Genomic DNA, 56,314 nt, shown 5'->3' on the forward strand with positions numbered 1-56,314 from the left:
GCGGTGACGAGGTCGACGAGGACAGTGACCAAAAAGGTCAGCACGAGAACAACGGCATCCGAGCGGGTCGATGCGAGGAGTGCCCGAACCGCTCCCACCTGGACCATCTGGATGGTTGTCGCCAGGAGAACGCCGGCGAGGGCGGCGAGCGGAATCAGTCCGACGAGCGGGCTGATCGCCAGCACGACGATGAGCAGGATGGCCGAGTGGCTGATGGCAGACAGCCGCGACGCGGCCCCCGCGCGTGCGTTCACGGCGGTTCGGGCGATCGCCGCCGTCGCAGGCACGCCACCGAAGAATGGGACGACCATGTTCGCGAGGCCCTGACCGAGTAACTCCCGGTCCGGATCGTGTTCCTCGCCGACGCGCATGCCATCCGCAACCGTGGCGCAGAGGAGGCTCTCCAGCGCACCGAGCGCTGCGACGGCGATCGCGCTGGGCAGCAGGGATGCCGCATTGCCCCAATCGAGGAACGCAGCGGATGGACTGCCGATGGGTGCGGGGAGCTCGCCGATCGATGGCAGGGCGAAACCGGCACCGACCGCGGTCGCCGTCACAGCGATCACGGCGATCAGCGACACGGGAAGCGACGGTTTCAGCCGCGCGACGATCAGGATCATCGCCGCGACAACGACGGTGATGACGGGCGGGATCCAGTTGGGGTCTTCGAGAAACCGAGCGACGGCGTCCGCAGCGAGGGGGAGGACCTGTTCCTGGTCACCGGGTGCAACGCCAAGCATGTTGGGTACCTGCTGGAGAGCGATCACCACGGCGATTCCCACGGTGAAGCCCTCGATGAGCGAAGCAGGGAGGTAGCGAACGAACTTTCCGACCCCGCTCACCGCGAGGATGATCAGCAGGACACCCGCCATCAGGCCGACCTGCAGAACACCGCCGACGCCGAAGTTGTGCACGACGGGAACGAGGACAACAGTCATCGCACCGGTCGGACCGGAGATCTGCAGGTTGCTGCCTCCGAAGATCGCGGCGATGATTCCAGCGAGGATGGCCGTCGTGAGTCCGGCGCCCGCTCCAAGCCCGGATGCCACCCCGAAGGCGAGCGCGAGCGGGAGAGCGACGATCGCGACGGTCGCGCCGGCGAGCAGATCACGGAGCGGACTCCGCGCCATGGCGGTGTAGTCGGAGACCCGGGGCAGAAGGCGTCCGAATCGGCCCGCCCCGCGCCGGGCATCTGTCGGCCCGGTCGTCACGCTCGCCGGCTCGCTGAGTCGTCCAGGCCGGCGAGGAGGTCTGCCCGGTCACGGAGTCCATCGAGGATCATCTGCCTCGCGGTTGTCAGGATGGAGGACATCGCGGGGTGTCGAAGTGCGTAGAAGATGGTGTTCCCCTCGCGTCTGGTGCTCACGACACCGGCGCGACGCAGCACCGCGAGCTGCTGGGAGAGATTCGACACCTCGGAATTGAGCGCTTCGGCGATCGATCCGACCGAACGCTCGCCGGAGACAAGTTGCTCAAGAACCTGGATGCGCACCGGGTGGCCGAGCGCTTTGAAGAGCTCTGCCTTGAGTTCAGCGACGGGCAGCTGACTTTGTTCCATGTATCTAGCTATATCGCTAGATAGCTAGATATGCAACTAATGAACGTCGCGCGATCAGAGAAAAGCGGATGCCGCGACGCGGTAACCCCCGTCGGCACGCGTCACGAGCGGGGTCCCCTCAGCGCGGTAGTGCTGCAGGGCTTCGTCGTCATGGCAGGACGGCGGCAGCCCGCCGGCGCGAACGACGCGCCACCACGGCACCTCGCCGCCGTACCGGGACATGACCCGCCCGACGCCGCGGGCTGACCGCGAGCCGAGCGTTGCGGCGACCTGGCCGTAAGCCATGACGCGCCCAGGGGGGATACCAGCGACAACATCGAGGACGGCGTCGACGAATTCGTCCGGCCCGAGCCGGTCGGGGTCAGAGCTTGCGGACGGCGATGGTCTCGCCATACTGCGTCTCGCCGACGGGCTCGAATCCGACGTGGAGGAAGAACTGCTCCGGTCCGGATTCGCCGGGCTCGAAGATGACATTGACATGGTCGAAGCCGCGCTTGGCGGCTTCCTCGCTTAGCGCCTTGACGGCGTAGGTGCCGACGCCGCGACCCTGGTCGTCTGCATCGACGTTGATCCGCCACAGGATGCTCGCGAACTCGTCGTCACTGTCCTGGTCGAAGTTCGCCTGGACAAAGCCGACGACCTCGTCACCGTCGAGAACGACCCGCTGCCAGCTCGTTTCGGGGTTCACGACCGCTGCGGCCACCGAATACGACACCGGGGCGACGAACTGTTCCTGGCCGGGCTTCAGGGTCAGTGCATTGACCGCGACGATGGTTGAGGCGGACAGTTCTTCAAGTCTGAGCTCAGGCATGCAGCCAAGGGTATCGCCAAGTAGAGCCGGACGGGTAGCTCGGTTACCGGGCGTGACACAATTCACGCGCTGTTCACGCCCGCGATCGCAGGCAGGATGTGGCACGGCAAGATGTCTCGATATCAAGATAGTTGCGAGCCTCGGGTAAGCTGGACCGCGGCCGGTAAGGCCCCACAGACTAGGAGCTCTTCATTGTCAAAAATTAAGGTTGAAGGCACCGTCGTCGAACTCGACGGCGACGAGATGACCCGCATCATCTGGCAGTCCATCAAAGACACCCTGATCCACCCGTACCTCGACGTGAACCTCGAGTACTACGACCTCGGCATCCAGAAGCGTGACGAGACCGACGATCAGATCACGATCGACGCCGCTCACGCCATCCAGAAGCACGGCGTCGGCGTCAAGTGCGCGACCATCACCCCCGACGAAGCACGCGTTGAGGAATTCGGCCTCAAGAAGATGTGGCGGAGCCCGAACGGGACCATCCGCAACATCCTCGGCGGCGTCATCTTCCGCGAGCCGATCATCATCTCGAACATCCCGCGCCTCGTGCCGGGCTGGAACAAGCCGATCATCATCGGCCGCCACGCGTTCGGCGACCAGTACCGCGCGACCGACTTCCTGTTCAAGGGCAAGGGAACCCTCACCGTCGAGTTCACCCCCGAGGACGGCTCCGAGCCCCAGAAGTTCGAGGTCTACCAGTCCCCGGGCGACGGCATCGCACAGGTGCAGTACAACCTCGACGAGTCCATCCGTGACTTCGCGCGTGCGAGCCTCAACTACGGCCTGACCCGCAACTACCCGGTGTACCTCTCGACCAAGAACACCATCCTCAAGGCATACGACGGCCGGTTCAAGGACATCTTCCAGGAGATCTTCGACGCCGAGTTCAAGGAGCAGTTCGACGCTGCCGGTCTGACCTACGAGCACCGCCTCATCGACGACATGGTGGCATCCGCCATGAAGTGGGAGGGCGGCTACGTCTGGGCCTGCAAGAACTACGACGGAGACGTCCAGTCAGACACCGTCGCGCAGGGCTTCGGCTCGCTCGGCCTGATGACGAGCGTTCTGGCCACGCCGGACGGCAAGATCGTCGAGGCTGAGGCGGCGCACGGCACCGTGACCCGCCACTACCGCCAGCACCAGCAGGGCAAGCCGACGTCGACCAACCCGATCGCGTCGATCTTCGCCTGGACGCGGGGGCTCGCCCACCGCGGGAAGCTGGACAACAACGACGCGCTCATCGAGTTCGCCGCGACGCTCGAGGACGTCGTCATCAAGACGGTCGAGTCCGGCAAGATGACGAAGGACCTCGCGCTCCTCGTCGGACCTGACCAGGCATTCCAGACGACCGAGGAATTCCTCGCCGAGATCACGGCGAACCTCAAGACCCGCCTGGGCTAAGCCCGGAAAAACGGATGCCCCCGATCACGAGATCGGGGGCATTCGTCGTTGACGGGGCGGGGTCAGGGCTTGCAGACCGTCTGGACGTCGGCGAACGTGGTCTGGATGTCGCCGAGAGCGTCGGTCAGTGCCGTCGTCTCGATGTTCTCGGGGTCGTCTGCGGCCGCACGCATCTCGACCGCGAAGGCATCGAGCGCCTTCTCGGCTGCGTTCGTCGTCTTCTTCACCTCTTCGTTGCTGATCTTCTCGTTCGCGCCGGAGAAGGATGCGGCGAGGTCGTCGACGGCGTCTGCGCCGGCGGCGGGATCGCTGCCGAACGACGTCACGCTCTCCGAGAGGTCTTCCTGGGCCTTCTCCATGGTGGTCTGCACGATGGTGCAGGCGTCGGCCGTCGACTGGCCGCCGGCGCAACCCGTCAGCAGCAGTCCGGCGACAGCAAGGATGCCGAGAGCGGATACTCGGGCGGAACGGAGTGTGGGCACAGGAGATCCTCTGGTTTTCTCGGCGGGGGATTTGGCACACACACTATCAGCAGCTCTCTGGAAAACGCCGGGGGAGAGGTTCTGCCAAACTGGGAGTTCGGAGCAAAGAAAGCGGGCGCAATGGCAGAGATCGTAATCGTCGAGAACGCACAGGCGGCTGGTGAGCTCGTCGCGGATGCGATCGCCTCACTGATTGCGTCGAAGCCGGATGCCGTGCTCGGCCTCGCGACCGGATCCACACCGCTGCCGGTCTACCAGGCGCTCGCGGCGAGGGCAGCGCAGCTCGACCTCGGCCGGGTCTCCGGCTTCGCGCTCGACGAATATGTCGGGCTGCCGGTCTCGCACCCGGAGAGTTACCGCTCGGTCATCACCCGTGAGGTCGTCGAGCCGATCGGGCTGGATCCGAAGCTCATCCACGTGCCCGACGGAGCGGTCGACACCATCCAGTCGGCGGGCAGCGAGTACGAACGCGCGATCATGTCCGCCGGTGGCGTCGACCTCCAGATCCTCGGTGTCGGCACCGACGGTCACATCGGATTCAACGAACCCGGCTCGTCCTTCGCCTCGCTCACCCGAGTGAAGACTCTGACGGAGCAGACCCGCCGCGACAACGCGCGCTTCTTCGACTCCCCGGACCAGGTTCCCATGCACTGCATCACGCAGGGACTCGGAACGATTCTGCGCGCCCGCCATCTCGTACTGCTCGCGTTCGGGGAGAAGAAGGCGGCGGCCGTCGCGGCATCCGTCGAGGGACCGCTGACGGCAATGGTTCCCGGGTCAGCGATCCAGTTGCACCCGCACGCCACCGTGGTTCTCGACGAGGCAGCCGCATCTCAGCTGCAGCTCGCGGACTATTACCGGTACACCTGGGCGAACAAGCCCGAGTGGCAGGGCATCTGAGCTCGAGTTGCCCGGTTTCGCGGGTGCCAGGCGGGCGCAACCCGTGTAGGTGGGCAACTCGCGTTCTCTAGAACACCTTGCCGGGGTTGAGGATGCCCTGCGGGTCGAAGACTCGCTTGATCTGACGCTGAAGGTCGAGCTGGTCATCGCCGAGCTCCAGGCCGAGCCAGCGCTTCTTGAGGATTCCGATCCCGTGCTCACCGGTGAGGGTTCCGCCGAGCCGGAGCGCCGTCGCAAACAATTCGTCTGCCGCCTGCCAGATCATGTCGGGGACTTCGGTGCCCTCGAAGATGAAGTTCGGGTGAAGGTTGCCGTCTCCGGCGTGAGCGACGGTGGGGATGCGGATGCCGTACCGCTGCTCGATCCGGACGATCTCCGCGAACATCGCTGGCAGCGCTGTGCGCGGCACGGACACGTCCTCGATCAGCGTCGTCCCCAGGCGTTCCATCGCCGGGTGCATCGACCGGCGGACGGCGAGGAGGCGCTCGCCCTCGACGGGATCGGTCGACAGGGACGCCCGGCCGCCGAGGGAGTGCAGGATCGCGAGTGCTGCATCCGCTTCCTGCTGCGCGGCCGGCCCATCGGTCTGGACGACGAGGTGGGCTTCGCCCGTCGTGATCCCAGGCAGGGACAGCAGGGTCGAGACCGCCTCGAGCGAGGCGGAGTCCATCAGTTCCATGACGGAGGGCTGGATCCCCGCCGCTGTGATCGCGGCGGCCGCTGCCGCGGCATCCGTCACGCTGGGGAAATAAGAGGCGATCGTCGCGACGACGCCGGGGACGGCCCTGCGGATGCGCACCGTCGCTTCGACGATGACACCGAGAAGCCCCTCCGAACCGACCATGAGCGCGGTCAGGTCGAGCCCGGTGACGCCTTTGACGCTGCGGTGGCCGAGGTCGAGCAGACGGCCGTCTGCGAGCACGACCTTGAGGCCGAGCACAGCGTCGCGGGTGACGCCGTACTTGGCGCACAACAGTCCGCCCGCGTTGGTGGCGATGTTGCCTCCGACCGTCGAGATCGCCTTCGAAGCGGGGTCAGGCGCGAACCAGAAGCCGCGCTCGCCGAGGATCTCATTGAACCGGCCGTTGAGGATGCCGGGTTCGACGACGGCCAGCTGGTCGGCTTCGTTGATCTCGAGGACGCGGTTCATCGCCATGGTGGAAAGCACGATCTCACCGCCGGACGCGATCGCGCCGCCGGCGAGCCCGGTGCCCGCCCCGCGGGTGACAACAGGAGTGCCGGTTTCCGTCGCGATACGCAGGACGGTCTGCACATCGGCGATCGACCGCGCGGAGACAAGGGCGAGGGGAGCGGATGCCGACCGGTGGCCGGACTTGTCTGCCTGCGCGATCGAGAGCGCCACGGCATCCGTCACGACGGCATCGCCGAGTTCGGCGACGAGCCTCGCGAGGACGTCGGTCACGCCAGTTCCCGCCTGCCGTTCACCACTCCGCTGATGGTCGCGAGGAGACCGAACGCGACGGCGACGACCGGCACGCCGAGGTCCCACCAGGCGAGGGCTGCGGCACCCATGACGGCGATCTCGACGATCGCCTTTCCGTAGACGTCGACGGAGAACACGGCCTTGGGGGAGCGGAAGAGCCCCCAGAGCAGAATCGCGACGACGGGCAGCAGGAGGCCGATGACGATGTTCCAGGGCATCGGCCAGGACAGGAACCCCCAAATGCCGAGGCTGATCGCCGCGAAGATTTCGAGGAAGAAACGGAGGATGTCATTGGGGGTGACACTGACTTTGTCGCTGGATTCCGGCACCGGTCCAGTGTAGACGTTCGTCATTTGAAGATGATCGTGCGGGCGCCGTCGAGAAGCACGCGATCCTCCGCGAACCACTTGACGGCCTGGGTCAGGGTGCGGCTCTCTTCGTCCTGGCCGATGGCGACGAGTTCTGAAGCGCTTCGGGAATGGTCGACGCGGACGACGTTCTGCTCGATGATCGGCCCCTCATCGAGGTCGCTCGTGACGAAGTGCGCCGTCGCCCCGATGAGCTTCACGCCGCGAGCGTGTGCCTGACGGTACGGGTTTGCGCCCTTGAAACCGGGGAGGAAGGAATGGTGGATGTTGATGGCCCGGCCGGCGAGGCGTTCACACAGCTCGGGGGAGAGGATCTGCATGTACCGGGCGAGCACGACCAGTTCGATGTCGAACTCGTCGACGACTTCGAGAATGCGGCGCTCGAATGCGGCCTTCGACGCGGCATCCGTCACCGGCCGGGACTCGAACGGAACCCCGTAGAACGCGGCAATGTCACGGAGCGTTCCGTGGTTCGAGAGCACGAGCGGGATCTCGACGCTCAACTGCCCCGCACGCTGCCGGAACAGCAGGTCGTTGACGCAGTGCGCCGCCGTCGATGCGAGCACGAGCGTACGCAGCGGGCGGCCCACGTCGTCGAGCCGCCAGGTCATCTCGTACTCCTCCGCGATCGGAACGAGGACCGCCTCGAACTCGGCTCGATCGCCGGGGGATTCGACCTGCAGTCGCATGAAGAACCGGCCGGTGTCAGCGCTGGAGAACTGCTGGCTCTCGGTGATGTTGCCTCGAGCAGAGACGATCGCCCCGCTGATCGCGTGAACGATGCCCGGGCGGTCGGCGCAGACGAAGGTCAAAACCCAGTGGTTGAGGGGCTCACGGGGGGCGTCGGGGATAGTCACGCTCCTAGGCTATTGCAGTCGGATGCTGCCGGACGCCCTGTTGGCGCTCGCTCCGTTAGACTGGTCGACGGTCAGCGCATTCCGCTCGGCCCTGGGCGCGCACATCGGCGCGTAGACGAACTCGGCTCTCGCTTCGGCGGCCGAGTGAACGCCGTCGTTGGACTTCCCGATGACCACTTCCCCTCTTCCCGTCGTGCCGCTCGCCGTGCGGCCACCTGCTGGTCCGCTCCCGTTCCCGTGGATCGGGCTCATCGCCCTGTCGGCGACCGTCTTTCTCTCTGTGTCGAGCGAGATGATTCCGACGGGCCTCCTCCCGGAGATGAGTTCATCGCTCGGAGTCTCACCGTCACAGGTCGGGCTCCTCGTGACGGTGTTCGCGTTCACCGTCGTGATCTCGAGCGCACCGCTCACCGCGCTGACGGTCCGGATTCCGCGGCACGCCCTCATGCTCGGCATCCTCACCGTGCTCGGACTGAGTAATCTCCTCACCGCCCTCGCCCCCACCTACGAGTTGATCGTCGCGACGCGCGTGTTCGGCGGCCTCGCGCACGGCCTGTTCTGGGCGATGGTTCCCGCGTACGCCGCGCACCTCGTCGACCGGGAACACATCGCCAGGGCCGTCTCGATCACCCTCGCAGGCGGCACGCTCGCCCTCGTGCTCGGAGTGCCGCTCGGCACCGCGCTCGGCCAGGCTGTCGGGTGGCGCTGGGCGTTCGCCGCGATCGCGGGGGCGCTTTTCCTCGGCGTCCTCGCCGTCCTCGTCTGGCTGCCGCCCGTTGAGCGCGACCGGTCCGTGGCCGCTGACGCCGGGTCGCGCCGCGACCCGACCGTCCTCGCCGTCGGCGTGCTCTGTGTCACCGTCGCGATCGTCATGATCGGTAATTACACGTTCTACACGTTCATCGCGCCGTTCCTCATCGATGGGATGGGAGTCGAACCCGAGTACCTCAGCGCTGTGCTCTTCTCGTACGGAGCCGCAGGCGCCGTCGGCCTCGTCCTCGCCGGGACGATCTTCGGCCGGCGGACCGGGCTCGGGCTGGTTCTCGGCCTTGTCGCCACCGCGGTCGGCGTCGGAGTTGCAGCAGTCGCGACGTCGACTCTCTGGCTGTCGCTCGGAGGGATCGTGTTGTGGGGACTCGCCTTCGGGCTCGTGCCGCCGCTCCTGCAGACCCGACTGTTGCACACCGCGAGCGCGAGGATTCGTGACACCGCCAGTGCGTTCTACACGACGGCGTTCAACATGGGCATCGGCGGAGGTGCCTTGGTCGGCGCGCTCCTGCTCGACTGGCGAGGGCTCAGCGCCTTGCCTGTCGCGACGATCGTGCTGGTGCTCGTCGGTCTCGCCGTTGTGGTCGCGACCCTCCTTGCCGGGCGTCGCCGGACCCGGTGACGGCCATTAGCCGCCCGCGGCTGGGAAACCCCTGTGGTCATTTCGGCGGTGAGAGCCGGTTAAACTGGGTAGCAACTCTCTGACGCAATCCGAAAGACCTCCATGGTGCTCATCCTGCTGGCCTTCTTCGTCGTTTCGTGCGCCACGGGATACCTCACCAAATGGCTGTCGACGCGGGTCTTCTACCTGTTCTCGCTCCTGCCGTTCGGCGCATTCGCCTACACGCTCTGGCAGACCCCGGTCGTTCTCTCCGGAGGGGCTGCGACGGAGAGCATCCCATGGATCCCTCAACTCGGTATCGCTCTCTCATTCAGGGTCGACACGCTTGCCTGGCTCCTCGCGCTCGTCGTGACGGGTATCGGCGGTCTCGTCCTCGTCTACTGCGCCCGTTATTTCTCCCGCGATGAGCCCGGTCTCGGCCGATTCGCCGGATTGCTCCTCGCCTTCGCCGGCACCATGTACGGCCTGGTGACGGCCGATGACATCCTCGTCATGTTCATGTTCTGGGAGATCACGAGTGTGCTCTCCTACCTGCTCATCGGGCACTACGTCGACCGCAAGGAGAGCCGCGGAGCCGCGCTGCAGGCACTCCTGGTGACGACGTTCGGCGGCCTCGTCATGCTCGTCGGCGTGGTCATGATCTCGGTCCAGGCGGGGACCACGTCGATCGCATCGATCGTCGAGCAGGGGCTCGAAGGACCGATGGCCACTGTCGCCATCCTGCTCCTCCTCGTCGGCGCACTGTCGAAATCCGCCATCGTCCCGTTCCACTTCTGGCTGCCGGCCGCGATGGCCGCTCCGACCCCGGTCAGCGCGTACCTCCACGCCGCCGCCATGGTGAAGGCCGGCATCTACCTCGTCGCGCGCTTCGCCCCCGGCTACGCAGAAACACCCGGCTGGACTCCCGTGCTCGTCGGCCTCGGCGTGTGGGCGATGCTCGTCGGCGCGTGGCGTTCCCTGCGGCAGTACGACCTCAAACTCGTCCTCGCATACGGGACGGTCAGCCAGCTGGGCTTCCTCATGGTCATCGTCGGGTTCGGCGGCCACGACGCGGGCCTCGCGGGCGCAGCGCTGCTGCTCGCGCACGCGATGTATAAGGCGGCGCTGTTCCTCATCGTCGGCATCATCGACCACCGGGCCGGCACGCGGGACTGGCGCAAGCTCTCGGGTGTCGGACGGCAGTCGAAGATGCTCGCCGCCATCGCCCTTGTCGCGGTGGCATCGATGGCGGGAATCCCGCCGCTGCTCGGCTTCGTCGCCAAGGAGGCCGTGTTCACCGCCTTCCTCGAGGCAGGCCTCGCCGGTGACCCGTGGGGCTGGGTCGCCCTCGTCGGAACGGCGCTCGGCTCGGTCCTCACCGTTGCGTACAGCGCCAGGTTCTTCTGGGGCGCTTTCGCCACGCTCAAGGGGGTGCCACCCACCAAGCTCCACTCCGACGGCTGGGGAATCCTCATCGCCCCCGGAATCCTCGGGGTAGCAACGATCGTGCTCGGTTTCGGCGCAGGCTCGATCGTGGACCCCGCTCTCCGGCCATATGCGGAGACCATGCCTGGTCCGGGGGACTACCACCTGGCTCTCTGGCACGGGTTCGAGCCGGCGCTCGGACTGTCCGCACTCGTCGTCGCGCTCGGCCTGGTGATGTTCTGGCAGAAGATGCGGATTGCGCGCTTCCAGGACGCGCTTCCGTCCACCATGGACGCCTCCCGTGGCTACTGGCTCAGTGTCCGTCTCGTCGACCGCCTGGCCGCCCGAACGACCATCTTCGCCCAGCGCGGCGGCCTGCCGCAGTACCTGGGAACGATCCTCATCGTGTACGTGCTCGCCCTCGGCGTCGCGAGCGGGCTGAACCGCACGTGGCCGGACAGTATCCGCCCGTGGGATTACCCGGAGCAGGTGCTCATCGCCGTCGCCATCGTCGTCGCGGCGATCATGGCCGGCCAGGCGCGCCAGCGAATGAGCGCCGTGCTCCTCGTCGGGACCACCGGCTTCGGGATGGTCGCGTTGTTCGCCCTCCACGGCGCACCCGACCTCGCACTCACCCAGGCCCTCATCGAGATGGTCACGCTCGTGGTGTTCGTCCTCGTCCTCCGCCGCCTGCCGACGAAGATCGCCCAGCGCAACAAGCCCGTGAAACGTATCCTGCGGGCGTCTGTTGGCATCGCTGTCGGAGCGACAATGGCGGTCGTCGCCGTCATCGCCCTCGGCGCGCGCCAGGCGGAGAGCATCGGCACCGAGTGGCCGCGCCTCGCGTCCGAGGAAGCGCACGGTCTCAACATCGTCAACGCCGTCCTCGTGGACATTCGTGCCTGGGACACCATGGGCGAGATCTCGGTCCTTGTCGTCGTCGCCACCGGTATCGCGAGCCTGCTGTTCGTCACCGGCCGTGCAGGCCCCATCCCGAGGCTCAGCGGTTCCCGGCAGCAGCGGCGCGGCTCCAATCGCAGGCGTGTCCTCGTCGACCCGCTCGCGCCGGGTCCCGAGCCCAGCTCCAGCCGGATGAGCTGGCTGCTCGCCGGCCGGACGCTCGCGCCCGACCACCGCTCGATCCTGCTCGAAGTCCTCGTGCGGTTGCTCTTCCACCCCGCGATCCTCGTCTCGGTCTACTTCCTGTTCGTCGGCCACAACGCTCCCGGTGGCGGGTTCGCCGGCGGGCTGCTCGCCGGGCTCGCCCTCGTCGCGCGTTACCTCGCCGGCGGACGCTACGAACTCGCCGAAGCGATTCCCATCGACGCGGGCAAGATCCTGGGTGTCGGGATCGTGCTCGCCGCGGGAGCAGGCGTCGGGTCCCTCTTCGTCGGGGCCGAGGCGCTCACATCGGCCTACTTCGAGGCAGACGTTTTCCTGCTCGGTCACCTGTCGTTCGGTACGTCAACCATCTTCGACCTCGGCGTCTACCTCGTCGTCGTCGGGCTCGTCCTCGACATCCTGCGCAGCCTCGGTGCCGAAATCGATCGCCAGCAGGAACAGGCAGACCTGTCAGACGAGTCACAGGATGATTTCTCCGAAAGCGAGGCAGCGCGATGACCGCTTCGGCAACCCTCATCATCCTCATGGCCGTGCTCTACGCCGTCGGGATCACCGTGATGCTGGAGCGCAGCCTGACGCGCGTGCTCATCGGATTCATGCTCGTCGGCAACGCGACGAACCTCCTCATCCTCATCGTCTCCGGACCGAGCGGCACAGCCCCCATCGTCACCGGCACGTCGGCCGACGACACCATGGCCGACCCGGTGCCGCAAGTGCTCATGCTCACGGCGATCGTCATCAACTTCGGCATCACCGCCTTCGTCCTCGCGCTGATCTACCGCTCCTGGTGGCTCGCCCAACTCGGCGACCAGGGCGACTCCGTCCCTGACCAGCACACGGAAGACACGGAAGAATCGACGGATGCCACGTTCGATCCGGTCGACCTGGACGATGCAGCTCTCAAGAAGGTTCTCGCTGACAGCGACGAACACCCGGACGAACTCGAGCACGGCAGGGAGGAGACCCGATGAGCGCCATCGTTCCCCTCCTCGTTCTTCTGCCGCTACTCGGGGCAGCGGCGGCCCTCGTGCTCGGCGCCTACCGGCGCGCCCAGGTTCTCGTCAGCACGGTGACGCTGACCGCTGTCGTGATTCTGAGTTCGATCCTGCTGGTGCACGTCGACAGCGAGGGTCCGGTCGTCATCGATGTCGGCGGCTGGGACGCACCGTTCGGGATCGTCCTCGTCGCCGATCGCCTCGCCGTCATCATGGTGCTCATCGCAGCGCTCATGCTCCTCGGCGTGCTCGTCTTCGCCACCGGGCAGGGTATCGCGGACGGCGACCGGGAGACCCCGGTGTCGATCTTCCACCCCACGTACCTCGTGCTCGCCGCCGGCCTGTTCGACGCGTTCATCGCCGGCGATCTGTTCAACCTGTACGTCGGATTCGAGATGCTGCTCTCGGCGAGCTACGTGCTTCTCACCCTCGCGGGTACCGGAGCGCGGATTCGCGCCGGTGTCACCTACATCATCGTGAGCCTCACCTCATCGATCCTGTTCCTCGCGGCCATCGCGTTCATCTACGGCGCGACGGGAACCGTGACGATGGCACTCGTTGCGGAGCGTGTCCGCGACCTGCCAGCCGACGTGCAGCTCATCCTCTGCATCGCGCTCCTTGTCGCGTTCTGCATCAAGGCAGCGGTGTTCCCGATGTCGTTCTGGCTTCCGGACTCGTACCCTACGGCGCCTGCACCGGTCACGGCCGTTTTCGCCGGTTTGCTGACGAAGGTGGGTGTCTACGCGATCATCCGCACAGACACCGTGTTGTTCACCGAGGTCGACATCGACATCCCGCTGATGGTGATCGCGTTGCTCACCCTCGTGATCGGTATTCTCGGTGCCCTGGCGCAGGCAGACATCAAGCGGCTGCTGTCGTTCACCCTCGTCAGCCACATCGGGTACATGATCTTCGGGATCGCCATCGGCAGCCAGGCAGCGCTTGCCGCAACGATTTACTACATCATTCACCACATCATCGTGCAGACGACCCTGTTCCTTGCGACAGGACTGGTGGAGCGCGTCGGCGGGACGACGTCGATCAACCGCCTCGGCGGCATGCTGCGGGCGTCCCCGTTCGTCTCGGTCCTCTTCTTCATCGGAGCGATGAACCTCGGCGGCATCCCTCCGTTCTCGGGCTTCCTCGGCAAGGTGGGGCTCTTCGACGCGGGTGTCACGCTGGGTACACCGCTCTCCTACGTGCTCATCGCCGCGGGTGCAGCCACCTCGCTGCTCACCCTGTATGCCCTCGTGCGGGTCTGGAACATGGTGTTCTGGCGACCACGAAGCGACGTGGAAGGCTACTCATCACCCCTGCTCGATTCGCTGACCGAGGGGCCTGAAGACGAGGGCGGGACGGTCAAGACCAAGACGGTGCCGAAACTCATGCTCACTGCTACAGCCGGAATGGTGGCGCTCACGGTTGCCCTCACGGTCTTCGCCGGACCGCTCTTCGACTTCGCGAGCAGGACGGCAGCGGACTTCGAATCGCCGACGACCTACGTCGACGCTGTCTTCCCAGGAGGTGTCGAATGAGCCCCGAATCCGGCGCAAGCCGCATCACCGCGCGGAGCCAGATCGTCCTGCTGATCGGGCTGGTTTTGCTGTGGTGCCTCGTCTGGGGCCAGTTCTCCCTTCTCACCGTGGTGAGTGGGGTCGCTCTCGCCGTCATCATCTCCCTCGTCTTCTACCTGCCGGCTATCGACCTCAGCGGGCGCATCAACATCTGGCGAACGATCGTCTTCTTCCTACGCCTGATCGTCGACATCATCGGAGCGTCGCTCAACGTCGCCTGGCTCGTCATCGATCCCCGTTACAAGCCGTCGAGTGCGATCCTCGCGATCGCGCTCGACACCCGCTCCGATATCATCATGATGTTCACGGCCGAGGCGATCTCGCTCGTCCCCGGGTCCATCGTCGTCGACATCGACCGGGAAGAGTCGGTGCTCTACGTCCACGTGATCAACGTGAAAACCGATGAAGATCTCGAGAAGTTACGCTCGAGCGTGTTCGCCACCGAGAAGCGACTCGTCATGGGTATCGGCTCGAAGGATGACGTCTGGCGCGTGCAGCAGCCGAACGAATTGACCAGATCCTCCGTGAGGAGAAAGTAATGCAAATCGCCCTCATCGTGGCCGGTGTGCTCTTCTGCGCCGGCGCCGTCGCCGCCCTGTATCGCGTGATCCAGGGGCCGAGCCTGCTCGATCGGGTGATCGCATCCGACGTCTTCGTTGTGACGATCATGTGTGTGCTCGCGACCGAGATGGCGTTGAACCACCACACCGAAACCCTCCCGGTGCTGCTCGTCCTCGCCGCATTCGCGTTCCTCGGCTCGGTCAGTTTTGCCCGCTTCATGGCGAAGCAGGACCAGACATGACCTGGGAAGCTGTGCGCGAGATCATCACGATGGGCCTGGTTCTGTTGTCGTCGCTCATGTGTTTTGCCGCCGGGGTCGGGCTCATCCGGTTCCCGGACGTGCTGTCCCGGCTGCACGCAGCCACGAAACCGCAGATCCTCGGGCTGATGTCCATCGGCGCCGCCATCGCGGTCAACAACCCGCGGATCGGGATCTTCGCCCTGCTCACCGCCATCATCATCTTCCAGGGGCTGACCGCACCGATCACAGCCCACATGGTGGCGAGGGCCGCGTATCGATCCGATCACCTGCGCCGTGACCTGCTGATCCGGGATGAGCTCTCGGTCAGCGTCGAGCAGGTGGAACAGGGCGCAGCGGTCGAGGACCCGGATGGCGACAAGCGCTGAGCCCTACCGGATTCGGACGCCGGCTGCCCAGATCGCGGTCGGCGCGAATGAGTCGTCGAGGAGCACGGCATCCGCAGCGTAACCACGGGCGAGAAGCCCCAGGTCGGCTGACCGGCCGATCGCGCGTGAAGGCGTCTCGGTGAGGGCGGAGATCGCCTCGGTGAGCGGGATGCCCACCTCGGTGACAGCCCGGCGAAGCGCGGCGTCCTGCGTGAGCGTCGATCCCGCGATCGAGCCGCCACCGGCCAGCCGGGCGACGCCGTCCACCACGTCGACGTCGAGCGATCCGAGCCGATAGCCGCCGTCAGACGCACCGGCCGCCGCCATGGCATCCGTGATGAGGGCGATGCGTCCCGGGGCAGCATCGAAGGCGATCCGCACCACGTCGGGGTGAACGTGAACGCCATCGTTGATGATCTCGAGGATGACGGACGTCGACGACGTCGCCGCCGTGATCGGGCCGGGGTTGCGGTGATGGATGCCGTTCATCGCGTTGAAGGCGTGGGTCAGGATGCTGGCGCCCGCCTCGAACGCTCGTCGAGCGCCTTCGAAATCGACATCGGTATGACCGACAGCAACGGCGACACCTGCTGAGGTGAACTGCCGGATGGCGTCCATGCCGCCCGGCAGCTCGGGCGCGAGGGTGACCTGGCGGATCGAGCCTCGCCCCGCGGTGATCAGCCGATCGATCGAGACCGGGTCGGGGGCGCGGAGCAGTGCTGGGTCGTGCGCGCCCTTGTGCCCGACGTCGAGGAACGGTCCTTCGAGGTGGGAGCCGAGGATCGTCGGGTCGGCGTCAGCCAGGTCCGCGACGAGAGCCACCCGGTGGACGAGTTCGTCGATCGTCCCGGTGACGAGCGACAGGACGGAGCGGGTGGTGCCGTGTGCGCGGTGGACGGCGAGAGCGGTGCGGATGCCATCGGCGTCGCTGTCGAAGGAACATCCGCCGCCGCCGTGGCCGTGGATGTCGATGAACCCGGGAACGAGGACCGCGCCTGCAGCGTCGACGACCTCCGCCGCGTTGAAGGTTCGCCAGTCGTCTCCCGTGCCCGTGGCGGTGATGACACCGCCAGAGATAGCGACGAACCCGTCGGCGATCGCCGTGCCGCCGGAGACCACACGGGCCGAGTGGAGAACGAGGTCTGTGCTGTCCGTGCTGTTTGTGCTGCCTGGCGTCTGGGTCACGTCGCCACGATAACGTCGATGCCCGCTTCGGTGAAAGCTCGGGACTGTGTTGCGGTGATCCCTTCGTCGGTGATGAGCGTGCTGAACGTGTCGGCGCCGCCGACGTTCGCGAACGCGCGATGGCCGATTTTCGACGATTCTGCGACGACGATGGCGCGATCGGAGCGAGCCGCCATGAGCCGGTTGATGCGCGCTTCACCCTCGTCATGGACGGTCGCGCCGATGGCAGGATCGATCCCGTTCACCCCGAGGAAGGCGAGATCCAGCGATACCTCCCGGAGCATGAGGTCGCTGTACGGACCGACGAGTTCGTATGAGCGCGGGTGCACGACCCCTCCCGTCACGACGACCTTGAACTGGGGCCTCACCGCGAGTTGGACGGCGATGTTCACGGCGTTGGTGACGATGGTGAGACTCACTCCCGTGGATGGCTCGGTCAGGTCGGCGCGGGACGTCAGGAGGCTCGCGATCGCCGTCGATGTGGTTCCACCACACAGGCCGACGACGGCGCCCCGGGGAATCAGGGCGCTCGCCGCCCGGGCGATCCGTTCCTTGGGGGAGGCGGGCTGGTCCGGCCGGTAGCGGCGGGGGAGGTCGTAGGAGACCGAGTGACCGACGGCACCGCCGCGGGTTCGCGTGAGCAGTTGCTGCTCCGCGAGCAAATCGAGGTCGCGCCTCGCGGTTGCGGGTGAGATCGCCAGCCGGCCAACGAGATCATCGACGTCAACCCTGTCGTGTTCCGCGAGCAGGTCGAGGATCGCGGTGAGACGCTCGGCGCGATTCACCCCTCGCTCCCGGCGAAGAGTGTGAGCAGCCGCTCCGCCTCGAGAGCGAGGGCGTCCCTGCCTGCGGAGAGGTAACGCCGGGAATCGACGAGATCGGGATCGGCGTCGAGGGCGGCACGGACGGCTCGGGTGAAGTGACCGTTGAGGTGGGTGGAGACGTTGATCTTCGTCATCCCCGCGCGGATGGCCGACTGGATGTCGTCGTCGGACACCCCGCTCGAGCCGTGGAGGACGAGCGGAACGGGGACGGCGTCACGGAGACGGCCGACGAGCTCGAGGTCGAGCCGTGCCGTCCTTTCCGCCATGGCGTGTGACGAGCCGACAGCGACGGCGAGAGCGTCGACTCCGGTCGCCGCGACGAACGCGGCGGCGTCGGCCGGATCGGTTCGCACGCCAGGGGCGTGGGCGCCGTCCTTGCCGCCGATCTCACCGAGTTCAGCCTCGACGAAGACCCCGGCGGCGTGGGCGGCGACGACGACGCGGCGGGTGGCGGCGACATTCTCCGCGTAGTCGAGGGTTGCGCCGTCGAACATGACCGACGTGAGACCGAGGTCGATGGCAGCGAGGGCGAGGGATTCGTCTGTGGCGTGGTCGAGGTGCACGGCGACATCGACGGCGGACGAGTGGGCAAGGGCAAGCGTCGCTGCGGCGAGCGGTACGAGACTGCCGTGGTAGCGAACACAATTCTCGGATATCTGCAGAATCACGGGTAGCCCGGCTGTCTCCGCAGCGGAGACGATTCCTTCAGCCGTTTCCAGCGAGAGGACGTTGAACGCACCGATACCGGCGTTCGCGGACCTGGCGCTGTGGATGAGGTTCCCTGTTGGGGTGAGTGGCATGGGTTCCTCGATCAGTTGGTCGTGATGGTGATGCGGCGCTCGATCGCATCGCAATCGGGGTGCACACTGCCCGCCTGGGGTTCGAGGACGGCAGCGGCCCCCCAGGCGCACGCGCGGGAGAGGAGCGTCCGGATGTCGCGGTCGCCGGCCGCGAGGAGAGACGCGGCGCCTGCGACCGCCGCGTCACCGGCCCCGGTTGGATTCCCAGCCAGCACCGAGTCCAGTCGCGCGTACAGGACGTCGCCCTGCCGTGGCACGGCCATCATTCCGTCCTCTCCGAGTGAGACGAGGACGAGGTGCGCCCCTGCCCGCTGGAGCGCTCGCGCCCCGGCGAGCGGATCCGCCTCGCCTGTCGCTTCGGCGAGCTCCCGCCGGTTCGGTTTCAGGAGAGTTGCTCCTGCGGCGGCTGCACTGAGGAGGTATGGCCCCGAGGCGTCGGCGACGCTCGGGATTCCGGCGTCGGCCGCGAGGCGGAGAAGGTCCGCGACGAGCGAGTCGGGGGAGCCGGGCGGAATGCTCCCGGCGACGACGAGACAGCGCGTGTCGCCGATGCGCGAGCGGACGGCATCCGTCACGTGCGTCCAGGTCTCCTGCGGCACGGGCCTGCCGGATTCGTTGAGCACCGTCGTGCGCCCTGTCCCGCTCTCGACGATCGCGGTCGATCGACGAGCCGGGCCGGGGACAGGGACGAGAAGAGCGGGGATCGTTCCGAGGTCACGCTCGAATTCGCCCCGGTCGTCGCTTCCGACCGGGGCGACGGCGAGCGTGTCGTACCCCTGTTGCATGAGCACCCTGGCGACGTTGATGCCCTTGCCTCCTGCGCGGGTGACGGCTGGGGCCACCCGATGGCTTTCGCCGACGTCGAGTTCGCCGAGGGTGATGGTGCTGTCGAGCGCGGGATTCGGGGTCACCGTGAGGATCATGCCGGTGCTCCGGTCAGGCGGTCGCGGGCACCGAGGGCTGCGCCGACGAGGCCGGCGTTCTCTCCGACCGTCGCCGGGAGCAGCACCGGGCGGCGGTGGAAGGTGAGGAGAGAGTTCATGCGCCGCTCGACCGGCTCGAACAGGGCAGGACCGGCCTGAGCGAGGCCCCCGCCGAGCACGATCGCTTCCGGGGCGAGCAAAGCGGCGACCGTCGAGAGGGCGAGGCCGAGGGCATCCGTCGCGGTGTTCCAGACCGAGACGGCGATGTCGTCCCCCGCCTGGGCGAGGTCGAGGACCTCACGCGCGCCGGCGACGGGAACGGCCGCCAGGGCGTTGTACTGACGGGCGATGGCGCCAGCGGAAGCGATGGCCTCGAGACAGCCGTTGCCGCCGCACGCGCACGCGATCCCACCCGGGTCGATGACAGCATGTCCGATCTCGCCGGCGTAACCGGAAGCCGAATACGGCACCCCGTCGAGAAAGATCGCGCTCGCGATCCCGGTCCCGATGACCACGACGACCACGTTGCCGTAGCTCCCGGCGGCGCCGAGCCGGTATTCGGCTTTCCCTGCTGCTCGAACGTCGTGTGTGAATGCGACCGGAACGCCGAGCGCGGCGCTCGCCGCGTCACGGAACGGCACATCCCGCCAGCCGAGGTTCTCGGCGTAGACGCCTGTCCCGGTTTCCTCGTCGACGAGACCGGGAACGATGAGCCCGGCCGCGGCCGGCTCCAGATCGGGATGCCGTGCCGCAAAGCCCTGCGCGAGGGCGCCGAGCTGGGCGAGCACCGCGTTTCCGCTGCCGTCGACGCTGTATGGCGTCGGCACCCGCACGACCTCCCGGAGGGTGCCGTCGGCGTCGAAAAGGCCGGCCTTGGTATCCGTCCCCCCGACGTCGAAGGCGAGGACGGGGGACCCGGCGCCGAGGATTCCGGTCGGTGTCATGCGCCGAGAATGACGGAACGGGTCAGGTTGCGCGGGGTGTCGGGGTTGAGGCCTGCTCGCAGCGAACGCTCGAGGGCGACGCGGTGGGCCCGGACGAGGTCGGCGAGCGGGTCGAGGGCTGAGTCCTCGAAGAAGGCGCCGGTTGCTGCGACGTCCCCGGCAAGGCCGGTCGGGGCATCCCCGAACATCCAGACGGCGCGACCGGGCGCGGCGATCGCGAGCGGGCCGTGACGATACTCCATGGCTGGATATGACTCGGTCCACGCCTGGCACGATTCGCGCATCTTGAGCGCTGCCTCATGGGCGATACCCACACTCCAGCCGCGGCCGAGGAACGTCACCTGCTCCGCGGAGAGCAGGTCGTCGCTGAGGTCCTCGGACAGCGCCGTTTCGGCGTCGCGAATGGAGGCGGAGACGTCCGCTCCTGTTGACGCACGGAGGAAGGTCAGTGCCGTCGTGGCGAACCGCGTCTGCACGACACTTCGCTCATCAGCGAACGGCAGGCCGACGACGTCATCGGCGAGGTCGACGAGGGGGCTGCTGAGGTCGCCGACGATGCCGATCGTGCGCGTCCTGCCTGGGAGGCCGGTGAGCAGCTCGAGGACCTCCGAGGTGGTTCCCGAACGGGTGATCGCGATCACAGCGTCGTACTCGCGGTCGAGGAACGCTTCGGATGCCGCGAACGCGTCTGTGTGTCCCTGCCCGGATCCCTCGCGGAGAGCCGCGTACGACTGTGCCATGAACCAGCTGGTCCCGCAGCCGACGACGGCCACTCGCTGACCTGCCGCCGGCAGCAGCTCGCGCTCCGTCGCGAGGTCGGCTGCCCGTGCCCAGACCTCCGGCTGGCTCCGAAGTTCTTCGTCCATCCATGCGCCTGCTGTGGTCATCGACAACGCTCCTGCCGGTTCGTCGGCCGTCGCGGCCGGGTGAGTGATCATGATCGTTTGAGTGCTTTATCGAGCAGCTTCGATCATTCCAGAGTTTCGGGCGCAAGGCCAGCGGTGGGGTCGTCACGGTGAGCGGCGATGCCGAGCGCGGTGAAACGCGGGTCCCACAGGGCCAGTCGTGCCGAGAAATCGGCCCAGGTGCGGTTGTCCTTGTTCGACCAGCCGATCTCGGCGACGGCAGCGAGCCGGGGGAAGGCGAGATAGTCGATATCAGCGCTCGTGACGACCGTCTCGGTCCAGAGGGGTGCTTCGACGCCGAGCATCCGGTCCTCCGGCACCCCGAGAAGGACGTCGGTCGGTTCCCACTCATACGCCGACTGGACGGTCGTCGGGCCACCGGCCCAGGCCTGCCCGATCGGCGTCGATTCGTCATAGGTGATGTCGAGGTAGGAGACATCGGCGGGGGAGAAGATGATCGAGCCACCCTGCTCGATGAAGGAGGCGGCGAGTTCGGCGCCGTTTCTCTCCGGAGTGGCATAGTCCCAGTACTGCCCGATGGTGCCCGGTGCGAGACCCTCGGAACGGCCGGCTTCGTGCCACGCGATCGGGATCTTGCCGTGCGCTGCGACGAGCGCTGTGGCGCGGGCGATGAATTCGGGGAACTCCTCGGGCGGGGTGGTGTGGGATTCGTCGCCGCCGATGTGCAGGTAGGGCCCTGGAGTCTGGGACGCCACGGAACGGAAGACGTCGTCGAGGAACTGCCAGGTGGCATCCGCGTGCACATCGAGGCTGGAGAATCCGACCTCCATGCCGGTGTACACGGCCGTCGACGAACCGGGCAGGCCGATCTCGGGGTAGGCGGCGATCGCCGCCTGGGTGTGCCCGGGAACATCGATCTCGGGAACGATCGTCACGAACCGGTCGGCGGCGTAGCGCACGATGCTCGCGAAATCCTCCTCGGTGTAGAAGCCGCCTGAGCCACCCCCGACGGCCGTCGAAGCGCCGATCCCGGTGAGTTCCTGACGCCCCGGAATGGAGATCCGCCAGCCCTGGTCGTCTGTGAGGTGCAGGTGGAGGGTGTTGATCTTGAACAGCACGATCTCATCGATGTACCGCTTGACGGCGGGAACGGAAAAGAAATGCCTGGCGACGTCGAGCATCGCCCCGCGCCAGGCGAAGCGCGGCCGGTCCGTCAGCGTGGCCGACGTCGCCTGCCAGGCAACGCTCTGCACCGAGTGCTTCTCCACCTCGGGCGGGAGCAACTGGCGGAACGACTGGACACCGTAGAACAGGCCGGCGGGCGTCGCGGCGGTGATCGACGCGCCGGCCTCCGAGGTGGCCAGCGTGTACCCCTCTGCACCGAGGCTCGAGCTGTCGGCAAGGTCGAGGTGCAGCGCGATGTCAGCGGGTCCGGCAACGTCGCCGTCGACCGGGCTCACGATGGGCAGCGGATAGCCTGTCGATGGCCGCAGGATTCCCGCCAGATAACCGGCGACGGATGCTGCGGCATCCGTCGCGAGAATCCGTGACGACACGATCAGCGTGAATGGCGCTGCACTGCCTGCGATGCGCTGTTCGGTGGGCTGCGGGATGATGCGGGTAGGACTCATGCGAACTTCCTCGGTCGGGTTACGCCCATCCAAGCACGGAAGCATCGCCGGCGCAGAGAGCTTTCGCTGCCTGTCACGAGAGCCCCGACCGGCTCCGCTGCTATGATCGGTCTGTCGTAACTGGCGTGCAGGCGGAAGGCGATTCCGCCTCGGATGGTCACCATCGGGGAGCGACTGACACGGATTCGGCCGAACGCCTGGGTTGATACGGATTACCTGCAATTTGTCCGCCGCTGTCTTAAGGAGCCAGTTTTGTCATCAACATTCAACGCGCCTCTCTCCGAGGTCGACCCCGAGATCGCCGCTGTCCTCGAACAGGAACTCGGTCGCCAGCGCGACTACCTCGAGATGATCGCGAGTGAGAACTTCGTTCCCGTCTCCGTCCTGCAGTCCCAGGGCAGCGTTCTCACCAACAAATACGCCGAGGGATACCCGGGTCGCCGGTATTACGGCGGCTGCGAGTACGTCGATATCGCCGAGTCGCTCGCAATCGAGCGGGCGAAGAGCCTGTTCGGCGCCGCGTACGCCAACGTTCAGCCGCACTCAGGTGCCACAGCCAACGCCGCCGTTCTCTCCGCGATCGCGACACCGGGAGACACCATCCTCGGCCTCGAACTCGCGCACGGTGGGCACCTCACCCACGGAATGAAGCTCAACTTCTCCGGCAAGCTCTACAACGCCGTCTCCTACGGCGTCGACCCCGAGACCTTCCTCGTCGACATGAACGTCGTGCGCGAGAAGGCGCTCGAGCACAAGCCGCAGGTCATCATCGCCGGCTGGTCTGCGTACCCGCGCCAGCTCGACTTCGCCGCCTTCCGCGCCATCGCCGACGAGGTCGGCGCCAAGCTCTGGGTCGACATGGCGCACTTCGCCGGACTCGTCGCTGCCGGCCTCCACCCGTCTCCCATCCCGTTCGCGGATGTCGTGTCGTCGACGGTGCACAAGACCCTCGCCGGACCGCGTTCAGGCATCATCCTCAGCCGCGACATGGAGCTCGCCAAGAAGCTCAATTCGAACGTGTTCCCCGGCCAGCAGGGCGGACCGCTCATGCACGTCATCGCCGCCAAGGCAACGGCGTTCCTGCTCGCGTCACAACCGGAGTTCAAGGACCGCCAGGAGCGCACCCTCCGTGGCGCCCACATCCTCGCCGAGCGGCTCACCGCTGACGACTCGCGGGCAGCAGGCGTCGATGTGCTCACCGGCGGCACCGACGTGCACCTCGTGCTCGCCGACCTCCGCAACTCCGAGATCAACGGCCAGCAGGCCGAGGACGCCCTCCACGAGGTCGGCATCACCGTGAACCGCAACTCGGTTCCGTTCGACCCGCGCCCGCCGATGGTCACCTCAGGTCTCCGGATCGGTACGCCCGCGCTCGCGACCCGCGGATTCGACGACGTCGAGTTCACCGAGGTCGCGGACGTCATCGCCACCGCGCTCAAGCCGGGCGCGGACATTCCTGCGCTCCGCACGCGCGTGAAGGCCCTCACCGACCGGTTCCCGCTGTACCCCGGCCTCGCCCAGTGACCGCACAGATCCTCGACGGCAAGGCTGTCGCATCCGTCATCAAGTCCGAGCTCACCGAGCGCGTCACAGCGCTTCGTGAGCGAGGTGTCGTCCCGGGGCTCGGAACGGTGCTCGTCGGCTCGGATCCCGGTTCGCAGTGGTACGTCGCCGGCAAGCACAGGGATTGCGCCGAGGTCGGCATCGAGTCGATTCGCCGTGACCTGCCCGAGTCGATCAGCCAGGAAGAGCTCGAAGCGGTCCTCGACGAACTCAACGCTGACCCGGCATGCACCGGGTACATCGTGCAGTTGCCGTTGCCCGCACACATCGACACGGATGCGATCCTCGAGCGGGTCGACCCGGAGAAGGACGCGGACGGTCTGCACCCGACGAACCTCGGGCGACTCATCCTCAACGTCAACCGGCCGATTCACACGCCGTTGCCGTGCACCCCACGTGGCGCGATCGAACTGATGCAGCGCCACGGCATCGAGCTCAGCGGCAAGCATGTCGTCGTCGTCGGGCGGGGGGTCACGGTCGGCCGCGCGATCGGGCCGCTGCTCACCCGCCGCGAGTTCAACGCGACGGTGACGCTCACCCACACCGGAACCGTCGGACTCGACGACCTGCTCCGCAGCGCCGACGTGATCGTGGCAGCAGCGGGTGTTCCCGGAATCGTGAAAGCGTCCGCCGTAAAGCCGGGCGCTGTCGTGCTCGATGTCGGCGTCAGTCGGGAGACCGACCCGGAGACCGGCAAGAGCCGCGTCGTCGGTGACGTCGACCCCGCTGCTGCCGAGGTCGCCGGGTGGATCTCACCGAACCCCGGCGGAATCGGTCCGATGACGCGCGTGCAGCTGCTCACCAACGTGGTGGACACAGCCGAGCGACTGAACCCGTAAGCCGCGCCGAGAGTGCAGGAGTGGCGCCGACCCTCGCGTTTCTTCGGGCCGCTCCTCGCCTCTCGATGCCACACCCTGAGGCTCTCAGAATGAATCACCCCTCCGTCGACCGCGTCGTCTCCCAACTGCGTGCGGGCGGGATCGGCGGCGACGTGCGCTGGTTCGACGATGCGACTCCGACCGCCGCCCACGCCGCTGCAGCTCTCGGCGTCGACGTGGGCGCGATCGCCAACTCGCTGATCTTCACCCTCGACGGCGAGCCCGTCCTCGTGCTCACCTCCGGCTCGCACCGTGTCGACACCGCCTGGCTGGGCGAGCAACTCGGCGGCAGGCTGAAACGAGCGGATGCCGCAACGCTCCGGTCCGCGACGGGGCAGGTGATCGGCGGAGTCGCTCCCGTCGGGCATCCGGCGCCCGTTCGCACCTACGTCGACACCGCGCTCGCCGCGTACCCGGAAGTCTGGGCCGCCGCGGGGCATCCGCACACGGTGTTCCCCACGACGTTCGACGAACTCGTGCGCCTCACCGGAGGAACACCGACGGCGGTCGAGCCGCGCGACGAGTAGGGCGGCTCAACAGGTGCCGGCCCCGCTGAACGGTCGGATCCGCCTGTCGAACGTCACACGCCGCCGATCGCGCCTGTTGAACGGGCGTCAGTCGATGCGGGAGGCTCCGTCGGCGGCGGTCACCGTGAACAGGTCGGGCGTCTCGAACCCGCGCTCAGCGAACGCCGCGAGGACGGCATCCGACACGGCGGCCTGGTCGGCGAGGCGGACGAGCGCGATGGCGGCGCCACCGAAACCTCCGCCGGTCATCCGTGCACCGATCGCACCGGCGTCGAGCGCGGTGTCCACGGCGACGTCGAGCTCGGGCACCGAGATCTCGAAGTCGTCGCGCATCGACACGTGCGATGCGGTGAGCAGGCCACCGATGGCCTCAGGGCCCTCGAGCCGCAGGGTGCGCACGGTGTCGAGGACGCGCTGGTTTTCGGTGAGGATGTGACGGATGCGACGAAACGTCTCGTCATCGAGGACCTCGCGGGCACGTTCAAGATCATCCACGTCGAGGTCCCGCAGGGACTGCACACCCATCATCCGGGCCCCGCGCTCGCACGACGCGCGACGGTCGGCGTAGCCGCCGGTGGCGTGGGCGTGGGAGACGTGGGTGTTGATGATGAGGAGCACGAGCCCGGCCGCATCGAAGCCGAGCGGGATCACTTCGGCATCGAGGCTGCGGCAGTCGAGGAACACCGCTGCGTCCTTCTTGCCGAGGAGGGAAGCCGACTGGTCCATGATGCCCGTCGGCGCACCGACCGCTTTGTTCTCGGCCAGCTGCCCGACGCGCGCAAGAGTCTCCCGGTCGAGACCGAGCTGCCACACCTCGGTGAGAGCAACGGAGACGGCGCACTCGATTGCCGCGGAGGATGACAGGCCGGCGCCGATCGGAACATCCGAGTCGATGTGCGCGTCGAAACCGGACGCCGCGGACAGATCCGCGCCGAATTCCCCGAGTGCCCACACGACGCCGAGAGGATACGCTGACCAGCCGGAGACGGCATCCGGGGTCACGTCGTCGAGGCTGATGCGGACGATGTCATCGGTGTGCGCTGTCGTGATCTGGATCGTGCGGTCCTCGCGTGGCGCGAGAGCGACGACCGTCGACCGGTCGATCGCGAACGGAAAGACGAAACCGTCGTTGTAGTCCGTGTGCTCACCGATCAGGTTCACGCGGCCGGGCGCGCACCAGGCACCGGCTGGTTCACGCTGGAACCGCTCGCGAAACCCGGAACGGGCTGTGCTGCTCACGTCGCTCATACGGGGTTCTCCTGATCGGCGCGGGCGATGGCCTCACGCACTCGTTCTGCGGTCTGCTCCGGTGGGATGTCGCCGATCCACGCCCCCATCGCCGCTTCCGATCCGGCGAGGTACTTCAGTTTGTCTGCTGCGCGGCGCGGCGACGTCAGCTGCAGCATCAGGCGGATGTCGTCGCGACCGATCGAGACCGGTGCCTGGTGCCAGGCGGCGATGTACGGTGTCGGCGCCTCATAGAGTGCGTCGACCCCGCGAAGCAATCGTAGATACAGGACCGAGAGCTCGTCACGCTCCTCGTCTGTCGTTCCGGCGAAGTCGGCCACGTGGCGGTGCGGAAGCAGGTGCACCTCGATCGGCCAGCGTGCAGCGAACGGCACGAAGGCCGTCCAGTGCTCACCCCGCAGAACGACACGTTCGCTGTTCTGTTCGCTCGCGAGAATGTCGGCGAAGAGTGTCGGTCCGTATCTCTCGATGGATGCCAGCAACCGCTGGGTGCGCGGCGTCACGTACGGGTACGAATAGATCTGCCCGTGCGGATGATGCAGCGTCACGCCGATCTCCACGCCGCGGTTCTCGAACGGGAACACCTGCTCGATGCCGGGCAGCGCGGAGAGGGCTTCGGTCCGCGACGCCCACGCTTCGATCACCGTGCGGGCGCGGGAGCGGCTGAGCGAGCCGAACGAGCCCTCGTGTTCGGGGCTGAAGCACACCACTTCGCACCGGCCGACGGAGGTACGGGTGCGGCCGAGGCCGATCCGGGTGAGGTCCTCGAGCCCGCGAGGAGCATTGTCGTCTTCGAGCAGCGGGCCGAAGGAGGGCGACCGGTTCTCGAATACGGCGACGTCGTAGTTGCTGGGAACCTCGGACGGGTTCGTCGGGCTCTGCGGTGCGAGAGGGTCGAGGTGCGCCGGCGGCAGAAAAGCACGGCTTTGGCGCGCTGCGGCGATCGAGATCCACTCGCCGGTGAGCGGGTCCTGGCGCATGGACGCTGTGGCCGGCCGGTCAGGGAGATCGCGGGAATCGGCGGACCGTTCGGGACCGAGGGTCGAGTCGGCGTCATCGAAGTAGATGATCTCACGGCCGTCGGCGAGCACGTCCGACTGGGAGGTGATGGAAGACATGCGGGGCGCCTTTCCGGCAAAAGCTTTCGAATACGAAACCAATCCTAGATCCGGCTCGCGGCATTGACAACTAAATGAAAGTAAATGAAGATGTGGCCATGGCTTTGTCGAAACGACCCGCGGGGGGAGAAGATGCGGTCCCCGCAATTCTCCGTCGGCAGCGGATGACCGAGTTCGTGACGCGGCGAGGCTTTGTCCGCGTCGCCGAACTCGCCGACGAATTCGCCGTCAGCGAGGTCACGGTCCGCAGTGACCTCGCCGCCCTCGACGACGACGGTCTCCTCCGCCGCGTCCACGGGGGTGGGATGCCACGCGGGGCGCGCGACCGGGAGTCCAGTTTTGAGGAATCGCTCGAGGCATCCGCCCCGGGCAAGAAAGCGATCGGCCGGCTGGCGGCGTCCCTGATCGCATCCGGCCAGAGCGTCCTGCTCGATGTGGGGACGACGACACTCGCCGTCGCGCAGGCGCTCAAGGAGCGCGCCGATCTCGATGATCTAGTCATCATCACCAACGGACTGCACATCGCCCTCGAACTCGAGTCCGAGATTCCCCGGTTCACCGTGATCGTCACCGGCGGAGCGCTGCGGCCGTTGCAGCACTCGCTCGTGCAGCCGCTCGCGCGCGCGGTTCTCGAACAGGTGCACGCTGATGTCGCCATCCTGGGCTGCAACGGCGTCGACGTCGATGGCGGCGTGACGAACGTGAACCTTCCCGAAGCCGAAGTGAAGCAACTCATGGCGGCGGCGGCGGAGCGGGTGATCGTCGTCGCGGACGCGTCGAAGCTCGGCAGGGTCAGCCTCGGCACCATCGCCCCGCTTGATCGGGTCGACCTGCTCGTGACGAACGACGGTGCGGACCCGGCGCTGGTCGCCGACCTGGCGGCGGCCGGCGTCGAGGTCCTCACCGCGTGAAGGTCACTCCAGCACGAAGGTGACCTCGAGGACGACGTGCCAGGCGGTGATTTTGCCGTCCTGCGCTTCGACCTTCTGATCCTTGACCCATGCGCCGGACACGTTCCGCAGGGTCTCGCTTGCGCGAGCGACCCCGATGCTGACGGCGTCGTCGAAACTGGTCTCCGAACGAGCGCTGATGGTGGTTACGCGGGCTACTGAACTCATGTTCTCCTCCTTGAGTGATCGAGTTGTGTCGATTCTGCTCGTGGAGGGCGCGTAACGATAGCCGTCGCTTGCGTCGGGTGAAAAGGCTACGCTCGGGAGGAAAACGTCTCGAGGAGCCCGACATGACCTTCGCCACCGGTGAGCAATTCGACCTTCGACGGGAGACGTCGTCCGGCGGGACCGTCGAGGCAACGATCACGCAGGTGGCCGCAGGCATCCGTCGGTTGAGGGTGCATGGAGTCGACATCATGCCGCCGTACGACGAGAGCCGCCCGCGGCCACTCGGCAGCGGGATGATCCTCGTGCCCTGGCCGAACCGCGTCCGCGACGGGCGCTGGATGCTCGACGGCAGCCAGCAGCAACTCGCCCTCACCGAGCCGGCGAAGAACAACGCCAGCCACGGTCTGCTGCGGTTCAGTCCGTACTCGGTCGGCGCCAGCACCGGCTCGACGCTGCGGCTCGAAGCGACGGTGTTTCCGCAGACCGGGTACCCCTTCCTTCTCGACACCGCCGTCACGTACCGGCTCGTCGATACGGGCATCGAGGTCACCCACACGATCACCAACGGGTCGGATGCCGCGGCGCCCGTCGCGATCGGCGCTCACCCTTTCTTCACCATCGGCGACGTCGCCCCCGAGGAGCTCACGGTGCGGGTGAACGTCACGACCCGCTTCGAGTCCGACGATCGCTCACTGCCGATCGGGGAGGTCCCTGTCGATGGTCGCTACGATCTCCGCGGGGGAGTGAGGCTCGGCGACCTCGAGCTCGACACCGGGTTCGGTGGAGCGGTGATGCACGACGGGATCTCCGAGCATTCGATAGCGGCGCCGGACGGGCGACGTGTCACCGTGTGGGGCGACGACAATTTTGCCTACTGGCAGGTCTTCACCACCGAGCTGTACCCTGGCCAGTCGAAAGCGGTGGCGATCGAACCGATGACGGCACCGGCGGATGCTCTCAACTCGGGCACGGGCCTGCGGTGGCTCGCTCCCGGTGCGACCTGGGAGGCCAGCTGGGGCGTGCGCGCAGACGGTTTCACGCCGGCCTGAGCCTCCAGCGGAGCGTGCTCGGTCGATAACGGCTGGATTGCGCGCGTCGGTTCGACCAGTACCGCCCGAGCAACGTCGACAGCGCCCGATTCAGGCGGCGCCGAGCCGCCACAGCGACGTGACCTCGGCCGATCGCGCCGCGTGCAGCGGATCGGAGCGGTCAGCCGCCCGCGTGTGTGTCGGGCGGGTGTCCATCCGGGCGATCACCGTGAGGCCGGCGTCGTCGATGGCGTCGAGCAGGTCACCCCGCGACCGCAGCCCGAGTCGTTCGGCGATGTCGGAGATCACGAGCCAGCCCTCGCCGCCTGGCGTGAGGTGGTCGGCCAGGCCCGAGAGGAAGCCAGCGAGCATCCTCCCGTCCTCGTCGTAGACCGCATAGTCGGTCGAGACCTTCGGGGTGGCTGGGATCCACGGTGGATTGCAGACGATGAGATCGGCGCGGCCGTCGGGGAACAGGTCCGCCTTGATCATGGCAGCGGCGTCGGCGAACCCGAGCCGGTCGAGGTTCTCCCTGGCGCAGGCGAGAGCACGGGGGTCGAGATCCGTCGCGGTGATCGAGCGGATGCCCCGGCGGGCGAGAATCGCGGACAGCACGCCGGTACCGGTTCCGATGTCGAACGCGGTGACGGCATCCGCCGGAAGAGGGGTGGTGGCGACGAGGTCGAGGTACTCGCCGCGGACAGGAGCGAACACTCCGTAGTGCGGGTGGATGCGTGCCCCGAGGGCAGGGACGTCGACGCCGGTGGTCCGCCACTCCTCAGCGCCGAGAACGCCGAGCAGTTCACGCAGTGAGACGACGGATGCGTCGGTGCTCACGCCCCAGGCATGGATTGTCGCCGAACGGATGTCGGGGGACCGGCGGAGGGGGATGGTGCCTTCCGCGTCGATCGGGACGAGAAGCATCCCGAGGATCGCCGCCCGCCTCAGTGCATCCTCGCGGGAGCGGGCGAAGGCTGCGCGCATGGTGTCGTTCCGGGGCGCGCGGGAACCGGTGAGTCGCCTGCCCATCGCGCCGAGCAGCTGTTTGGCGTTCTGGAAGTCGTCCGTCCAGAGAATCGCTGTTCCGGCGGAGGCCAGACGCAGCGCCACCGCGGCCGTCATGGTGTCGTCGCCGGGAACGACGCGGGTGGGCGCAGGCCAGCCGCTCTCGGAACGCCAGAGGGCGGAGCGGGGAGTCGAGTTCTCGATCCAGTCGATGCGAGCGGGGGCTGGGGTCGGCTCCTGGGCGGGAGTCCTCTCGGACATGCGGCTGCTTTCAGGGCATCTCTGCCGGTTCGCGGTGGGGTTTTTCAGTATCGCATGGGCGCGGCCGGATGCCGTTTCGGGAGCGGCGGGGAGCTCTTTTTCGCGACTCTCCCGGGGTGCTCAGCCCGATTGACTTTATCGAACATGTGTTCGACTATTAACGCATGTCCCTGTCCGTTGCTTCCGCCAGAGGTTTCGCGGATGCGCCTGTCGCATCGGCCGCGAGCCAGGTTGCTGAACTGCAGGATCGCATCCGGGGGATGCAACGTACCCGGATAGATTCGCACGGGCTACCGACATCACCCGGGGTCGCCGAGCTTCTGCCGGGAGGGGTGCTCCGCGCCGGTGCCGCTTACTCCGTCCAGGAGTCGACGAGCCTCGCCCTCGCCCTGCTGGCGGGTCCGAGTGCGGCAGGGCACTGGTGCGGTGTCGTCGGGCTGCCTGCGCTCGGTGTCGAAGCGGCAGCCGCTGCCGGTGTCGACCTCGACCGGCTCGTGCTCGTGCCGCAGCCGGGGGAACAGTGGCTCCAGGTCACCGCCGCGCTCGCCGACGTCGTGACCGTCGTGCTCGCCCGGCCACCGGCATCCCTCAGCGCTGCCGAGGTGGCGAGGCTCGCGTCCCGGTTGCGCCAGAGGGGGTCGACGCTCGTCGCTCTCGGCGACTGGCCGCAAAGCGAGGCGACGTTGCGGGTATCCGACGACCGCTGGATGGGACTCGGTGACGGCCACGGCTATCTCGCCGCCCGCCGGGTCACGGTGTCGGTGACGGGGCGGACGCTCACCGGCAAGCCGCGGCGCAAACAGTTGTGGCTCCCGGACAGCGAGCAGGCGATCCGCCCGGCCGGACTCGCCGGGGTCCCCGTCGCCCTGCCCGATCGTCGTCGCGAGGCGGCCGTCTCATGACCGGTCCGGTTCGTACCCTCCTGCTCTGGTGCCCTGACTGGCCGACCAACGCCGTTGCCGCTGAGCACGGGCTCACTTCGGACACCCCCATCGCACTGATCGACCGGGGCGAGGTCTTCGCCTGCTCGGTCACCGCCCGCGCCGACGGCGTTCGTCGCGGCCTCCGGGTCCGTGAAGCGCAGTCACCACGGTGTACCGACCTCGTCGCGCTGCCGTACGACCCGGTGCTCGACCACCGTGCATTCGAACCGGTCATCGCCGCCGTGGAGCAGATCGTTCCGGGGGTGCAGCTCTCCCGCCCCGGCACGTGCGTCATGCGGGCGCGTGGGCCCAGCCGGTACTACGGCGGAGAACAGCAGGCGGCCGAGGCGCTGCTCGACACTCTCGCCGGGCTGGGGGTGCGTGCGCAGGTCGGGATCGCCGATGGTCCCTTTGCTGCCGGGCAGGCCGCGAAGCTCCGGTCGTCGTCCCCGGCGGATGCCATCCGCATCGTTCCCGCCGGGCGCTCGCCCGAGTTCCTCGCTCCGTTTCCCGTCGAATTGCTCGACCGGCCCGACCTGGCCACGCTGCTTCGCCGGCTCGGTATCGCCACCCTCGGGAATTTCGCCGCCCTCGAGCCGATGCAGGTGCGTGACCGGTTCGGGCCAGACGGCGTGCTCGCGCACCGTCTGGCCTCAGGATTCGACCCGAGCGACGTCGATGCCCGGGTACCTCCCGCCGATCACTCGAGCGTCCTCGAATTCGAGCCTGCCCTCGACCGTGTCGACCAGATCGCGTTCGCCTTCCGCACCGCGGCCGAGGAGTTCGTCGCGCGGTTGCAGTCATCATCGCTCGTTGCGACAGCAATCCGGATCGAGGTGTCGACCGAGAGCGGAGAGTCCAGGTCCCGCACCTGGCTGCACCCCCGCTGGTTCACTGCCGGCGATGTGCTCGACCGGGTGCGCTGGCAGGTGCAGGGAGCGGGGCTCGCCGAGAGCGGTCTGAACAGTGCGATCTCGAAGCTCCGCGTCGAACCCGAGAGCGTCGACCCGGCTGGCAGCCACGAAGCCGGGTTGTACGGGGGAGCGACCGATGAACACATCCACTCCGGCCTGTCCCGCGTGCAGAGCATGGTCGGTCACACCGGCGTACTCACCGCGCGCATTTCCGGCGGCAGGCAGCCGTCGAGCCGCCGCGTTCTCGTGCCGTGGGGCGACCTGCCACCGGGCGGGGAGGCATCCGTTCGCGCGTCTCGCGAACTTCCGTGGCCGGGCAGGCTTCCCGGCCCTCCACCTGCCACCGTGTTCCCTGAGCGCCAGCGCGTCGCCGTTGCCGCTGCAGGGGGCAGGGAGGTCGTCGTCGACGACAGGGGAGAACTGTCGGATGTTCCGGTACAGTTCACGCCGCCGGGCAGGAAACCCGGCCCGGTCGCAGCGTGGGCGGGGCCATGGCCGGTGACCGAACGCTGGTGGGAGTCGGGAGGCACGCGGCTGAACCGGTTCCAGTTCGTCGACGACGCAGGGGGAGCGTGGCTGCTCGTGCTCGATGACTCGGGCTGGTGGGCGGAGGCCCGCTATGACTGACATCGCCGGATGCCTGGAAGGACCGGCTCATGGGCTGGCATAACCCGCCGGTGCCCTGGTCCGAGTTCGAACGCGCGCTCTCGGACGCCAGCCGCCCCGGCTCGCCGCCCCCGGGAGCCGACGGCGGGGACAGCCCGGCCTGGTCACGCAAACGATCGGCATACGTTCCCGAACCTCAGGACTCGCCGCAGGCAGACGAGGTCGTGCCCTATGTCGAACTGCACGCCCACTCCAACTTCAGTTTTCTCGACGGTGCGTCCTCGCCCGAGAAACTCGTCGAGGAGGCAGCGAGGCTCGGTCTCGACGGGCTCGCCCTCACCGACCACGACGGGTTGTACGGCATCGTCCGGCTGGCCGAAGCGGCCGAGGCGCACCCAGGGCTTCGCACGATCTTCGGTGCCGAGCTCTCGCTCGGGCTCAGCAAACCGCAAAACGGTGAACCCGACCCTGAGGGCACCCACCTCGTCGTGCTCGCCAGGCGCGAGGAGGGGTACCACCGGCTCGCCGGAGCGATCACCGCCGCGCAACTCGCGCACGGCGCCGAGAAGGGCAAGCCCCGTTACGACATCGTCGACCTCGCCTCCGCTGCCGACGGCACTTGGCTGGTGTTGAGCGGATGCCGCAAGGGCGCCGTCCGTCAAGCTCTCGTTCACGACGGCGCGGCCGGGGCACGGCGCGAACTCGAGGAACTCGTGCGGCTGTTCGGGCACGACAACGTGGTGGTCGAACTGTACGACCACGGCAACCCCGGGGATTCGACAGCGAACGACACCCTTGCCGATCTGGCCGTTGAACTGGGGTTGCCTGTCGTCGCAACGACGGGGGCTCATTACGCGACGCCGGCGCAGCATCCGCTCGCGTCGGCGCTCGCCGCAGTCCGCGCCCGCCGCAGTCTCGACGATCTCGACGGCTGGCTGCCGGCATCCGGTTCCGCCCATCTGCGCAGTGGGGCGGAGATGGCTCGCCGGTTCGCGCGGTATCCGGGTGCCGTCGAGCGCACCGTTGAGATCGCCGATGAGCTCGCGTTCCGGTTGCGGAGCGTCAAACCGGGTCTTCCGCTCCAGGAGGTACCGGAGGGGCACACGCCGATGACGTGGCTGCGTGAACTGACCTGGCAGGGCGCTGCACGGCGCTATCCGGGGGCGGACGCCTCCGTCACCGATCGGATTTCCCGTGAACTCGACGTGATCGAGCAGAAGGACTTCCCCGGGTATTTCCTCATCGTGCACGAGATCGTGCAGTTCGCCCGCAGCCGCGGCATCCTCTGCCAGGGTCGCGGCTCAGCCGCGAACTCGGCCGTCTGCTACCTGCTCGACATCACCGCCGTCGATTCGATCGCCTACGGACTGCCGTTCGAGCGCTTCCTGTCGAGCATGCGCGACGAGGAGCCGGACATCGACGTCGACTTCGACTCCGACCGGCGCGAAGAAGTCATTCAGCACGTCTATGAGAGGTATGGCCGGTTCAACGCCGCGCAGGTGGCGAACGTCATCACGTATCGGCCCAAGTTCGCGGTGCGCGACATGGCCAAGGCGCTCGGGCACAGCCCCGGGCAGCAGGACGCGTGGTCGAAGCAAGTGGAACGCTGGGGTTCGGTGACCTCGAGCGAGGACCACGACATCCCTGAACCGGTGGTCGATCTCGCCCAGCAGGTGTTGACCTTCCCGCGCCATCTCGGGATTCACTCCGGCGGGATGGTCCTCACCGACCGGCCCGTCGGCGAAGTATGCCCGATCGAGCATGCCCGGATGGACGGCAGGACGGTGCTGCAGTGGGACAAGGATGACTGCGCCTGGATGGGTCTCGTCAAGTTCGACCTGCTCGGGCTCGGCATGCTCGCCGCCCTGCAGTATTCGTTCGACCTCGCTGCCGAGCACTGCGGTGAACGGTGGGATCTGCAGTCCATGCCGAAGGAGGAGCAGGGGGTCTACGACCAGCTCTGCCGCGCAGACACCGTGGGGGTGTTCCAGGTTGAGAGCAGGGCACAGATGGGTATGCTGCCGAGGCTCCAGCCCCGCCGTTTCTACGACCTCGTGATCCAGATCGCGATGGTGAGGCCTGGTCCGATCCAGGGCGGTGCGGTGCACCCGTACATCCGCAGGCGCACCGGGGGAGAAGAGGTCACCTACCTGCACCCTGACCTCGAACCCGTGCTCAAGCGCACCCTCGGTGTTCCGTTGTTCCAGGAACAGCTCATGCAGATGGCGATGGTCGTCGGCGGCTGCACCGGAGAGGACGCCGATCTGCTCCGCCGGGCGATGGGATCCAAACGCGGGCAGGAGAAGATCGAGTCTCTCAAGACCAAGCTCTACGAGGGCATGGCCGCCAACGGCATCACCGGCGAGGATGCAGACACCATCTATCTGAAGATCCAGGCGTTCGCGAACTTCGGGTTCGCCGAGAGCCACTCCATCAGCTTCGCCCTGCTCGTCTACGCGAGCGCGTGGATGCGACTGCACTACCCGGCAGCGTTCCTCGCCTCTCTGCTCCGTGCACAGCCGATGGGGTTCTATTCGCCGCAATCCCTCGTCGCGGATGCCACGCGGCACGGCGTCGAGACACGGCGCCCTGACATCCAGCTCTCGGGTGTCGAGGCGGGGCTCGAACTTCTCGACGGCGCTCCGGTGGACGGAACGGCGGGCGAATCGACGCCCACGGGACCGGACGCGTGTCTCGACCCGCACCAACCGGAGGTGGAAGCGTTCGACCTCTCTGCTCCGTTCGACCCGGCCGACCACCGGCGCGACGGTCACTATGCGGTGCGGCTCGGTCTCGCCGCTGTGTCCTCGATCGGGGTGCGCAAGGCGGAGCAGATCGTCGCCGAGCGGGAACGCGGCGGTGCGTACCGCGACATGCGTGACCTCGCCCGCCGGGTCGGACTCAACTCCGCCCAGCTCGAAGCGCTGGCGGCGGCGGGGGCTTTCGACACGCTGGGTCTGTCGAGGCGGGGAGCCCTGTGGGACGCCGAGCAGGCATCACAGGAGCGCCCAGACCAGTTGCAGGGCAGCCATTTGACCGTGCAACCGCCGTTGTTCGCGATGCTCACCGGGGAGGAGCAGGTGATCAACGACCTGTGGTCGACCGGGGTCACGCCGGACGACCACCCGATCCGCTATGTCCGCCCGGCGCTTGCCGAACGCGGGGTGAAGAGCGCCGCCGATCTGAAAACCTGCGAGTCGGGGCGGCGGATCGAAGTGGGTGGGGTCGTCACCCACCGGCAGCGGCCGGCGACGGTAAGTGGGATCACCTTCGTGAACCTCGAGGATGAGACGGGGCTCGTGAACGTGATCTGCAGCGTCGGCGTGTGGGGGCGCTACCGGAGGACAGCGAGGGAGGCGCCCGCGATGATCGTGCGCGGCATCCTCGAACGTTCCCCCGAGGGCATCGTCAACGTCATCGCCGATCGGCTCGAGCCGCTCCCGCTCAGCGCGCGAACCCGGTCGAGGGACTTCCAGTAATCGCCGCAGCAATCGCGGACCGGACATCGCCGGAACTTCGCTAGACTGGCCGCATGGCTTTCGTCCTCTCCTTCGCGCTGTTCCTGGCCGGCATCTTCCTGTTCTATTTCGCGTTCACGGTCGAAAGCCTTCAGGCCATCATCTTCTTCGCCGGCATCATCTCGATCAGCCTGTCCTTCGGCATCCCCGCGCACGTCCTCGCCAAGCGCTAGAGGACCTCGCCCGGCGGCTCGCTGACATTCGCGCCCCCAGCACTCTTCACGGGACGCAAACTGCTGTTCCCAGCCGTTTTAGCGACGTTTTGCGTCCCCTGAACGCCGTCTGGGGCATCCGTTCCTCGTACCTGCGCACGTCTCTCGCACTTTCTCTCAGCTCTCGGCGTCCACTACCAGACAGTGGGGTACCTCGAACGCGGCGAATACAACCCGAGCCTTGACCTCGCGCTCCGGATCGCGAAATTCTTCGACGTGCCGCTCGAGTTCGTGTTCTCGATCGACCCGTCCCACGGATCGGGCCAGGGGCGCAAGAGCGATGATCCTCCGGATGCCGGTGCGCTAGGGTTCGGGACACATCGCAACCCCCACATCGAAGGGAATCCGCCCATGACCACCTGGTTTCTCACCGGATGTTCCACCGGCCTCGGTCGCGCGCTCGCCGAGGCGGTCCTCGCGCGAGGCGACGGGGCCGCCATCACCGCCCGTGACCTTCGCAGCATCCAGAATCTGGCCGATGCGTACCCCGATTCCGCTCTCGCCCTGCCCCTCGATGTGACGGATGCGACGCAGGTCACCTCGGCCGTGCGGGAGGCGGAGGAACGGTTCGGGTCGATCGACGTGCTCGTGAACAATGCGGGTTACGGCTACCGAGCGGCCGTGGAAGAGGGTGACGACGGTGACGTCCAGCGACTGTTCGCGACGAACTTCTTCGGGCCGGTGGCGCTGATCAAAGAGGTCCTCCCGGGGATGCGGGCACGCCGCTCCGGCGCGATCGTCAACATCTCGTCCATCGGAGCGCGGATCTCCCCTCCCGGTTCCGGGTACTACGCGGCGTCGAAGGCGGCGCTCGAGGGGATGAGCGCGTCGCTCCGGAAAGAACTCGAGCCGCTGGGGATCGCGGTCATGGCGGTGGAGCCCGGCGGGTTCCGCACCGACTTCGCCGGCCGTTCCCTGACACAGTCGGCCGATCCCATCGCGGATTACGCCGACACGGCAGGCAAACGCCGCAAGGAAGCCGACACCGTGCACGGCACGCAACCGGGTGACCCGGCGAAGGCGGCAACGGCGATTCTCGCGGCGGTGGACTCGCCCGCGACGCCCGGGCTGCTCCTGCTCGGGAACGACGCCGTCGACGGCTTCCGCGAGGTGGAGGACGCCCAGCGTGCTGAACTCGACGCGTGGGAGGAACTCAGCCGGAGCACCACTCTCGAGAGCTGAACGAGGGGCGCCCTGGACGCACGGGAACTGCGGAGGGTGGGCCCCGCCGGGCTCGAACCGGCGACCCGCGGATTAAAAGTCCGATGCTCTACCAACTGAGCTAGAGGCCCCAACACACTTAATCTACCGGTTCCCGCTGGACGATGTGACCACACACCGTCGCCGGGCGCGGAGTACCGTTAACCGTTGCGTACGCGAGAGGGGAGAGCCATGGCTGAAGAGTTCCACAAGCCCACCAAGTTCCCCGGCAAGATTTTCGAATCCTTCCAGGGCGGGATCGACCCGGCCGAGTCGAGCCGGATCGCCCACGAGACGGCGCTCGCGCTGCTCGCGCGGGTACGACACGACCCGGACCCGGATGTCGTCGACCGGCTCATCGCATACACCGACGAAAACGGCATCGACACCATCGCCGAGCTCTGGTCGCGGGCGACGGCACGGAGCCTGCCCGGCGCGCTCTGGCGGATCTACCTGCTGCGTCTGATGATCCGGGAGGACCCGCACGAGTCCAGTTACCTGTTCCAGCGCGGCAGCGAAGTGATCGGCACGATCGATCCCGTCGTCGCCGGCGCATCCATGCCGACCGGGCCCGACGAGATCCGGACCCTCGCCGATCGCATCCTGCGCGGGGTCTTCGAGGGGGACTTCGCCGTCGCACTCGAGCGGGCCGCTGCGTTCTGCCGGGTGTCGGCCGCCGGTTCGGCGAGCGTCGCAGACGATTCGGATGCCGCCGAGCCGGCACGATCGGCGGATCTCACCACCCGCGCGCTCCGGCTCTCAACCCTCGCGCATGAGCTCGGCAGCTGCGCCAAGCTCTGGCGGCACGAGTCACTCGACTGACCCTTCCCGCCGGAACCCGGTGCTGGCTACTGTGGGGGCATGAGCCCGAGCGGTGCGGCACATCCCATACGGCTCGTCGGCGTCCTGCCCGCCTGGGTTCGGAGAATGGACGCGGCCGTCGGGCGCCGGATCAACGCGCGCCGCACGCATCCGCTGATCGATCGCGGCTTCGTCCGGTTGTCACACTCGGCGGATCGCAGCGTGCTCTGGTTTACCGCGGCGGCGGTGCTGCTGATCCTCACCCGTCATCGGGCAGCGCTTCGCGGTGTGGCATCACTCACCGTCGCGAGTGGCATCGCGAATCTTGTCGGCAAACGACTCTTCGGCGGTGACAGGCCCATCCTCAAGGACATACCCGTTGGACGCAGGCTGGCCAGGCATCCGGAATCGGGGTCGTTCCCGTCCGGCCACTCCGCCAGCGCGGCAGCGTTCGCGACCGGGGTGGCGCTGGAGTTCCCATCGATCGGCGCCGTCAGCGCTCCGGTCGCGGGGGCAGTGGCGTACTCCCGGCTGCACACCGGCGCGCACTGGCTCTCGGACGTCCTCGGCGGAATCGCGATCGGAGGCGGTGTCGCCCTGCTGGGAAAGCTGCTGCTGCCGCTTCCACCTCGCCGGAAACCTCGCGAAGGCGGTACTGCGCTCGTGCTCCCCGCGTCGGCAGACGGCGAAGGGGTATTTCTTCTCGTGAACCCCGGCTCCGGTGCTGCCGTCGTTGCGCGCCAGGATCCCCTTCCCGTCCTCCGGGACCGTCTCCCTGCCGCCCGCATCCACCTCCTCACCGAGAATGACGACGTCGCCACAATCCTGTCCGATGCACTCGAGGGGGAGGACCCGCCCCGCGTCATCGGCGTGTGCGGCGGCGACGGAACCGTGTCGGCAGTCGCTCAGGTCGCCCGCACGGAGGCCCTGCCGCTACTGGTCGTGCCCGGCGGGACCTTCAACCACTTCGCGCGAACGGCGGGAATCGAATCGGTCGACGACGCGATTGCCGCGCTCGAGGCGGGTGAAGGGCTCCTGGTCGATGTGGGTGAGCTCCGCCTCGGCGCGGACGGACCGGAAACGGTGCTCAACGCGGCATCCATCGGCATCTATCCGGACTTCGTCGCCGAGCGGGAAAAGCATCAGGGCACCTTCGGCAAATGGATCGCCGGGATCCTCGCGGCAATCCGGGTGTTGCGGAGAAGCGAGCCGGTCGAGGTCGTCGTCGACGGCCGGACGATCCGTGCGTGGTCGATCTTCGTCGGGATCAACCGCAATCACGCGGTCATCCCGGCCCCGTTGCAGCGCCGCCGTCTCGACGACGGGCTCCTCGACATCCGGATTCTTCACGCTCGAAGTCGCCTTCACGCCGTCGCGTCGCTGTCGTTCGGCCGGAGAACCAGTGCGCTCGTGCGGCGCCTCCTGCCGGTGACGTCCGCGGTCGAGTCGTTCACGGCTCCCGAACTCGATGTCGCCGTCTCTCCTCGCGACGGGGAGGCCCCCAGCTTCGCCCACGATGGAGAAGTCGAACTCTCCGTCAGGGACCGCGGGATGCCACGGGGCGGCTACCTGTCGACGTTACGGATCGTCGAGGATGGGCTCAGCATCTACGCACCGCACGGTTGACGCACGATACCCGCTGACCTGCCCCTCGAGTCAAGCGTGTTCGCGACCCGAGAACAGGGAACATTACCGAGTGCGGGTTGTTACACTTGATCAGGCCGGGCCGCATAACCCCGGGCTCCAATTTTTGCCGCTGCGAGCGGCCTTCCGCCGAGAGGCGTTTTGCGGCCCGGTCCTTTTCTTTTAACGCATCTTCTTCTCACGCGTCGACCAGCGACTGTGCTGACGTGCGCCGCCGCCTCCCTCCCGCCCGCGGGCACGCTGGCTTTCTCGGACGGGAACCCCGACGGCGAAGTCTGGCAGTTGGCTGTGACCGGCAATCCCGGGCAAACCATGTGCGGCTCGGCGCCGAATCGTTTGCATGACCTCACAGATTCGGTATCGAACACGGCTCGCCCTCCCGGCGGCGCTCGTGTTGTCGTTGGGGATGTTCGGCCTTACCGGCTGCGCATCCGGCGACCCCGTCACTGCAGGGTCCAGCCCGTCGGCGAGCTCTGAAGAGCCTGCCGAGGGCGACGTCACCCTGGTGTCCCTGAACTTCATGCCGGAAACCATCACGGTTTCGGTCGGAGAAACGGTCACCTGGTTCAACGGAGAGTCGATCACGCACACGATCACGAGCGGCACCTTCTCCGATGTCGACGAGACCACCGGGCTTCGCGGAAGCGACGCCGCTGATGGTCTCTTCGACGAAGAGCTCGGCGAGAAAGGTGGAACGTTCTCGTTCACCTTCGACACCGCCGGGACCTACCCATACTTCTGCGACATCCACTCCGGCATGAACGCCACCGTGGTCGTTGACGAAGGATGATCGCCGACGTCGGTGATCGTACCAACCCCTGTCACATCCGCCCTCACCCGGGCACCTTCCAAGGAGAATCCTCATGAAAAAGGCAACACCCCTCGTCGGCGCAGCACTCGCCGCAGCCCTGCTTCTCTCCGGCTGCAGCATGGGAGCTGCGAACGAATCCATGTCCACAGACGACAGCTCTGCGTCGTCCAGCACTGAGATGGTGGACACGGTCAACAGCGACGGTGCAGGCCTCCGCGCAACACTCACCGCGCAGTTCAGCGACCACGTGTACCTCGCCGGTGCAGCCATCCACGCAGCGCTCGCCGCCGGTGGAGACCTGACCGAGGCCAAGACCGCCGGAGCCGTTGCCGCGCTCGACGCGAACTCCGTCGACATCGCCGCGTCCGTCGGATCGGTCTACCCGGATGCCGAGGAGCCCTTCCTCGAGTCATGGCGTGAGCACATCGGCTTCTTCGTCGACTACACGCTCGGCGAAGCCACCGGTGACCAGGCGAAGTCGGACGCCGCAGTGGCGAGCCTGACCGAGTACGCTGCCACCTTCGGCGAACTGCTGAACTCGGTTGTCCCGACCCTCCCGGCTGACGCCGTGGAAGAGGAACTGAAGATGCACGCGACGACGCTGATCGCAGCGATCGACGCCGACATCGCCGGTGACCCCGAGTACTACACCCTCCTCAAGGACGCTGCGGGCCACATGCCGATGACGGCAACCGCCATCGCCGGCGCCATCGCTGAGGACCAGGAAATCCAGTAACATCCTTCGTTCTCGGGCGGGCGACGGTATCACATCCGTCGCCCGCCCGAGCGGCGTCACCCGAATGGCGGTGAACCTGACATGCTAGTTCTCGTGGAAAACGCACCAGGTACCGAGAGCAACGTCGTGGCTCCCGGCGACCTTGATTCCCTGCTCGGGCAGATTGCCGCCGGCAGCCAGCAGGCGTTCGCGTCGCTGTATGACACCGTAGCTCCCCGGGTTCTCGGACTGATCCGCAGGGTCCTCGTCGATCACGCCCAGTCCGAAGAAGTCGCGCAGGAAGTTTTTCTCGAGATCTGGCAAAACGCGACACGGTTTGAGTCTGGCAGGGGAGCAGCGTCCTCCTGGATCATGACCATCGCCCACCGCCGGGCAATCGACAGGGTTCGCGCCTCACAGGCTGGCCGCGACCGTGACGTGAAAATCGGCATCCGCGATTTCCCCGATGCTTTCGACCAGGTCGCCGAGTCGGCGGAGATCTCGATCGAACACGAACGAGTCAGCCGGGCAATGACGGCCCTGACCGAAATTCAGCGACAAGCTGTGTCACTGGCCTACTACGGCGGATACAGTCAAAGTGAGGTCGCGGAGATTCTCTCCGTTCCCCTCGGAACCGTGAAAACCCGTCTGCGCGACGGGATGATGAAACTACGAGACGAAATGGGGGTGGCATCATGACCGAGAACCGAAACCCGTCCGAACTCGCCGGAGCGTACGCCCTCAACGCGTTGAGCTCCGAGGATCGCGCCGAATACGAGCGCTACCTGGCGACATCCCGAGAAGCACGCCTCGAGGCGGACAGCCTCGAAAACACGGCAGCCGCTCTCGCCCTCGACACGCCGCCCGTTCAGCCGTCGGCAGCTCTGCGTGCCAGCGTGCTCGCGGCGATCGCATCGACCCCTCAGCTTCCCCGTGATGACGCACAGAAGTCGGATGCCGTCGGCGAGGCACCAGCCACGCCTCGCGCCGCTCTCGCCTCGAATCGCGGGCAGCAGGAACAACCCGTGCGACCGATGGCCGTCCCATCGAGCGCACCGGATAGAACTCCGACCACCAAGGCATCGATGCCGACGTCGACCAAGGCGCAGCGCAAGGCGAGCAGGCGCTGGTACACCCAGCCGCTCGCCGCTGCGGTCGCCGCCGTCGCCCTCGTCGTGACCCTGCTCGGAGTCAATGGCATCACGACGGCGTTGAACAACGGCAACGGTCTGCCCCAGGCGCTGCAGCTCGCGCAGATCAATGCCCAGCCGGACGCCCAGCGTGAGACGGTCAAGCTTACGAACATCAACGACGGCGAGCAGGTTGTCGCCACCCTCGTCTGGTCCGGGCGGCTCGGCCAGTCCGTACTCCTGGTCGACGGTCTCGCTTCGCTCACCGAAGAGCAGACCTACGAGCTCTGGTACATCCGCGACGACGGCCCGATCTCGGCCGGGACCTTCAACACCACCGGATCAGGCGACAGCTGGCGTGTCCTCGACGGAACGATGGGCGAGGGCGACGCCGTCGGTGTGACCGTCGAACCGGCTGGCGGTTCTGAACAGCCGACGACCGATCCGCTTCTTGTGATCCCAACGGCTTAGCGCCTCCACGACAAAAGCAGGAGGAACGAGAGTTCCTCCTGCTTCTTGCTGTCCGGCCCGCGGACCGGCCAGCGAATGTTATCCGAAGCGGCCCGAAACGTAGTCCTCCGTCGCCTGCACGGTGGGCTGGGTGAAGATGGTGTCCGTGTCGTTGTACTCGATGAGCTTGCCCGGCTTGCCGGTACCGGCGATGTTGAAGAACGCCGTGCGGTCGGACACCCGTGACGCCTGCTGCATGTTGTGAGTCACGATGACGATCGTGTACTCGCTCTTGAGCTCCTCGATGAGGTCCTCGATCGCGAGGGTGGAGATCGGGTCAAGCGCCGAACATGGCTCATCCATCAACAGGATGTCCGGTGAGACGGCGATCGCCCTCGCGATACAGAGGCGCTGCTGCTGGCCGCCGGAGAGGCTGGAACCCGGCTTGTCGAGGCGATCCTTGACCTCGTTCCAGAGGTTTGCGCCCCGGAGCGACTTCTCGGCGAGATCGTCAGCGGCCGACTTCGAGATCCGGCGGTTGTTGAGCGTGACACCGGCGAGCACGTTCTCGCGGATCGACATCGTCGGGAACGGGTTGGGCCGCTGGAACACCATGCCGATGTTGCGGCGAACGAGGACCGGGTCGACACCGGCACCGTAGAGGTTGTCACCGTCGATGAGCACTTCGCCCTCGACCCTGGCACCGGGGATGACCTCGTGCATGCGGTTCAGCGTGCGGAGGAATGTGGACTTGCCACACCCTGATGGGCCGATGAACGCGGTGACGCTGCGTGGCTCGATGGTGAGCGAGACATCCTCGACGGCAAGGAACTTGCTGTAGTAGACGTTGAGATCTTTGACTTCGATGCGCTTGGACATTTTTTCCTTTGGAGCTAGCGGCCCAGTTTGGGCGAGAAGAGCCTGGCGACGATCCGGGCGATGAGGTTGAGCGCCATCACGATGAGGATGAGGGCGAGGGCCGCTGCCCACGCCCGGTCGAGATACGCCTGGGCGTCGGTTCCCTGGCTGACGTACGAGCTGTAGACGAAGACAGGCAGGCTCTGCATCCGACCCTCGAACGGGTTGTAGTTCATGTTCTGGGTGAAGCCGGCAGCGACGAGGAGCGGAGCGGTCTCACCGATGACACGGGCGATCGCGAGCATCACACCGGTCGTAATCCCGGCGAGTGACGTGGGAAGCACAACCTTGAGAATTGTCAGCCACTTGGGAACACCGAGGGCGAACGCCGCTTCGCGCAGTTCGTTGGGAACGAGCCGCAGCATCTCTTCGCTCGAGCGGACGACGACGGGGATCATCAGCACACTGAGCGCGACGGCGCCCGCCACCCCGAGCCTGACGCCGGGACCGAAGACGAGGCTGAACAGCGCGTAGGCGAACAGGCCGGCGACGATCGAGGGGATGCCGGTCATGACGTCGACGAAGAACGTGATCGCCCTGGCGAGGGCGCCGCGACCGTATTCGACCAGGTAGATCGAGGTGAGCAGTCCGACCGGCACCGAGATGACGGTGGCGATCCCGGTCATGATGAGGGTTCCGACGATCGCGTGAAGAACTCCACCACCCTGGCCGACGACGTTCCGCATCGACTCAGAGAACAACTGAAGATCGAAACGTTCAGTTCCCCTCGACAGAACCGTGATGAAGAGGGAGATCAGCGGTGCGAGCGCGATGATGAACGCGCTCGAGACGAGAGTCGTGACCAGACGGTCCTTCGCCTTGCGGATCCCCTCGACGAGAAGAGCGGTGACATAGATGAGGATCCCGTTGAGGACACCGGTCAGAACGATGGCGCCGGCGACGTTGAAGTCGCCTCCAGACGCGGCCTGGAACAGTGCGAACACGGCCAGGCTGATGATGAGGGATACCCCGAGGATCGCCCAGGGAACCCAGCGGCCGAGCCGACCGCTCGCGTACACGTTCGACATCTGGCCCCGGGGAGGAGGGGTGGGGGAGCTCAGGCGCACCGCGGGAGCTGCTGTTGTCTGTGCCATTAGTTCGCTCCGGAGAATTCTTTGCGGCGGCTGATGATGTACCGCGCGAGGGCGTTGATGACAAGAGTGATCGCGAAGAGCATGAGGCCGGTGGCGATGAGCAGGTTGACGTTGAGGCCGTATGCCTCGGGGAAGCTCAGCGCGATGTTCGCGGCGATCGTGCTCGGGTTCGAGGAGGTCAGCAGCGCGACGGTGATCGCACCGGACGACGAGAGCACCATGGCGACAGCCATCGTCTCGCCGAGCGCCCGGCCAAGGCCGAGCATGGCCGCCGAGATGATGCCGGCGCGACCGAACGGCAGAACGGCGATGCGGATCATCTCCCACCGGGTTGCCCCGAGAGCGAGCGCGGCCTCCTCGTGGAGGACCGGGGTCTGAAGGAAGATCTCGCGGCACAGAGCGGTGATGATCGGCAGGATCATGACGGCCAGGACGACGGATGCCGTGAGGATGGTGCGGCCGGTGCCTGAGGCCTGCCCGGAGAACAGCGGGAACCAGCCGAGGTTCTCGGTCAGCCAGCTGTAGAACGGCTGGACCGCTGGCGCCAGAGTGTTGGCACCCCACAACCCGAAGACGACGGAGGGCACCGCGGCGAGAAGATCGATGACGTAGCCGAGACCCTGCGCCAGTCTCCGGGGTGCGTAGTGCGAGATGAAGAGCGCGATGCCGATCGCGACGGGGACGGCCATGACGAGGGCGATGGCGGCAGACCAGACGGTGCCGAAGACCAGGGGCCAGACATACGACCAGAAGTTCTGCCCGGAGAGGATCGAGATGTCGTTCGGGTCTGTGGTGACGGCGGGGATGCTCTGCATCACCAGGAACGCGGCGACGGCGGCGAGGGTGGCGAGGATCAGGCTTCCCGCGGTGAGTGCCGCGCCCGAGAATACCCGGTCGGCGAGCCGCTGGACCGGCTTCGGGTGGGCATTTGGCGCCTGGGCGACCGCTGGCGTCGACATCTGCTGGTGTGCTCCTGTGGGGATGGGGGAGTTGCGGCAGGTGCCGCAACCGTGGCGACTCCGGTTGCGCCTGACGGGCGCAACCGGAGTCTCCTGGGTGTTACTTGATGAGCTCGATGGCTGCCTTCGACTTGTCTGCGATGGTCGCTGAGATCGGTGCGGAGCCTGCGGCATCCGCGCTTGCCTGCTGGCCTTCTTCACTCACAATGTAGCTGAAGTACTCCTTGACGAGCTTGCCTGCTTCAGCGTCTTCGTACTCGGTGCAGCCGATGAGGTAGCTGATGAGAACGATGGGGTAGACCCCTGCTTCGGTCGACGTGCGGTCCAGTTCGATAGCGAGGTCGCCTTCGCTGCGACCCTCCGCCGCGGGGGAAGCGTCGACGATGGCTGCTGCGGCCTTGGCGGAGTACGGAACGTACTCTTCGCCGACCTTGATCGCCACGGTGCCGAGGTCACCGGCGCGGGAGGCGTCAGCGTAACCGATGGTGCCGGTGCCGGAGGTCACAGCGTCGATGACTCCTGAGGTCTGCGAGGCGGCTTCTCCGCCTTCGAGAGGCCAGACGCCGTCGGCTTCGCTGGTCCACACGTCGGGAGCCGTCGCGTGCAGGTACTCGGTGAAGTTCTCGGTGGTGCCCGAGTCGTCGGCACGGTGAACGGCGGTGATCGCCTGGTCAGGCAACTCGGCGTCCGGGTTCTGCGAGACGATGGCTTCGTCGTTCCAGGTGGTGATGGTGCCGGCGAAGATACCGGCGACCGTGGCGGGGTCGAGGTTGAGTGTCTCGATCCCGTCGAGGTTGAAGACGACGGCGATCGGGGAGATGTAGGCGGGCAGCTCGACGAGGCCCGTGCCAGGTACGCACGCGGCGAAGTTGTCCTCGGCGATTTCCTCATCCTTGAACGCGCGGTCCGAGCCCGCGAACGAGCTGCCGCCGGCGATGAAGGTGTCGCGCCCTGCGCCGGATCCGGCGGGGTCGTACTCGACGGTCACATCGGGGTTTGCCTTCTGGAATGCGGAAACCCAGGCCTCCTGAGCCGACTGCTGTGACGAGGCGCCGCCGCCCACCAGGGTGCCGGTGAGTTCGCTGTCGGTGGATTCCGATCCGGTTGCTGCCGACTCATTCGCGGCACACGAGGTCAGGGTGAGGGCGGCGAGTGCTGCGACGGCCGCGACGCGGCCGAATTTCGAGAACTTCACGTGTTGTGTCCATTCATTGTGATTCCGGGACGGGCCGGTGCAGGCCCACGAGGAACGTTAGGCTCGCGGCCTTACGAGAGTCCCTCACAATGGTGAACGGAAGGTTAACGACGGGGAACGGATGGCGTCGGCGCCGGTCAGGCGCGCGGTTCGTGCGTCTCGATCGAGATGATTCCCGAGCTCGGGTTCGTCGCGGACAGGTGCACGATGCTGAACGCACCGGTCGGTAGATCCGCGGCGCTGGAGAGGTAGGAACCGCTCAGGCTTCCCGTTGCCAGGGCGATCTCCCGGAGAATTTCCGGCAGGACCGGCCCGTGGCTGCACAACACCGCTGTTTTTCCCGACCGCACGCGTTTGCCGACGACCTTGCGCACGTCTGCTTCGCCGCGTTCATGGGCGTCCTGACTGATGAGATCCGTCCGGCGAAGATCCAGGCCGGATGCCGCGGCGAGCGGAGCCGCCGTCGTCACGCACCGAACGGCGGTGCTGGAGACGATGCGCTTCACGCCGAACGCCTGCAAAGTGGGGACGATGCTCGACGCCTGCTCGACTCCGCGCGCCGTCAGCGGGCGCGTGGCATCCGGTCCCGCCCAGGACGATGCCGGGAGAGCTTTGCCGTGGCGGAGAGCGATGATGGCGAAGGTCGATGAAATGCCGTCGTCGAGCAGATCCGTGAAGGTCGAGAGGATCTCGACGTCGGGCGCGTGGCTGAGATAGCTGCGTGCCTTGCGCGGCGTCACCCACTCCAGGGCGGCGACCTCCTCGTTGGGAACGAATGTGGAGGAACGGATGGCGGCGTCGCTGACCTCGGCCGCCCAGTAGTGAACGATCTTCTCCCGCCCGGACGCCAGCGGATACCGGGAGATCCCCAGCGGAACACCGAGTGACACGGCCAGGCCGGTCTCCTCGAGAATCTCACGGACAGCGGTCTGTGGGAGTGATTCGCCGGGGTCGACCTTGCCCTTCGGCAGGGAGACGTCAGCATATTTCGTGCGGTGGATGACGAGCACGTGAATCTTGCCGTCGATCCTTCGCCAGCACACGGCGCCAGCGGCAAACACGGCCGTCGTCACCGTCGAGTCCTCGGCCGGCGGCGAAGGCTGGACTTGAGCATCAGGCGGTCCTGCAGGTCGACGAGAGCGGCGCCGGACTCGTCTGTCGAGTGCCTCTCCCAGATTCCGTCGGCGCCGAGGTGCCACGTCGACGTCTTGTCGTCCATGGCGACGTCGAACAACGCACCGATCTCGCTGAGGTGGGCGGGAGCGGTCAGCCGCACAAGTGCCTCGACCCTGCGGTCGAGGTTGCGGTGCATCATGTCGGCGCTGCCGATGAAGACGCGGGGGTCGCCGTCGTTGACGAATGAGAAGATGCGCGAGTGCTCGAGGAACCGTCCGAGGATGGACCTCACCCGGATGTTCTCGCTCATCCCGGGCTGGCCCGGCCTCAGGCTGCAGATGCCGCGAACCCAGATGTCGACGGGGACCCCGGCCTGGCTTGCCCGGTACAGCCCGTCGATGATCGCTTCGTCGACGATCGAATTCACCTTGATCCGGATGCCGCTCGGCTTGCCGGCCTCCGCGTTCCGTCGTTCCTGGTCGATGTGTTTGAGCAGGCCCTTCCGAAGGTGCAGCGGGGCGACGAGAAGCCGTTTGAACTTCTTCTCGATCGCGTATCCGGAGAGCTCATTGAACAGGCGGGTGAGGTCCTTGCCGACCTGGGCGTCCGCGGTGAACAGGCCGAGGTCTTCGTAGATCCGGCTCGTCTTCGGGTTGTAGTTGCCGGTGCCGATGTGGCTGTAGTGCTGCAGTGTTCCCTTTTCCTCGCGGATGACGAGGGCGAGCTTGCAGTGCGTCTTGAGACCGACCAGGCCATAGACGACGTGCACTCCGGCCTTCTCCAGCTTGCGAGCCCAGGTGATGTTGGCCTGCTCGTCGAAGCGCGCCTTGATCTCGACGAGGGCGAGAACCTGTTTTCCCGCCTCGGCCGCATCGATGAGGGCCTCGACGATGGGGGAGTCGCCGGAGGTGCGGTACAGGGTCTGCTTGATCGCGAGCACCTGGGGGTCCGCGGCCGCCTGCTCGAGGAACGCCTGCACGCTCGTTGCGAATGACTCGTACGGGTGATGAACGAGAACGTCCTGCTGTGCGATTGCACCGAAGATGTCTGCCTTGGTGTTCGGCTCTGCCGGCTGGAACTGCATGACCGTCGTCGGCACGCGTGGCGGGTAGCGCAAATCGGGGCGGTCGATCCCCGACAGGCTGAACAGGCCTCCGAGGTCGAGCGGTGCCGGGAGACGGTAGACCTCCTGGTCGGTGACGTCGAGTTCGCGAACGAGCAGGTCGAGGGTCACATCGTCCATGTCCTCGGTGATCTCGAGACGGATCGGCGGCCCGAACCGGCGGCGCAACAACTCCTTCTCGAGGGCCTGAATGAGGTTTTCGGTCTCGTCCTCTTCGATTTCGACATCTTCGTTGCGGGTGACGCGGAAGACGTGGTGCTCGATGATCTCCATACCGGGGAACAGGTCGCCGAGGTGATTGGCGATGAGGTCCTCGAGCGGGATGTACTGCACGTTCTCGAGTGACGCGGTCGGGTCGACCGGCACGAAACGGGGGAGCATCTGCGGGACCTTGAGGCGCGCGAACTCCTGCCTGCCCGTCTTCGAGTTCCGGACGCGGACCGCGAGGTTCAGTGACAGGCCGGAGATGTACGGGAACGGATGTGCCGGGTCGACGGCGAGAGGCATGAGAACCGGGAAGATCTGCTGACCGAAGTAGTCCCGCAACCGTTCATGGTCATCGTCGGTCAGCGAATCCCACGTCACGACATTGACCCCTGCTGCGGTGAGGTCGGGTTTCACCAGCTCGGACCACGCCCTGGCATGCCGCGCCTGGAGTTCGTGCGCGGTCTGCGAGATGTCGCTCAGAACGTCGGCGGGAGCACGGCCGACGTTGGTGGGTACGGCGAGACCGGTGAGCACGCGGCGTTTCAGCCCTGCGACACGCACCATGAAGAACTCGTCGAGGTTCGACGCGAAGATCGCGAGGAAGTTGGCGCGTTCGAGCGCGGGAACCGTCGGGTCTTCCGCGAGTTCGAGCACGCGTTGGTTGAATGCCAGCCAGCTCACTTCACGATCGAGGTAGCGTCCCTCGGGGAGAGCGGGATCGTCGCGTTCGAAGACCGGGTCGAAGTCGTCGTCGTCGCCGCCAAGGCCGGAGTCGAGCGCGATACTGTCAGCTGCCATGCCAACATCTTGTCACCTTGGGCGTGGCCATGGAGCCAGCGCAGGCGAACAGTTGGCGACGGCTCAGGCGGTTGCGCCCCTACGGTACTGGATGTCCACGGTGTGGTCGGTGAAGCCGAGGGATCGGTAGAGCGCGACCGCTCGCTCGTTGTCGCCCTCGACATACAGTGACGCCGTCGTCACTCCACGCTCCCGCAGCCGATCCAGCCCGGCCACCATGAGTTGCCTGCCGAGCCCCCTCCCCGGTTCCCCGACGCCGATGACGTAGATCTCTCCGGACTCACCATCGATCTTGAGCCAGTTGTACCCGATCATCCGGCCGGCGTCGTCGCGCGCGAGGAGGAAGTCCCCGGCGTCGAACCACGGTTCGGCGCGTCGCGCCCGCACGTCGTCGACGGTGATGCGCCCCTGCTCCGGGTGATCCGCGAACACCCGCGCGTTGAGCTCGACCCACTCGGCGTCGTCGATGTCCGGCCGGAAGGTGGTGATCCCGTCCGGGAGCGGAGGGATGTCGTCGCCAGGTTCCAGCGGCATCCGCAGCTGGAGAAGGGTGCGTACCCGCTCGAAGCCGAACCGGGTGGCGAGGGCTCGGGAGGCGGGATGGTCACCGTGCGCCCAGGCAAGCAGGTCACCAGGAGCGTCCAGGAGAATCCCGGTGAGCATCGCTGTTCCGACCCCGGTTCCGCGCCATTCGGGGTCGACGACGAGTTCGAGTTCACCCTGACCGATGAGTACGGCGCCGACGAGCAGTTCTGCGGCGCTCGGGGACTCCGGCGGGGCGACGGCGAAGACGAGGGAACGACTCCCGTCTCCGGCGTCGATCAACGCCTGGTCGTTGAACGGGGATGCACCGTCACCGGCGACCGCGCGGCGAACCAGACGATCGAATGCGGCGCGTGGCGCAGCATCCGCGAGATTACGGGAGCGGAGTACTGGTGTGCGCACTGTCATCCTCGTAGACGTTGAAGCGGTAGCCGACGTTGCGGACGGTCCCGATGAGCTGTTCGAGGTCGCCGAGTTTGGCGCGAAGGCGCCGCACGTGGACGTCGACGGTGCGAGTGCCACCGAAGTAGTCGTATCCCCAGACCTCGCTCAGCAATTGTTCCCTGGTGAAGACCCGCGACGGATGCCCCGCGAGGAATCGAAGAAGTTCGAATTCCTTGTAGGTCAGGTCGAGCGGTTTGCCCTGGACCTTCGCGGAATAGCTCGCCTCGTCGATGACGACGCCCGACGTCTGGATCTTGGTGTTCGTTGTTTCGAGCGATTGGCGACCGATGGCGAGGCGAATGCGGGCGTCGATCTCGGCGGGCCCCGCCATGTCGACGAGGACGTCGTCGACTCCCCAGTCGGCGCTGACGGCGCTGAGCCCGCCCTCGGTGAGGATGACGAGGAGGGGAACGGTGAGGCCGGTGGTCCTGAGGATCTTGCACAGCGCCTTCGCTCCGGCGAGATCCGTGCGCGCGTCGATCAGGATCAGATCGCTCGATGGCGCGTTGACGAGCTGGGCAGGCTGAGCAGGTATCTGACGCACGCGGTGACTGAGCAGCCCGAGTGAAGGCAACACATCATTGTCGACCTGCGAGGTCAGAATCAACAGTTGCGCCACGAGCGTCCTCCAGTGATTACGTGGACTCATACTAGCTATTGCGACGGGCCGCATCAGACCGCGGTCGCTCCGGCGTCCAACGACGGCAGCGGGATTCAGGCAGAATAGGGGAATGACAGACGTACCGATGACACCCTCGCGCATCTGGCGCAGCATCTTCGGTGTCTGGGGAGTCGCCGTCCTCGGCGCGATTCTCGTCGCGATCTTCGCTCCTCCCGGATTGCACTTCACCTGGCTGTCGCTCACCCTCGCCGCGTGCACCCTGCTTGCGTTCGTGCTTCAGCTGGGGACGCATCAAAAGGTCGGGTTCATCGACCGGTTGTCGGTCACGATCGTCGGCGTCGTGGGCATTCTCACCGTTGCCGCTGCTGTACTTGGCCTCGCCGCCCTGTTCGCGGGATAGACTGCCGGTATGGATCTCGTCGCACTCGAACTCTTCTACGTCGGCCTGCTCGCCCTTGCCAGCCTCGCCATCGGTGCGATCGCTGTCGTCGTGCTGGTCAACCTCTTCCGCGGCCAGCGCTGACCCCTGGCGCGCCGATGATCGAAATCCCGACCGGCCTGCCCGCCGAGCTCGTCCCGCTGTCCTGGCTGATCGGAGTCTGGGAGGGCACAGGAGTCATCGATTACGCCGGCGCCGACGGCCCGGTGAGCGCGGAGTTCGGCCAGCGCGTCAGCTTCAGCCACGACGGGATGCCCTACCTGAACTACACGTCGAACTCCTGGCTTCTCGACGAGGAGCACACGGCCCTCACCGCCGAGACGGGGTACTGGCGGCTGCACCGGCCGCAAAGCGCGGGTGACCCGGGCCCTGCGATGCTTCCCAGTATCGGCGACCGCCCGTTCCAGAACGCTGACGAGGTCGAAACACTCCGCAACGGCGCGGGTGGATTCGACATCGAGGTGGCGCTCGTGCACCCCGGTGGGGTGAGCGAACTGTATCTCGGTCAGGTTCGCGGGCCGCGCATCGACCTCGCGACCGACGCGGTGTTGCGCACCGCAGGCGCAAAGGAATACGCCGCAGCAACACGCTTGTACGGTCTCGTGGACAGCCACCTGCTCTGGGCGTGGGACATCGCCGCTCTCGGCCAGAACCTCCGCACCCACGCCTCAGGGCGTCTTTCTAAGGCCGACTGATGACCGCTCCCAGCCCGTTCCTCTCCCGTCAGGGAGCCGTCGTTCTTCCCGATGTCGCCGACCCTGGTGTTCCGTCCCACTACGGCAACCCGAATATCGAACAGCGGATGCTCGTGGCCGGCGAGGCGATCGTCGACCTGTCCACCCGTGGGATCGTCTCCATCACGGGTGAAGACCGGCTGAGCTGGCTCAACTCCATGACATCCGCGGAACTCACCCGGCTCCCCGTCGGAGCGTCGAGCGAAACACTGTTCCTGGACCCCAACGGCCGGCTCGAATACGCCGCAGGGATCATCGACGACGGTGTCACTGCATGGCTGCTCGTCGAAGCCGACGACGTCGCGCCGATGGTCGCCTGGCTCACCCGCATGAAGTTCATGATGCGGGTGGAGGTCGCTGACCGTTCCGCCGAGTTCGCCCGAATCGGCATGATGCCTGCCCAGGCGCCGCTCGATCTCGCCGTCGCATCGCCGAACGGGGTCCCGCTGGTGTGGACAGACCCGTGGAGGGACGTCGTCGCAGGCGGCCACCAGTACGCGCGGGGTGAACATCCCTCTGCCGAGTGGCGGTGGACCGAAGTGCTCGTGTTCCGTGACGAGCTGACGGCGCTCGCCGCAGGCCCACTCCCCGCTGCCGGGTCGCTCGCCGCCGAGGCGCTGCGAGTCGCAGCCTGGCGGCCACGCACGTCGACGGAAGCCGACGAGAAGACCATCCCCCACGAACTGGATTGGCTGCGCAGCGCCGTCCACCTCTCCAAGGGCTGCTACCGCGGCCAGGAGACCGTGGCGAAGGTGCACAACCTCGGTCACCCGCCCAGGCGGCTCGTTCTGCTCCACCTCGACGGCTCGGACTCGGTTCTTCCCCGCCACGGCGCGGTTGTTTTCGCCGACAGGAAGGGCGAGCCCACGGCCGTCGGCGCGGTGACGACCGCGGCGATGCACCATGAACTCGGGCCGATCGCGCTCGCCGTCGTCCGCAGGAACGTCGATCCAGGGGCTCGACTGACCGTCGACGAAGATGGAACAGCCATCGCCGCGGCACAGCAGGTCATCGTCCCCTCGGATGCAGGCGCCGTCGCCGATGTCCCGCGACTGCCCAGGCTCGGCGCGGTCCGGCGCACCCAGTAGACCCCGACGACGCATTCCGCGCCGCCGTGCGGGGCATCGCTAGAGTGGAGGCATGTCTTCGCCATACACACTCATCCTGCTCCGCCACGGCAACAGCGACTGGAATCAGAAGAACCTGTTCACCGGCTGGGTCGACGTCCGACTCAGCGAACAGGGCGTTGCTGAAGCTCACCGGGCGGGCGAACTGCTGAACGAGTCGGGGCTTTTCCCTGACGTCCAGTACACCTCACTCCTGACGCGGGCGATCCAGACCGCCAACATCACCCTCGACGTCGCCGATCGCGCGTGGATTCCGGTGAAGCGCACCTGGCGTCTCAACGAACGCCACTACGGCGACCTCCAGGGCAAGGACAAGGCCCAGACCCTCGCCGAGTACGGCCAGGAACAATTCCAGACCTGGCGCCGGTCGTTCGACGTGCCGCCGCCCCCCATCGCCGATGACAACGAGTACTCCCAGGCGAACGACCCCCGTTACGTCGGCATCGACGGTGACGTGCCAAGGACGGAATGCCTGAAGGACGTCATCGACCGCATGCTTCCGTACTGGCACTCCGACATCACCGGAGATCTCGCCGAGGGAAAGACCGTCCTCGTCACCGCTCACGGGAACTCACTGCGGGCGCTCGTCAAGCACCTCGACGGGATCTCTGACGACGAGATCGCGTCACTCAACATCCCGACCGGAATTCCG

At 66.8% G+C, this 56,314-nt stretch carries 55 protein-coding genes, 1 tRNA gene, 1 pseudogene and 1 riboswitch (2 of these 58 cut by a window edge); of the genes and pseudogenes, 29 read left to right on the plus strand and 28 right to left on the minus strand.

Translation table 11 applies throughout. The annotated features are described in order from the left end of the window. The 4 genes in view from D9V29_RS06390 to D9V29_RS06405 are tightly spaced (at most 54 nt apart) and all read right to left on the minus strand, a layout consistent with a single transcriptional unit that may run on beyond the window. Positions 1-1,211: the 5' portion of a SulP family inorganic anion transporter gene (locus tag D9V29_RS06390; protein ID WP_220699929.1), read on the minus strand. 460 nt of this gene lie to the left of the window's left edge; the window shows 1,211 of its 1,671 coding nt (coding positions 1-1,211); it begins with the start codon at positions 1,209-1,211; its stop codon lies off the left edge, out of view. Further along, positions 1,208-1,558 carry an ArsR/SmtB family transcription factor gene (locus tag D9V29_RS06395; RefSeq protein ID WP_121672502.1) on the minus strand — a complete coding sequence of 117 codons (351 nt, stop codon included), beginning with the start codon at positions 1,556-1,558 and terminating at the stop codon, positions 1,208-1,210. Before D9V29_RS06395 ends, D9V29_RS06390 begins: the two co-directional genes overlap by 4 nt. A 54-nt stretch (positions 1,559-1,612) precedes the next feature. Then, positions 1,613-1,951, minus strand: coding sequence for an MGMT family protein (locus D9V29_RS06400; protein WP_121672503.1), 339 nt, complete (start codon positions 1,949-1,951; stop codon positions 1,613-1,615). Then, positions 1,920-2,369, minus strand: a complete 450-nt coding sequence (locus D9V29_RS06405) for a GNAT family N-acetyltransferase (RefSeq protein ID WP_121672504.1) — start codon at positions 2,367-2,369, stop codon at positions 1,920-1,922. Before D9V29_RS06405 ends, D9V29_RS06400 begins: the two co-directional genes overlap by 32 nt. Before the next feature lie 192 nt (positions 2,370-2,561). On the opposite strand from D9V29_RS06405, the gene D9V29_RS06410 reads away from it, so the two are divergent. After that, complete coding sequence (locus D9V29_RS06410; protein WP_121672505.1) at positions 2,562-3,776, plus strand: NADP-dependent isocitrate dehydrogenase; 1,215 nt, start codon at positions 2,562-2,564, stop codon at positions 3,774-3,776. Positions 3,777-3,838: 62 nt separating this feature from the next. On the opposite strand, the gene D9V29_RS06415 is transcribed toward D9V29_RS06410, so the two are convergent. After that, the gene (locus D9V29_RS06415) at positions 3,839-4,258 is read right to left on the minus strand and encodes a hypothetical protein (protein WP_121672506.1); all 420 of its coding nucleotides are present in this window, start codon (positions 4,256-4,258) and stop codon (positions 3,839-3,841) included. Between the two features lie 120 nt (positions 4,259-4,378). On the opposite strand from D9V29_RS06415, the gene nagB reads away from it, so the two are divergent. Continuing rightward, complete coding sequence (nagB, locus tag D9V29_RS06420; protein WP_121672507.1) at positions 4,379-5,158, plus strand: glucosamine-6-phosphate deaminase; 780 nt, start codon at positions 4,379-4,381, stop codon at positions 5,156-5,158. Positions 5,159-5,225: 67 nt separating this feature from the next. Here nagB and D9V29_RS06425 read toward each other — a convergent pair whose 3' ends face one another. Genes D9V29_RS06425 through purU form a run of 3 tightly spaced genes read right to left on the minus strand, consistent with a single transcriptional unit; the run spans position 5,226 to position 7,827 of the window. Beyond that, positions 5,226-6,581, minus strand: a complete 1,356-nt coding sequence (locus tag D9V29_RS06425) for an FAD-binding oxidoreductase (RefSeq protein WP_121672508.1) — start codon at positions 6,579-6,581, stop codon at positions 5,226-5,228. Further along, positions 6,578-6,955 carry a YrdB family protein gene (locus D9V29_RS06430; RefSeq protein WP_121672509.1) on the minus strand — a complete coding sequence of 126 codons (378 nt, stop codon included), beginning with the start codon at positions 6,953-6,955 and terminating at the stop codon, positions 6,578-6,580. The genes D9V29_RS06425 and D9V29_RS06430 overlap by 4 nt, the downstream gene beginning before the upstream one ends. Continuing rightward, a complete protein-coding gene (purU, locus tag D9V29_RS06435; protein WP_373294820.1) occupies positions 6,952-7,827 on the minus strand; it encodes a formyltetrahydrofolate deformylase in 876 nt (291 codons plus the stop codon). The genes D9V29_RS06430 and purU overlap by 4 nt, the downstream gene beginning before the upstream one ends. Before the next feature lie 169 nt (positions 7,828-7,996). On the opposite strand from purU, the gene D9V29_RS06440 reads away from it, so the two are divergent. The 7 genes from D9V29_RS06440 to mnhG all read left to right on the plus strand — a co-directional run bounded on the left by D9V29_RS06440 (position 7,997) and on the right by mnhG (position 15,500). Continuing rightward, positions 7,997-9,217 (plus strand): MFS transporter, encoded by a 1,221-nt coding sequence (locus D9V29_RS06440; protein ID WP_121672510.1) that lies wholly within the window; start codon positions 7,997-7,999, stop codon positions 9,215-9,217. Between the two features lie 102 nt (positions 9,218-9,319). Next, positions 9,320-12,241 carry a Na+/H+ antiporter subunit A gene (locus D9V29_RS06445; protein ID WP_121672511.1) on the plus strand — a complete coding sequence of 974 codons (2,922 nt, stop codon included), beginning with the start codon at positions 9,320-9,322 and terminating at the stop codon, positions 12,239-12,241. Continuing rightward, positions 12,238-12,714, plus strand: a complete 477-nt coding sequence (locus D9V29_RS06450; protein ID WP_121672512.1) for an NADH-quinone oxidoreductase subunit K — start codon at positions 12,238-12,240, stop codon at positions 12,712-12,714. The genes D9V29_RS06445 and D9V29_RS06450 overlap by 4 nt, the downstream gene beginning before the upstream one ends. Beyond that, complete coding sequence (locus D9V29_RS06455; RefSeq protein WP_121672513.1) at positions 12,711-14,273, plus strand: Na+/H+ antiporter subunit D; 1,563 nt, start codon at positions 12,711-12,713, stop codon at positions 14,271-14,273. Before D9V29_RS06450 ends, D9V29_RS06455 begins: the two co-directional genes overlap by 4 nt. Beyond that, positions 14,270-14,851, plus strand: a complete 582-nt coding sequence (locus D9V29_RS06460; protein WP_121672514.1) for a Na+/H+ antiporter subunit E — start codon at positions 14,270-14,272, stop codon at positions 14,849-14,851. The genes D9V29_RS06455 and D9V29_RS06460 overlap by 4 nt, the downstream gene beginning before the upstream one ends. After that, the gene (locus D9V29_RS06465; RefSeq protein WP_121672515.1) at positions 14,851-15,114 is read left to right on the plus strand and encodes an MrpF/PhaF family protein; all 264 of its coding nucleotides are present in this window, start codon (positions 14,851-14,853) and stop codon (positions 15,112-15,114) included. Before D9V29_RS06460 ends, D9V29_RS06465 begins: the two co-directional genes overlap by 1 nt. Next, on the plus strand, positions 15,111-15,500 hold the full coding sequence (mnhG, locus tag D9V29_RS06470) for a monovalent cation/H(+) antiporter subunit G (protein ID WP_121672516.1): 390 nt from the start codon (positions 15,111-15,113) through the stop codon (positions 15,498-15,500). Before D9V29_RS06465 ends, mnhG begins: the two co-directional genes overlap by 4 nt. Before the next feature lie 3 nt (positions 15,501-15,503). On the opposite strand, the gene nagA is transcribed toward mnhG, so the two are convergent. The 7 genes from nagA to D9V29_RS06505 all read right to left on the minus strand — a co-directional run bounded on the left by nagA (position 15,504) and on the right by D9V29_RS06505 (position 22,673). Continuing rightward, positions 15,504-16,685, minus strand: a complete 1,182-nt coding sequence (gene nagA / locus D9V29_RS06475) for an N-acetylglucosamine-6-phosphate deacetylase (protein WP_121672517.1) — start codon at positions 16,683-16,685, stop codon at positions 15,504-15,506. Next, the gene (locus D9V29_RS06480) at positions 16,682-17,470 is read right to left on the minus strand and encodes a DeoR/GlpR family DNA-binding transcription regulator (RefSeq protein WP_121672518.1); all 789 of its coding nucleotides are present in this window, start codon (positions 17,468-17,470) and stop codon (positions 16,682-16,684) included. Before D9V29_RS06480 ends, nagA begins: the two co-directional genes overlap by 4 nt. Then, positions 17,467-18,309 (minus strand): class II fructose-bisphosphate aldolase, encoded by an 843-nt coding sequence (locus D9V29_RS06485; protein WP_121672519.1) that lies wholly within the window; start codon positions 18,307-18,309, stop codon positions 17,467-17,469. The genes D9V29_RS06480 and D9V29_RS06485 overlap by 4 nt, the downstream gene beginning before the upstream one ends. An 11-nt stretch (positions 18,310-18,320) precedes the next feature. Next, positions 18,321-19,232, minus strand: a complete 912-nt coding sequence (locus D9V29_RS06490) for a 1-phosphofructokinase family hexose kinase (RefSeq protein WP_121672520.1) — start codon at positions 19,230-19,232, stop codon at positions 18,321-18,323. Beyond that, positions 19,229-20,176, minus strand: coding sequence for an ROK family protein (locus D9V29_RS06495; protein WP_121672521.1), 948 nt, complete (start codon positions 20,174-20,176; stop codon positions 19,229-19,231). The genes D9V29_RS06490 and D9V29_RS06495 overlap by 4 nt, the downstream gene beginning before the upstream one ends. Then, entirely contained in the window at positions 20,173-21,069 is an 897-nt protein-coding gene (locus D9V29_RS06500) for an SIS domain-containing protein (RefSeq protein ID WP_121672602.1), read from the minus strand. The genes D9V29_RS06495 and D9V29_RS06500 overlap by 4 nt, the downstream gene beginning before the upstream one ends. 77 nt (positions 21,070-21,146) lie before the next feature. Next, positions 21,147-22,673: a beta-N-acetylhexosaminidase gene (locus tag D9V29_RS06505; protein ID WP_183084933.1), complete on the minus strand. Its 1,527-nt coding sequence runs from the start codon at positions 22,671-22,673 to the stop codon at positions 21,147-21,149. A 106-nt stretch (positions 22,674-22,779) separates the two neighbouring features. After that, positions 22,780-22,883: riboswitch (ZMP/ZTP riboswitch) on the plus strand. Positions 22,884-22,925: 42 nt separating this feature from the next. On the opposite strand from D9V29_RS06505, the gene glyA reads away from it, so the two are divergent. From glyA to D9V29_RS06520, 3 genes are all read left to right on the plus strand, one after another. Further along, entirely contained in the window at positions 22,926-24,197 is a 1,272-nt protein-coding gene (gene glyA / locus D9V29_RS06510) for a serine hydroxymethyltransferase (protein WP_229790492.1), read from the plus strand. Next, on the plus strand, positions 24,194-25,075 hold the full coding sequence (locus D9V29_RS06515; protein ID WP_121672524.1) for a bifunctional methylenetetrahydrofolate dehydrogenase/methenyltetrahydrofolate cyclohydrolase: 882 nt from the start codon (positions 24,194-24,196) through the stop codon (positions 25,073-25,075). Before glyA ends, D9V29_RS06515 begins: the two co-directional genes overlap by 4 nt. Positions 25,076-25,164: 89 nt before the next feature. After that, positions 25,165-25,641 carry a YbaK/EbsC family protein gene (locus tag D9V29_RS06520; protein ID WP_121672525.1) on the plus strand — a complete coding sequence of 159 codons (477 nt, stop codon included), beginning with the start codon at positions 25,165-25,167 and terminating at the stop codon, positions 25,639-25,641. 87 nt (positions 25,642-25,728) lie between these two features. On the opposite strand, the gene galK is transcribed toward D9V29_RS06520, so the two are convergent. Next, positions 25,729-26,889 carry a galactokinase gene (galK, locus tag D9V29_RS06525; protein ID WP_121672526.1) on the minus strand — a complete coding sequence of 387 codons (1,161 nt, stop codon included), beginning with the start codon at positions 26,887-26,889 and terminating at the stop codon, positions 25,729-25,731. Continuing rightward, positions 26,886-28,007, minus strand: coding sequence for a galactose-1-phosphate uridylyltransferase (gene galT / locus D9V29_RS06530; RefSeq protein ID WP_121672527.1), 1,122 nt, complete (start codon positions 28,005-28,007; stop codon positions 26,886-26,888). Before galT ends, galK begins: the two co-directional genes overlap by 4 nt. 98 nt (positions 28,008-28,105) lie before the next feature. Here galT and D9V29_RS06535 point away from each other — a divergent pair, with 98 nt between their 5' ends. Continuing rightward, positions 28,106-28,918 (plus strand): DeoR/GlpR family DNA-binding transcription regulator, encoded by an 813-nt coding sequence (locus D9V29_RS06535; protein WP_121672528.1) that lies wholly within the window; start codon positions 28,106-28,108, stop codon positions 28,916-28,918. Positions 28,919-28,921: 3 nt separating this feature from the next. Here D9V29_RS06535 and D9V29_RS06540 read toward each other — a convergent pair whose 3' ends face one another. After that, a complete protein-coding gene (locus D9V29_RS06540) occupies positions 28,922-29,125 on the minus strand; it encodes a dodecin family protein (protein ID WP_121672529.1) in 204 nt (67 codons plus the stop codon). A gap of 122 nt (positions 29,126-29,247) precedes the next feature. Here D9V29_RS06540 and D9V29_RS06545 point away from each other — a divergent pair, with 122 nt between their 5' ends. Further along, complete coding sequence (locus tag D9V29_RS06545; RefSeq protein ID WP_121672530.1) at positions 29,248-30,174, plus strand: aldose 1-epimerase family protein; 927 nt, start codon at positions 29,248-29,250, stop codon at positions 30,172-30,174. 90 nt (positions 30,175-30,264) lie between these two features. Here D9V29_RS06545 and D9V29_RS06550 read toward each other — a convergent pair whose 3' ends face one another. Next, positions 30,265-31,419: a methyltransferase gene (locus tag D9V29_RS06550; RefSeq protein WP_121672531.1), complete on the minus strand. Its 1,155-nt coding sequence runs from the start codon at positions 31,417-31,419 to the stop codon at positions 30,265-30,267. A 164-nt stretch (positions 31,420-31,583) separates the two neighbouring features. On the opposite strand from D9V29_RS06550, the gene imuA' reads away from it, so the two are divergent. The 5 genes and pseudogenes from imuA' to D9V29_RS06570 form a co-directional block, all read left to right on the plus strand. Next, positions 31,584-32,321, plus strand: coding sequence for a DnaE2-dependent mutagenesis accessory factor ImuA' (gene imuA', locus D9V29_RS06555; RefSeq protein WP_121672532.1), 738 nt, complete (start codon positions 31,584-31,586; stop codon positions 32,319-32,321). Next, positions 32,318-33,883 (plus strand): DNA polymerase Y family protein, encoded by a 1,566-nt coding sequence (locus tag D9V29_RS06560; RefSeq protein WP_121672533.1) that lies wholly within the window; start codon positions 32,318-32,320, stop codon positions 33,881-33,883. Before imuA' ends, D9V29_RS06560 begins: the two co-directional genes overlap by 4 nt. A gap of 29 nt (positions 33,884-33,912) precedes the next feature. Next, positions 33,913-37,341, plus strand: a complete 3,429-nt coding sequence (locus D9V29_RS06565) for an error-prone DNA polymerase (protein WP_121672534.1) — start codon at positions 33,913-33,915, stop codon at positions 37,339-37,341. A 53-nt stretch (positions 37,342-37,394) separates the two neighbouring features. Then, the gene (locus D9V29_RS14890; RefSeq protein WP_183084934.1) at positions 37,395-37,553 is read left to right on the plus strand and encodes a hypothetical protein; all 159 of its coding nucleotides are present in this window, start codon (positions 37,395-37,397) and stop codon (positions 37,551-37,553) included. Positions 37,554-37,724: 171 nt separating this feature from the next. Beyond that, positions 37,725-38,774 (plus strand): annotated as a pseudogene (locus D9V29_RS06570) (oxidoreductase); the annotation flags it as partial. A gap of 37 nt (positions 38,775-38,811) precedes the next feature. Here the strand turns inward: D9V29_RS06570 and D9V29_RS06575 are convergent. Then, positions 38,812-38,884: transfer RNA gene (locus tag D9V29_RS06575), tRNA-Lys, on the minus strand. Positions 38,885-38,984: 100 nt separating this feature from the next. On the opposite strand from D9V29_RS06575, the gene D9V29_RS06580 reads away from it, so the two are divergent. The 6 genes from D9V29_RS06580 (at position 38,985) to D9V29_RS06605 (ending at position 44,364) form a co-directional block, all read left to right on the plus strand. After that, complete coding sequence (locus tag D9V29_RS06580) at positions 38,985-39,614, plus strand: DNA-directed RNA polymerase subunit beta (protein WP_121672536.1); 630 nt, start codon at positions 38,985-38,987, stop codon at positions 39,612-39,614. Between the two features lie 39 nt (positions 39,615-39,653). Next, a complete protein-coding gene (locus tag D9V29_RS06585; protein WP_229790493.1) occupies positions 39,654-41,219 on the plus strand; it encodes a bifunctional phosphatase PAP2/diacylglycerol kinase family protein in 1,566 nt (521 codons plus the stop codon). Between the two features lie 358 nt (positions 41,220-41,577). Then, positions 41,578-42,027 carry a cupredoxin domain-containing protein gene (locus tag D9V29_RS06590; protein ID WP_121672537.1) on the plus strand — a complete coding sequence of 150 codons (450 nt, stop codon included), beginning with the start codon at positions 41,578-41,580 and terminating at the stop codon, positions 42,025-42,027. 73 nt (positions 42,028-42,100) lie between these two features. After that, the gene (locus D9V29_RS06595; protein ID WP_121672538.1) at positions 42,101-42,784 is read left to right on the plus strand and encodes a hypothetical protein; all 684 of its coding nucleotides are present in this window, start codon (positions 42,101-42,103) and stop codon (positions 42,782-42,784) included. An 81-nt stretch (positions 42,785-42,865) separates the two neighbouring features. Beyond that, positions 42,866-43,462, plus strand: a complete 597-nt coding sequence (locus D9V29_RS06600) for a sigma-70 family RNA polymerase sigma factor (RefSeq protein ID WP_121672539.1) — start codon at positions 42,866-42,868, stop codon at positions 43,460-43,462. After that, complete coding sequence (locus tag D9V29_RS06605; protein WP_121672540.1) at positions 43,459-44,364, plus strand: anti-sigma factor; 906 nt, start codon at positions 43,459-43,461, stop codon at positions 44,362-44,364. Before D9V29_RS06600 ends, D9V29_RS06605 begins: the two co-directional genes overlap by 4 nt. A 78-nt stretch (positions 44,365-44,442) precedes the next feature. On the opposite strand, the gene pstB is transcribed toward D9V29_RS06605, so the two are convergent. From pstB to D9V29_RS06645, 8 genes are all read right to left on the minus strand, one after another. Further along, positions 44,443-45,222 carry a phosphate ABC transporter ATP-binding protein PstB gene (gene pstB / locus D9V29_RS06610; RefSeq protein ID WP_121672541.1) on the minus strand — a complete coding sequence of 260 codons (780 nt, stop codon included), beginning with the start codon at positions 45,220-45,222 and terminating at the stop codon, positions 44,443-44,445. A gap of 14 nt (positions 45,223-45,236) precedes the next feature. Then, positions 45,237-46,355 (minus strand): phosphate ABC transporter permease PstA, encoded by a 1,119-nt coding sequence (gene pstA, locus D9V29_RS06615; RefSeq protein WP_121672542.1) that lies wholly within the window; start codon positions 46,353-46,355, stop codon positions 45,237-45,239. Further along, positions 46,355-47,314, minus strand: a complete 960-nt coding sequence (pstC, locus tag D9V29_RS06620; protein ID WP_121672543.1) for a phosphate ABC transporter permease subunit PstC — start codon at positions 47,312-47,314, stop codon at positions 46,355-46,357. The genes pstA and pstC overlap by 1 nt, the downstream gene beginning before the upstream one ends. 100 nt (positions 47,315-47,414) lie before the next feature. Beyond that, the gene (locus tag D9V29_RS06625) at positions 47,415-48,509 is read right to left on the minus strand and encodes a phosphate ABC transporter substrate-binding protein PstS (protein WP_121672544.1); all 1,095 of its coding nucleotides are present in this window, start codon (positions 48,507-48,509) and stop codon (positions 47,415-47,417) included. A 137-nt stretch (positions 48,510-48,646) separates the two neighbouring features. Further along, complete coding sequence (locus D9V29_RS06630; RefSeq protein WP_121672545.1) at positions 48,647-49,582, minus strand: NUDIX hydrolase; 936 nt, start codon at positions 49,580-49,582, stop codon at positions 48,647-48,649. After that, positions 49,579-51,753, minus strand: a complete 2,175-nt coding sequence (locus tag D9V29_RS06635) for an RNA degradosome polyphosphate kinase (RefSeq protein WP_121672546.1) — start codon at positions 51,751-51,753, stop codon at positions 49,579-49,581. The genes D9V29_RS06630 and D9V29_RS06635 overlap by 4 nt, the downstream gene beginning before the upstream one ends. Before the next feature lie 63 nt (positions 51,754-51,816). After that, positions 51,817-52,698 (minus strand): mycothiol synthase, encoded by an 882-nt coding sequence (gene mshD, locus D9V29_RS06640; protein ID WP_183084935.1) that lies wholly within the window; start codon positions 52,696-52,698, stop codon positions 51,817-51,819. Beyond that, positions 52,670-53,359: a response regulator transcription factor gene (locus tag D9V29_RS06645; RefSeq protein ID WP_121672548.1), complete on the minus strand. Its 690-nt coding sequence runs from the start codon at positions 53,357-53,359 to the stop codon at positions 52,670-52,672. Before D9V29_RS06645 ends, mshD begins: the two co-directional genes overlap by 29 nt. A gap of 112 nt (positions 53,360-53,471) precedes the next feature. On the opposite strand from D9V29_RS06645, the gene D9V29_RS06650 reads away from it, so the two are divergent. From D9V29_RS06650 to D9V29_RS06665, 4 genes are all read left to right on the plus strand, one after another. After that, positions 53,472-53,762, plus strand: coding sequence for a hypothetical protein (locus tag D9V29_RS06650; protein WP_121672549.1), 291 nt, complete (start codon positions 53,472-53,474; stop codon positions 53,760-53,762). A gap of 137 nt (positions 53,763-53,899) precedes the next feature. Further along, the gene (locus D9V29_RS06655) at positions 53,900-54,496 is read left to right on the plus strand and encodes a heme-binding beta-barrel domain-containing protein (protein WP_121672550.1); all 597 of its coding nucleotides are present in this window, start codon (positions 53,900-53,902) and stop codon (positions 54,494-54,496) included. Then, positions 54,496-55,623 (plus strand): CAF17-like 4Fe-4S cluster assembly/insertion protein YgfZ, encoded by a 1,128-nt coding sequence (gene ygfZ / locus D9V29_RS06660; protein WP_121672551.1) that lies wholly within the window; start codon positions 54,496-54,498, stop codon positions 55,621-55,623. Before D9V29_RS06655 ends, ygfZ begins: the two co-directional genes overlap by 1 nt. A 52-nt stretch (positions 55,624-55,675) precedes the next feature. Continuing rightward, on the plus strand, positions 55,676-56,314 hold the 5' portion of the coding sequence (locus D9V29_RS06665; RefSeq protein WP_121672552.1) for a phosphoglyceromutase. It continues 111 nt past the right edge of the window; the window shows 639 of its 750 coding nt (coding positions 1-639); its start codon is at positions 55,676-55,678; its stop codon lies beyond the right edge, outside the window.

This window comes from Mycetocola manganoxydans, from assembly GCF_003667545.1.
In the GTDB taxonomy this organism is placed as follows: Bacteria; Actinomycetota; Actinomycetes; order Actinomycetales; family Microbacteriaceae; genus Mycetocola_A; species Mycetocola_A manganoxydans.

Coding starts and splice junctions, on each gene's coding strand:
- D9V29_RS06605 (WP_121672540.1), top strand. CDS start 43,459: ATGACCGAGAACCGAAACCCGTCCGAACTCGCCGGAGCGTACGCCCTC.
- pstB (WP_121672541.1), bottom strand. CDS start 45,222: ATGTCCAAGCGCATCGAAGTCAAAGATCTCAACGTCTACTACAGCAAG.
- D9V29_RS06550 (WP_121672531.1), bottom strand. CDS start 31,419: ATGTCCGAGAGGACTCCCGCCCAGGAGCCGACCCCAGCCCCCGCTCGC.
- D9V29_RS06395 (WP_121672502.1), bottom strand. CDS start 1,558: ATGGAACAAAGTCAGCTGCCCGTCGCTGAACTCAAGGCAGAGCTCTTC.
- D9V29_RS06585 (WP_229790493.1), top strand. CDS start 39,654: ATGAGCCCGAGCGGTGCGGCACATCCCATACGGCTCGTCGGCGTCCTG.
- D9V29_RS06655 (WP_121672550.1), top strand. CDS start 53,900: ATGATCGAAATCCCGACCGGCCTGCCCGCCGAGCTCGTCCCGCTGTCC.
- D9V29_RS06535 (WP_121672528.1), top strand. CDS start 28,106: ATGGCTTTGTCGAAACGACCCGCGGGGGGAGAAGATGCGGTCCCCGCA.
- pstA (WP_121672542.1), bottom strand. CDS start 46,355: ATGGCACAGACAACAGCAGCTCCCGCGGTGCGCCTGAGCTCCCCCACC.
- D9V29_RS06440 (WP_121672510.1), top strand. CDS start 7,997: ATGACCACTTCCCCTCTTCCCGTCGTGCCGCTCGCCGTGCGGCCACCT.
- D9V29_RS06520 (WP_121672525.1), top strand. CDS start 25,165: ATGAATCACCCCTCCGTCGACCGCGTCGTCTCCCAACTGCGTGCGGGC.
- D9V29_RS14890 (WP_183084934.1), top strand. CDS start 37,395: ATGGCTTTCGTCCTCTCCTTCGCGCTGTTCCTGGCCGGCATCTTCCTG.
- ygfZ (WP_121672551.1), top strand. CDS start 54,496: ATGACCGCTCCCAGCCCGTTCCTCTCCCGTCAGGGAGCCGTCGTTCTT.
- D9V29_RS06590 (WP_121672537.1), top strand. CDS start 41,578: ATGACCTCACAGATTCGGTATCGAACACGGCTCGCCCTCCCGGCGGCG.
- D9V29_RS06450 (WP_121672512.1), top strand. CDS start 12,238: ATGACCGCTTCGGCAACCCTCATCATCCTCATGGCCGTGCTCTACGCC.
- D9V29_RS06405 (WP_121672504.1), bottom strand. CDS start 2,369: ATGCCTGAGCTCAGACTTGAAGAACTGTCCGCCTCAACCATCGTCGCG.
- D9V29_RS06565 (WP_121672534.1), top strand. CDS start 33,913: ATGGGCTGGCATAACCCGCCGGTGCCCTGGTCCGAGTTCGAACGCGCG.
- D9V29_RS06460 (WP_121672514.1), top strand. CDS start 14,270: ATGAGCCCCGAATCCGGCGCAAGCCGCATCACCGCGCGGAGCCAGATC.
- galK (WP_121672526.1), bottom strand. CDS start 26,889: ATGAGCGACGTGAGCAGCACAGCCCGTTCCGGGTTTCGCGAGCGGTTC.
- imuA' (WP_121672532.1), top strand. CDS start 31,584: ATGTCCCTGTCCGTTGCTTCCGCCAGAGGTTTCGCGGATGCGCCTGTC.
- D9V29_RS06580 (WP_121672536.1), top strand. CDS start 38,985: ATGGCTGAAGAGTTCCACAAGCCCACCAAGTTCCCCGGCAAGATTTTC.
- D9V29_RS06540 (WP_121672529.1), bottom strand. CDS start 29,125: ATGAGTTCAGTAGCCCGCGTAACCACCATCAGCGCTCGTTCGGAGACC.
- D9V29_RS06600 (WP_121672539.1), top strand. CDS start 42,866: ATGCTAGTTCTCGTGGAAAACGCACCAGGTACCGAGAGCAACGTCGTG.
- D9V29_RS06545 (WP_121672530.1), top strand. CDS start 29,248: ATGACCTTCGCCACCGGTGAGCAATTCGACCTTCGACGGGAGACGTCG.
- D9V29_RS06495 (WP_121672521.1), bottom strand. CDS start 20,176: ATGACACCGACCGGAATCCTCGGCGCCGGGTCCCCCGTCCTCGCCTTC.
- D9V29_RS06430 (WP_121672509.1), bottom strand. CDS start 6,955: ATGACGAACGTCTACACTGGACCGGTGCCGGAATCCAGCGACAAAGTC.
- D9V29_RS06445 (WP_121672511.1), top strand. CDS start 9,320: ATGGTGCTCATCCTGCTGGCCTTCTTCGTCGTTTCGTGCGCCACGGGA.
- D9V29_RS06490 (WP_121672520.1), bottom strand. CDS start 19,232: ATGATCCTCACGGTGACCCCGAATCCCGCGCTCGACAGCACCATCACC.
- D9V29_RS06595 (WP_121672538.1), top strand. CDS start 42,101: ATGAAAAAGGCAACACCCCTCGTCGGCGCAGCACTCGCCGCAGCCCTG.
- pstC (WP_121672543.1), bottom strand. CDS start 47,314: ATGTCGACGCCAGCGGTCGCCCAGGCGCCAAATGCCCACCCGAAGCCG.
- mnhG (WP_121672516.1), top strand. CDS start 15,111: ATGACCTGGGAAGCTGTGCGCGAGATCATCACGATGGGCCTGGTTCTG.
- D9V29_RS06635 (WP_121672546.1), bottom strand. CDS start 51,753: ATGGCAGCTGACAGTATCGCGCTCGACTCCGGCCTTGGCGGCGACGAC.
- nagB (WP_121672507.1), top strand. CDS start 4,379: ATGGCAGAGATCGTAATCGTCGAGAACGCACAGGCGGCTGGTGAGCTC.
- D9V29_RS06465 (WP_121672515.1), top strand. CDS start 14,851: ATGCAAATCGCCCTCATCGTGGCCGGTGTGCTCTTCTGCGCCGGCGCC.
- galT (WP_121672527.1), bottom strand. CDS start 28,007: ATGTCTTCCATCACCTCCCAGTCGGACGTGCTCGCCGACGGCCGTGAG.
- D9V29_RS06455 (WP_121672513.1), top strand. CDS start 12,711: ATGAGCGCCATCGTTCCCCTCCTCGTTCTTCTGCCGCTACTCGGGGCA.
- D9V29_RS06505 (WP_183084933.1), bottom strand. CDS start 22,673: ATGAGTCCTACCCGCATCATCCCGCAGCCCACCGAACAGCGCATCGCA.
- D9V29_RS06650 (WP_121672549.1), top strand. CDS start 53,472: ATGACAGACGTACCGATGACACCCTCGCGCATCTGGCGCAGCATCTTC.
- D9V29_RS06560 (WP_121672533.1), top strand. CDS start 32,318: ATGACCGGTCCGGTTCGTACCCTCCTGCTCTGGTGCCCTGACTGGCCG.
- D9V29_RS06400 (WP_121672503.1), bottom strand. CDS start 1,951: ATGGCGAGACCATCGCCGTCCGCAAGCTCTGACCCCGACCGGCTCGGG.
- D9V29_RS06485 (WP_121672519.1), bottom strand. CDS start 18,309: ATGCCACTCACCCCAACAGGGAACCTCATCCACAGCGCCAGGTCCGCG.